The organism is Collimonas sp. OK412 (genome assembly GCF_900112135.1).
GTDB classification, from domain to species: domain Bacteria; phylum Pseudomonadota; class Gammaproteobacteria; order Burkholderiales; family Burkholderiaceae_D; genus Collimonas; species Collimonas rhizosphaerae.
The window spans coordinates 278,821-332,630 of sequence record NZ_FOLC01000002.1; the positions used below are offsets into that span (position 1 = coordinate 278,821).

Annotated in this window: 47 protein-coding genes, 1 tRNA gene and 1 pseudogene (1 of these 49 running past the window's edge); 37 read left to right on the forward strand and 12 right to left on the reverse strand. The window is 61.2% G+C overall.

All coding sequences use genetic code 11. The features are described 5' to 3' along the window. From epsF to BM062_RS03915, 14 genes are all read left to right on the forward strand, one after another. On the forward strand, positions 1 to 743 hold the 3' portion of the coding sequence (epsF, locus tag BM062_RS03850; RefSeq protein WP_092393381.1) for a chain length determinant protein EpsF. It extends 649 nt beyond the left edge of the window; 743 of the gene's 1,392 nt are visible here — the last part of the coding sequence; its start codon lies beyond the left edge, outside the window; the stop codon is at positions 741 to 743. A gap of 27 nt (positions 744 to 770) precedes the next feature. Further along, positions 771 to 1,655, forward strand: a complete 885-nt coding sequence (gene epsG, locus BM062_RS03855; RefSeq protein WP_092393384.1) for a chain length determinant protein tyrosine kinase EpsG — start codon at positions 771 to 773, stop codon at positions 1,653 to 1,655. A gap of 17 nt (positions 1,656 to 1,672) precedes the next feature. Further along, positions 1,673 to 2,968, forward strand: coding sequence for a polysaccharide polymerase (locus tag BM062_RS03860; RefSeq protein ID WP_092393387.1), 1,296 nt, complete (start codon positions 1,673 to 1,675; stop codon positions 2,966 to 2,968). Next, on the forward strand, positions 2,958 to 4,079 hold the full coding sequence (locus BM062_RS03865) for a glycosyltransferase family 4 protein (RefSeq protein ID WP_092393390.1): 1,122 nt from the start codon (positions 2,958 to 2,960) through the stop codon (positions 4,077 to 4,079). The genes BM062_RS03860 and BM062_RS03865 overlap by 11 nt, the downstream gene beginning before the upstream one ends. 30 nt (positions 4,080 to 4,109) lie before the next feature. Beyond that, complete coding sequence (locus BM062_RS03870) at positions 4,110 to 5,192, forward strand: acyltransferase family protein (RefSeq protein ID WP_092393393.1); 1,083 nt, start codon at positions 4,110 to 4,112, stop codon at positions 5,190 to 5,192. Then, a complete protein-coding gene (locus tag BM062_RS03875; RefSeq protein ID WP_092393396.1) occupies positions 5,189 to 6,202 on the forward strand; it encodes a glycoside hydrolase family 5 protein in 1,014 nt (337 codons plus the stop codon). Before BM062_RS03870 ends, BM062_RS03875 begins: the two co-directional genes overlap by 4 nt. Positions 6,203 to 6,260: 58 nt before the next feature. Then, on the forward strand, positions 6,261 to 7,097 hold the full coding sequence (locus BM062_RS03880) for a glycosyltransferase family 2 protein (protein ID WP_092393399.1): 837 nt from the start codon (positions 6,261 to 6,263) through the stop codon (positions 7,095 to 7,097). Positions 7,098 to 7,141: 44 nt separating this feature from the next. Then, positions 7,142 to 8,617 (forward strand): lipopolysaccharide biosynthesis protein, encoded by a 1,476-nt coding sequence (locus BM062_RS03885; RefSeq protein ID WP_092393402.1) that lies wholly within the window; start codon positions 7,142 to 7,144, stop codon positions 8,615 to 8,617. A gap of 72 nt (positions 8,618 to 8,689) precedes the next feature. Beyond that, on the forward strand, positions 8,690 to 9,436 hold the full coding sequence (locus BM062_RS03890) for a WecB/TagA/CpsF family glycosyltransferase (RefSeq protein ID WP_092393405.1): 747 nt from the start codon (positions 8,690 to 8,692) through the stop codon (positions 9,434 to 9,436). Positions 9,437 to 9,481: 45 nt separating this feature from the next. Further along, complete coding sequence (locus BM062_RS03895) at positions 9,482 to 10,612, forward strand: sugar phosphate nucleotidyltransferase (protein ID WP_092393407.1); 1,131 nt, start codon at positions 9,482 to 9,484, stop codon at positions 10,610 to 10,612. 2 nt (positions 10,613 to 10,614) lie between these two features. After that, positions 10,615 to 12,036, forward strand: coding sequence for a mannose-1-phosphate guanylyltransferase/mannose-6-phosphate isomerase (locus BM062_RS03900; RefSeq protein WP_092393410.1), 1,422 nt, complete (start codon positions 10,615 to 10,617; stop codon positions 12,034 to 12,036). Positions 12,037 to 12,059: 23 nt separating this feature from the next. Then, positions 12,060 to 13,451, forward strand: a complete 1,392-nt coding sequence (locus tag BM062_RS03905) for a phosphomannomutase/phosphoglucomutase (RefSeq protein ID WP_092393413.1) — start codon at positions 12,060 to 12,062, stop codon at positions 13,449 to 13,451. 8 nt (positions 13,452 to 13,459) lie between these two features. Then, complete coding sequence (locus tag BM062_RS03910) at positions 13,460 to 14,497, forward strand: acyltransferase family protein (RefSeq protein ID WP_092393416.1); 1,038 nt, start codon at positions 13,460 to 13,462, stop codon at positions 14,495 to 14,497. Positions 14,498 to 14,605: 108 nt separating this feature from the next. Further along, positions 14,606 to 15,751 carry a PA0069 family radical SAM protein gene (locus BM062_RS03915; RefSeq protein ID WP_092393595.1) on the forward strand — a complete coding sequence of 382 codons (1,146 nt, stop codon included), beginning with the start codon at positions 14,606 to 14,608 and terminating at the stop codon, positions 15,749 to 15,751. A gap of 20 nt (positions 15,752 to 15,771) precedes the next feature. Here the strand turns inward: BM062_RS03915 and BM062_RS03920 are convergent, their stop codons facing one another. Then, complete coding sequence (locus tag BM062_RS03920) at positions 15,772 to 16,422, reverse strand: Smr/MutS family protein (RefSeq protein ID WP_092393419.1); 651 nt, start codon at positions 16,420 to 16,422, stop codon at positions 15,772 to 15,774. Positions 16,423 to 16,515: 93 nt separating this feature from the next. Then, on the reverse strand, positions 16,516 to 17,472 hold the full coding sequence (gene trxB / locus BM062_RS03925) for a thioredoxin-disulfide reductase (protein ID WP_092393422.1): 957 nt from the start codon (positions 17,470 to 17,472) through the stop codon (positions 16,516 to 16,518). A 306-nt stretch (positions 17,473 to 17,778) separates the two neighbouring features. On the opposite strand from trxB, the gene BM062_RS03930 reads away from it, so the two are divergent. Then, positions 17,779 to 20,124 carry a DNA translocase FtsK gene (locus tag BM062_RS03930; RefSeq protein ID WP_092393425.1) on the forward strand — a complete coding sequence of 782 codons (2,346 nt, stop codon included), beginning with the start codon at positions 17,779 to 17,781 and terminating at the stop codon, positions 20,122 to 20,124. Between the two features lie 3 nt (positions 20,125 to 20,127). Further along, positions 20,128 to 20,814, forward strand: coding sequence for an outer membrane lipoprotein chaperone LolA (gene lolA, locus BM062_RS03935; protein WP_092393428.1), 687 nt, complete (start codon positions 20,128 to 20,130; stop codon positions 20,812 to 20,814). Between the two features lie 37 nt (positions 20,815 to 20,851). Here lolA and fdxA read toward each other — a convergent pair whose 3' ends face one another. Further along, positions 20,852 to 21,184: a ferredoxin FdxA gene (fdxA, locus tag BM062_RS03940; protein WP_092393431.1), complete on the reverse strand. Its 333-nt coding sequence runs from the start codon at positions 21,182 to 21,184 to the stop codon at positions 20,852 to 20,854. 153 nt (positions 21,185 to 21,337) lie between these two features. Between fdxA and BM062_RS03945 the strand changes: the two genes are divergently transcribed. Beyond that, positions 21,338 to 22,648: a replication-associated recombination protein A gene (locus BM062_RS03945; protein ID WP_092393434.1), complete on the forward strand. Its 1,311-nt coding sequence runs from the start codon at positions 21,338 to 21,340 to the stop codon at positions 22,646 to 22,648. 307 nt (positions 22,649 to 22,955) lie between these two features. Here BM062_RS03945 and BM062_RS03955 read toward each other — a convergent pair whose 3' ends face one another. Next, entirely contained in the window at positions 22,956 to 23,669 is a 714-nt protein-coding gene (locus BM062_RS03955) for a GntR family transcriptional regulator (protein WP_092393440.1), read from the reverse strand. A 495-nt stretch (positions 23,670 to 24,164) separates the two neighbouring features. On the opposite strand from BM062_RS03955, the gene BM062_RS03960 reads away from it, so the two are divergent. From BM062_RS03960 to BM062_RS03985, 6 genes are all read left to right on the forward strand, one after another. Beyond that, positions 24,165 to 25,628, forward strand: coding sequence for an NCS1 family nucleobase:cation symporter-1 (locus BM062_RS03960; protein WP_092393443.1), 1,464 nt, complete (start codon positions 24,165 to 24,167; stop codon positions 25,626 to 25,628). A gap of 2 nt (positions 25,629 to 25,630) precedes the next feature. Next, positions 25,631 to 26,371: an aspartate/glutamate racemase family protein gene (locus BM062_RS03965; protein ID WP_092393445.1), complete on the forward strand. Its 741-nt coding sequence runs from the start codon at positions 25,631 to 25,633 to the stop codon at positions 26,369 to 26,371. Positions 26,372 to 27,052: 681 nt separating this feature from the next. Then, a complete protein-coding gene (locus tag BM062_RS03970) occupies positions 27,053 to 27,553 on the forward strand; it encodes a sigma-70 family RNA polymerase sigma factor (RefSeq protein WP_092393448.1) in 501 nt (166 codons plus the stop codon). After that, positions 27,550 to 28,506 carry a FecR domain-containing protein gene (locus tag BM062_RS03975; protein WP_092393451.1) on the forward strand — a complete coding sequence of 319 codons (957 nt, stop codon included), beginning with the start codon at positions 27,550 to 27,552 and terminating at the stop codon, positions 28,504 to 28,506. The genes BM062_RS03970 and BM062_RS03975 overlap by 4 nt, the downstream gene beginning before the upstream one ends. Before the next feature lie 70 nt (positions 28,507 to 28,576). Then, positions 28,577 to 31,027, forward strand: coding sequence for a TonB-dependent siderophore receptor (locus BM062_RS03980; RefSeq protein WP_092393455.1), 2,451 nt, complete (start codon positions 28,577 to 28,579; stop codon positions 31,025 to 31,027). 87 nt (positions 31,028 to 31,114) lie between these two features. Further along, a complete protein-coding gene (locus tag BM062_RS03985; RefSeq protein WP_139219987.1) occupies positions 31,115 to 31,504 on the forward strand; it encodes an STN domain-containing protein in 390 nt (129 codons plus the stop codon). A gap of 65 nt (positions 31,505 to 31,569) precedes the next feature. On the opposite strand, the gene BM062_RS03990 is transcribed toward BM062_RS03985, so the two are convergent. Both BM062_RS03990 and BM062_RS03995 read right to left on the reverse strand, forming a co-directional pair. Then, the gene (locus BM062_RS03990; RefSeq protein ID WP_092393461.1) at positions 31,570 to 32,103 is read right to left on the reverse strand and encodes a hypothetical protein; all 534 of its coding nucleotides are present in this window, start codon (positions 32,101 to 32,103) and stop codon (positions 31,570 to 31,572) included. A gap of 14 nt (positions 32,104 to 32,117) precedes the next feature. Beyond that, positions 32,118 to 33,860 carry a hypothetical protein gene (locus BM062_RS03995; protein WP_139219988.1) on the reverse strand — a complete coding sequence of 581 codons (1,743 nt, stop codon included), beginning with the start codon at positions 33,858 to 33,860 and terminating at the stop codon, positions 32,118 to 32,120. A 688-nt stretch (positions 33,861 to 34,548) separates the two neighbouring features. Here BM062_RS03995 and BM062_RS04000 point away from each other — a divergent pair. From BM062_RS04000 to BM062_RS04010, 3 genes are all read left to right on the forward strand, one after another. Further along, positions 34,549 to 34,764 (forward strand): hypothetical protein, encoded by a 216-nt coding sequence (locus BM062_RS04000; RefSeq protein WP_092393467.1) that lies wholly within the window; start codon positions 34,549 to 34,551, stop codon positions 34,762 to 34,764. A gap of 24 nt (positions 34,765 to 34,788) precedes the next feature. Next, positions 34,789 to 35,229, forward strand: coding sequence for a transposase (locus BM062_RS04005; RefSeq protein ID WP_092393470.1), 441 nt, complete (start codon positions 34,789 to 34,791; stop codon positions 35,227 to 35,229). 241 nt (positions 35,230 to 35,470) lie between these two features. Beyond that, positions 35,471 to 36,031 (forward strand): hypothetical protein, encoded by a 561-nt coding sequence (locus BM062_RS04010; protein WP_139219989.1) that lies wholly within the window; start codon positions 35,471 to 35,473, stop codon positions 36,029 to 36,031. Positions 36,032 to 36,033: 2 nt separating this feature from the next. On the opposite strand, the gene BM062_RS04015 is transcribed toward BM062_RS04010, so the two are convergent. The 5 genes from BM062_RS04015 to BM062_RS04035 are packed head-to-tail and all read right to left on the reverse strand — an operon-like array spanning position 36,034 to position 40,427. Next, positions 36,034 to 36,780: an aspartate/glutamate racemase family protein gene (locus tag BM062_RS04015; protein WP_092393476.1), complete on the reverse strand. Its 747-nt coding sequence runs from the start codon at positions 36,778 to 36,780 to the stop codon at positions 36,034 to 36,036. A 30-nt stretch (positions 36,781 to 36,810) separates the two neighbouring features. Continuing rightward, positions 36,811 to 38,106: an NAD(P)/FAD-dependent oxidoreductase gene (locus tag BM062_RS04020; RefSeq protein WP_092393479.1), complete on the reverse strand. Its 1,296-nt coding sequence runs from the start codon at positions 38,104 to 38,106 to the stop codon at positions 36,811 to 36,813. A 28-nt stretch (positions 38,107 to 38,134) separates the two neighbouring features. Then, entirely contained in the window at positions 38,135 to 38,893 is a 759-nt protein-coding gene (locus BM062_RS04025; RefSeq protein ID WP_175500872.1) for an amino acid ABC transporter ATP-binding protein, read from the reverse strand. Between the two features lie 14 nt (positions 38,894 to 38,907). Continuing rightward, positions 38,908 to 39,576 (reverse strand): amino acid ABC transporter permease, encoded by a 669-nt coding sequence (locus BM062_RS04030; RefSeq protein ID WP_092393485.1) that lies wholly within the window; start codon positions 39,574 to 39,576, stop codon positions 38,908 to 38,910. 14 nt (positions 39,577 to 39,590) lie between these two features. Continuing rightward, on the reverse strand, positions 39,591 to 40,427 hold the full coding sequence (locus BM062_RS04035) for a transporter substrate-binding domain-containing protein (protein WP_144742683.1): 837 nt from the start codon (positions 40,425 to 40,427) through the stop codon (positions 39,591 to 39,593). A gap of 390 nt (positions 40,428 to 40,817) precedes the next feature. Here BM062_RS04035 and BM062_RS04040 point away from each other — a divergent pair, with 390 nt between their 5' ends. The 11 genes and pseudogenes from BM062_RS04040 to BM062_RS04090 all read left to right on the forward strand — a co-directional run. After that, complete coding sequence (locus BM062_RS04040) at positions 40,818 to 41,432, forward strand: helix-turn-helix domain-containing protein (protein ID WP_092393491.1); 615 nt, start codon at positions 40,818 to 40,820, stop codon at positions 41,430 to 41,432. A gap of 174 nt (positions 41,433 to 41,606) precedes the next feature. After that, complete coding sequence (locus tag BM062_RS04045) at positions 41,607 to 42,998, forward strand: aminopeptidase P family protein (RefSeq protein ID WP_254784894.1); 1,392 nt, start codon at positions 41,607 to 41,609, stop codon at positions 42,996 to 42,998. A 104-nt stretch (positions 42,999 to 43,102) separates the two neighbouring features. Then, entirely contained in the window at positions 43,103 to 44,710 is a 1,608-nt protein-coding gene (locus tag BM062_RS04050) for an ABC transporter substrate-binding protein (RefSeq protein ID WP_371326541.1), read from the forward strand. Between the two features lie 121 nt (positions 44,711 to 44,831). Beyond that, on the forward strand, positions 44,832 to 45,842 hold the full coding sequence (locus BM062_RS04055) for an ABC transporter permease subunit (RefSeq protein ID WP_092393601.1): 1,011 nt from the start codon (positions 44,832 to 44,834) through the stop codon (positions 45,840 to 45,842). Continuing rightward, positions 45,839 to 46,771 (forward strand): ABC transporter permease subunit, encoded by a 933-nt coding sequence (locus BM062_RS04060; protein ID WP_092393497.1) that lies wholly within the window; start codon positions 45,839 to 45,841, stop codon positions 46,769 to 46,771. The genes BM062_RS04055 and BM062_RS04060 overlap by 4 nt, the downstream gene beginning before the upstream one ends. 9 nt (positions 46,772 to 46,780) lie before the next feature. Next, complete coding sequence (locus BM062_RS04065; protein WP_092393500.1) at positions 46,781 to 47,818, forward strand: oligopeptide/dipeptide ABC transporter ATP-binding protein; 1,038 nt, start codon at positions 46,781 to 46,783, stop codon at positions 47,816 to 47,818. After that, positions 47,815 to 48,819: a peptide ABC transporter ATP-binding protein gene (locus BM062_RS04070; protein ID WP_254784895.1), complete on the forward strand. Its 1,005-nt coding sequence runs from the start codon at positions 47,815 to 47,817 to the stop codon at positions 48,817 to 48,819. The genes BM062_RS04065 and BM062_RS04070 overlap by 4 nt, the downstream gene beginning before the upstream one ends. 11 nt (positions 48,820 to 48,830) lie before the next feature. Beyond that, positions 48,831 to 50,471 (forward strand): ABC transporter substrate-binding protein, encoded by a 1,641-nt coding sequence (locus BM062_RS04075; RefSeq protein WP_254784896.1) that lies wholly within the window; start codon positions 48,831 to 48,833, stop codon positions 50,469 to 50,471. A 166-nt stretch (positions 50,472 to 50,637) separates the two neighbouring features. Beyond that, a complete protein-coding gene (serS, locus tag BM062_RS04080) occupies positions 50,638 to 51,942 on the forward strand; it encodes a serine--tRNA ligase (protein WP_092393503.1) in 1,305 nt (434 codons plus the stop codon). A gap of 144 nt (positions 51,943 to 52,086) precedes the next feature. Beyond that, positions 52,087 to 52,176, forward strand: a tRNA-Ser gene (locus tag BM062_RS04085). A gap of 349 nt (positions 52,177 to 52,525) precedes the next feature. Continuing rightward, a pseudogene (locus tag BM062_RS04090) lies at positions 52,526 to 52,867 on the forward strand (helix-turn-helix domain-containing protein); the annotation flags it as partial. Between the two features lie 682 nt (positions 52,868 to 53,549). Here BM062_RS04090 and BM062_RS04095 read toward each other — a convergent pair. Continuing rightward, positions 53,550 to 53,810, reverse strand: a 261-nt coding sequence (locus BM062_RS04095) for a transposase domain-containing protein (RefSeq protein ID WP_139219990.1), incomplete at its 5' end; no start/stop codon positions are given.

Genomic DNA, 53,810 nt, shown 5'->3' on the forward strand with positions numbered 1-53,810 from the left:
TCAACGAACTCTCCAGCCAGCTGGTGCTGGCGCAAGGACAGGGAGCAGAAGCTTCGTCGCGCGGCAGCCAGGCGATGGGCAGCGGCGGCCGTGATTCGCCGGACGTGATTTCGAACGTGCTGGTGCAGAACCTGAAAGCGTCGCTGGCGGCGGCAGAAGGGAAATTCGCCTTGCTGTCGCAGAACCTGGACCGCAACCACCCGCAGTACCAGGCCGCCAAGGCGGAAGTCGACCAGCTGCGCTCTGAACTCAACAGCAGCATCAGCGCCACCAATGCCGGCGCCGCCAACAACGCTCGCATCCAACGCCAGCGCGCAGGCGAAATCCGCGCCGCGCTGACGGCGCAGACCGCCAAGGTGCTGCAGCTCAACCGCGCCCGCGACGAACTGTCGGTGCTGGCCAAGGATGTCGAAAGCGCGCAGCACGCTTACGATGCCGCCGCCCAGCGCCTGAACCAGACCGAACTGGAAGGCCGGTCGAACCAGTCCGACGTCTCCGTGCTGAGTCCGGCCACGGTGCCGGCCCGCCCGTTCAGCCCGAATATCCCGCTCAACATGGTGCTGTCGCTGCTGTTCGGCAGCATGCTGGGGCTGGCCTTGGCAGTGCTGGCCGAGCTGGCGAACCGGCGCATCAGGACCGGCAATGACCTCATCAGCGTGCTGGATGCGCCGATGCTGGGCACCATCGTGTGGCAGAAGCCGGCGCGCAGGCTTGCATTCCCCCATCTGTTTTTATCGCGATGATCGCGCCAACCGGAAAGGTGAAACAACATGAACAAACCGGTCAGTCCTCTTTTCAGCGACACGTTTTATAGCGACTCGGCGCCGCGCAAGGACAGTAACATCGGCCGTATGCTGGTCGAGCAAGGCAAGCTTACGCAGGAGCAGGCGGAACGCGTGCGGCGCCTGCAGCAGGAGCAGGGCTTGCGTTTCGGCGAAGCGGCGCAGCGGCTGGGCCTGGTCAGCGAGCTGGATATCCAGCAGGTGCTGTCGCGGCAGTTTGACTATCCTTACCAGGAAAACCAGGGAAATTACCCGGCGGCGCTGGTCGCCGCCTATCAGCCCTTCAGCGCGGAAGTCGAAATGCTGCGCTCGGTGCGCAGCCAGCTGATGCTGCGCTGGTTTACCGCCTCGCGCAAGACGCTCGCCATCGCCAGCGTGAACGCCGGCGACGGCACCAGCCTGATGACTGCCAACCTGGCCATCGTATTTTCGCAGCTGGGCTTGCAAACCCTGCTGGTGGACGCCAACCTGCGCAATCCGCGCCAGCAGCGGATATTCAACCTGGCTGCCGGGCACGGGCTGGCCGATGTGCTGGCCGGGCGCGCCGGCCTGGAGCCTCTCGCCGTTGCCGAATCGTTCGCAGACCTGTCGCTGTTGCCGGCGGGTTCGCCGGTGCCCAATCCGCAGGAACTGATCAACCGTTCCAGCTTCAACGCCTTGAACCAGACTTTGCGCAGCCGCTTCGACGTCATCCTGTACGACACCCCGGCCTGCTCCAGCGCGGCTGACGTCCTCACCATCGCGGCCCGCGCCGGCGGTGTGCTGCTGGTGGTGCGCAAAGACCACACCCGGGTGGCTGACCTCACCGCTTTCAGCGACCAGCTGCGCCGCAGCGGTACGGAAGTGGTCGGTTCGGTGCTGGTGAGTTTCTGATAAAGGACATCGATCGCATGCAGAGTTTCGCAAACATCAGGGATTTCATTTTTCCGCGTTCGGCCGGCGTATCCGTCCCGGCGGAACGGATGACGTCCTGGATACTCATGGCCGCGCTGCTGTACCAGGCAGTCTTGTGTGCGGTGCATACCAACGTCCATGCCATATCCACCGCGGGCGTGATGTTTTCGGAATTTGTCATCTACCTGTTATGCATGGTGGTGCTGAGCAAGAACATCCGGCTGGAACTGGTCGCCGTCGCGGCGCTGGCTGCCGCTTACCTGTTCCTGCTGGCGATCATGCGCAACCAGCTGGACCCGAAAGGATTCCGGGATGTGATGATTCCCATCCTGTTCTACGGGATCGGGCGCCAGATCGGCGACGCCAGGTATGCCGACCGCCTGCTCAAGCTGGCGGTGCTGCTGGTGCTGGCTTTCGGTTTCCTCGAATGGTTTTTCCTCGATATTTATTCGCGCATCTTCAACATCTTTTCCTATTACGTTAACCAGGGCGGACTGGCCGCCGGCTCCAACTGGGCAAAAGACAGCGTGCTCGGCCTGAACGGCATCCGGCCCGAAGGGATAGGGCGCACCATCCTGCCGGCGCTGCTTGGCAGCCACCGCATATCGTCGATATTCCTGGAGCCGGTTTCGCTCGGCAATTTTGCGGTGATCATTGCGGCCTGGGGCTTGTCGAAGCGGCGCGAGGAGTTCAAGGACACCATTTTCTTCCTGCTGGCCGCCGCCCTCATGATTGTCATGAGCGATTCGCGCTACGGCATGATCACGGTCGCCGCACTGATCGTGCTGCGCTGTTCGCCGCTGGGCAAGAGCGGCAACGCCTGGCCGATCGTGCTGCCGTTGCTGAGCGCGCTGATGCTGCTGCTGATCGGGGCGTTCTTCGACGGCAGGTACAGCGACAGTTTCCTTGGCCGGCTGTACGTCAGCGGCCGCACGCTGCTGGACCTGAATATCGGCATGCTGGTGGGTCTCGACGGCTACAACACCAATTTCGGCGACATGGGATACCCATCGTTGCTGACGCGGCTCGGCCTGCCGCTGTGTGTCCTGCTATGGGTGCCGTTATGGATGCTGAAAATGGAAGACGAGCGGGGCAACCGCTTCCGTATCTATATCACGCTGTATATCTCGCTGATCCTGTGTGTCAGCGGCACTTCGCTGTTCGCGCTGAAAACCGCCGGCATCCTCTGGTTCCTGGTCGGGTGCGCCGCGGGCAAGGCGGCCGATCCGGCGCCTGCCGGTGCCGCAGCACGGCCATCGCCTAAAACAAAGGAGCAAAACAATGCCTATTAAAGTCACGCACATCGTGCGCCAGTATTCCCCTTCGATCGGCGGCATGGAAGACGTGGTGCAGAATATCGCCAGGCAGCAGCGCGAGCATCATGGCCAGCTGCCGAAGGTGGTTACGCTCAACCGCCTGTTCAGGAACTCGGCCGAATTCCTCGGCGCCGAAGCCATGGTCAACGGCGTCGCCGTGGTGCGCCTGCCGTTCCGCGGCAGCAGCCGGTATCCGCTCTGTCCAAGCGTGCTGGAGCATGTGGCGGACGCCGATGTCATCCATGTGCACGGCATCGATTTCTTTTTCGATTACCTGGCGCTGACCCGTCCCTTGCACCGGCGGCCGCTGGTGGCGTCGACCCATGGCGGCTTTTTCCACACCAGGTTCGCGTCGGGGCTGAAGAAAGTCTATTTCAACACGGTCACGCGCGCCTCGTCCATGGCCTACGACAAGATCATCGCCACCAGCGACAACGACGGCGACATGTTTGCCGGCATCGTCAAGCCGCCCAAGCTGGCGGTGATTGAAAACGGCGTCAACGTCGAGAAATACAGCGGCCAGTCGGCGCTCGCGCCGACCCGGACCTTGATCTATTTCGGCCGCTGGTCGATCAATAAAGGCTTGCTCGAAACGCTGGCCTTGTTCCAGCAGCTTGCGCGGCGCCAGCCGGGATGGAAGCTGATCATCGCCGGTCGCGAATATGACCATAGCGCCGAGGAACTGCGCGCATGGGCAAGCCAGCAACAGCTGGCGGATGCGGTGCAGATCGTGGCCAATCCTTCCGACCAGGAGCTGGCGGCGCTGATTGCGCAATCCAGCTACTTCATCTGCCTGTCGCGCCATGAAGGTTTCGGCATCGCCCCGATTGAAGCGATGAGCGCCGGCTTGACGCCGGTCTTGAGCGACATCCCGCCATTCCGCAACCTGCTTGAACAATCGGGAGCAGGGCTGCTGCTGTCGGCGCCGACCGAGGAACAGAACATAGCGAGCCTGCTGATGCTGCATCAAGAAATGCAGGCTGATTATGCACAGCGGCGCGCGCAGATGCAGCAGTTCGTGGAGCGTTACGACTGGCGGCGCATCGCGGAAAAATATATCGATGTATACAAGGAGCTGGTGCGTTGAGGCGGCAGCCCAAAGCACCTGGTGCAATCCATGGATAGAGAAAAAATCGATGCCATCACCGGATTACGCGGACTGGCGGCGCTGCTGGTGGTGTACGGCCATGCGCTCGACTGGTTTGCCCTGCCTTGGAAAAACCACCTTTTCGGCGAAGTCGGCGTGACGGTGTTCTTTTCCTTGAGCGGCTTCCTCATGGCCTATCTTTATCTCGGGAAGCGGTTTTCAGCGATCAATGTGGTCGATTATGCGGTTTCCCGTTTTTCCAGGATTGCGCCGGCCTACCTTGTGATTGTCCTGGTTTCCTTTTTCATCTACGTCAATATCGATCCGAATTTTGTCTATGGGATATCAGGGAAGAATATCCTGCGCCACCTTCTTTTCTCGGGCAATGCGTCGGTATTCTGGAGCATCACGCCCGAAGTGGAGTTCTATTTCCTGTTCGTGCTGGCCTGGGCCGCGAGCAGCCGCTACCTGATCCGCTCCGATGTCGCCGGGCTGTTGTTCCTGGCGCTGGGCAGCATTGTTTTGCTGGCGTACCGGGATAGCTTTCCAGGCACCTTCGTCGGCTCGAAATTGCATTATTTCCTGTTCGGCATGATTGCCGGCGCGATGCGCTCGCATATCCAGGGCCGGGCGCAGGACCGGCGCTGGCTGGCCGTGGTGCATGCGGCATCGGTGGCCGCGATCGGATCGATTGTGGCGGGCTGGCTGGTTCTTCCATTCTCCGGCAACCAGGAGTTCTACAGCAGCATCCTGACCGCTGTTTTCGGCGCTTTCCTGGTATTCAGCCTGTCCTTTCCATCTGCCATCGGTAACGGTTTTTTCGCAAACAGGCTGATGGTTTTATGCGGTGAATGCAGTTTCTCGATCTACCTGCTGCATATGCCGGTCATTTATCTGGTGCGAAAAATCCATCCGGAGCCGTTTTCACTCTTCATCCTGCTTCCTTTTGCAGTCCTTGTCCTCTTGTTTTCGTGGCTTAACTACCGGCTGGTCGAAAAACCCGGCGCCCGTCTGATCAAATCCGCGGGCTCCTTATTCAAGCGGAAATTCCTTGCCGTGTTTCCGATGGCGGCTGGCAACCGGTCCATGCCTTTAGGAGGTGATACCCGATGATCAAATTCCTGTTTTCCTCAGTAATCCTGGCCTGCGCCTTGTTTTGCCAGGCGGCGTCCGCCGGTTGCCTGGACGGCAAGCCGATGGCCGGCGTCAACCTGAGCGGGGCCGAGTTCGCGGCCGAGAAATTGCCTGGCAAGGTGTTTACGGACTATGTGTATCCGGACCTGGATGAAATGCGGCTGTTCCAGTCCATGGGCATGAACACCTTCCGCCTGCCGTTCCTGTGGGAGAGGGTGCAGCCGAAGCTGTTCGGCGAATTGGACCAGGCGGAACTGCAGAGGATCAAGGATAGCGTTGCGGCCGCCGGTTCGATCGGCGTGTGCATGATCCTCGATGTGCACAACTATGGCCAATACCGCGGCAAGCCTATCGGTTCGCCGGAAGTGCCGCGCGCCGCACTGGTCGATCTCTGGCAGCGCCTGCTGGCCAGCTTCAAGGACCCGGCCAATGTCGCCTTCGGCCTGATGAACGAACCGGCCAAGCTGCCGACCGCGGAATGGGCGGCAACCGCGCAAGAGACGCTGAACGCCTTGCGCAGGAAAGGCTCGCGGCATCTGATCCTGGTTCCCGGCGGCGGCTGGAGCGGGGCGCATTCCTGGTATGCAAAAGACGGCGCCGTCTCGAACGCCGACGCCTTCCGTTTCTTTCACGACCCCGCCGATAACTACATGATCGAAGTCCACCAGTATGCCGATGCCAATTTTTCCGGCACCGGCAACGATTGCGTGGACCCGGCCCGCCTGAGCGCGATCATGGCCAACGTCGCCCTGTGGGCGACCTCGACCAGGCGTCGCCTGTTCCTTGGCGAATTCGGCGTGCCGGCCAACCAGCCGTGCCTGGCGGCCTTGACGGCGATGGTGGATGCCATCAAGGGCAACCCGGCCTGGGGCGGCTGGACCTACTGGGCCGCCGGGCAATGGCTGGGGACTTACCCATTCAGCCTGCAGCCCGACAGCAACGGCGAACGGCCGCAAGCGGCCATCCTGAAGAAGGGCATATCGCCTTAGGACGAACGGCAGCCCGCTGGGACTGCCCGCTCGGAAACGAGATTGAAAAGGGAAACAAATGAAATTTTCGCTGGTAATGGCTACGGTAGGGCGCGTTGACGAAGTTGCTCGTTTCCTGGAATCGCTGGACGCGCAAGACTACCGGAATTTTGAACTGATCGTGGTCGACCAGAACGGCGACGACAGGCTGGTGGCGCTGCTGGACCGGTATCGCCAGAAATTTCCGCTGCGGCATGTGCGTTCGGCTGCGCATGGCGCCTCACGCGCGCGCAATGCGGGCCTGGCCTTGGTGGATGGCGACGTGATCGCCTTTCCCGACGACGATTGCTGGTATCCGGCCGGCTTGCTGGAGAAGGTGGTGGCCGTGCTGGCCAGCCATCGGGAACTGGACGGCATTACCGGACGTTTCACCGACGGCGACGGCAAGGTCGAGGGACGCTGGCTGGAAAGCAGCGCGCTGCTGAACCGCTATAACGTCTGGCGCGGCGCGATTGAGTTCAGCATTTTCCTGCGCCGGCGCGTGGTCGATGCCGTCGGCGGCTTCGATGAAACGCTGGGAGTCGGCGCCGGCACGGTGTGGGGCGCCGCCGAAGGAACCGATTACCTGCTGCGCAGCCTGCGTCTCGGCTTCAAGCTGAAATTCCTGGCAGACATGACCTTGCATCACCCGGTAAAGACAGCGCATTTCGACGCCAGCGCCTGCCTTCGGCAAAAGAAATACGAAACCGGGATCGGCCGCGTGATGCGCATCAACGATTACCCGTTCTGGTATTTCCCCGTTACCTGCCTGCGGACCTGCGGCGGCATCGCGCTGGCGCTGGCCAGGGGCGATTTCCTCAAGGCGCGCTTTAAATACTTGAGCGTGCTGGCCCGCGTGCGCGGCTGGCGCGGCTAGCAAGTGGAGCAGAACCCCATGCCTGGCCTGAGATTAGGAGTGCCATGAATCAAAAAAGCGTAGGCGGCGGCCTGGCGTCCGGATCGATCTGGTCGATCGTGGATAACCTCGCGCAGCAAGCCATTTCATTCGTGATCTTTGCGGTGCTGGCGCGTTTCCTGGCGCCGGATGCATTCGGCTTGCTGACGGTCGCCCATCTTTTCATCCTGTTTACCCGGCTGGTGGTGTTCGATGCGATTGCGATGCCGGTGATACGCGCCGGCTTGCCGGACGACAGGTTTTACTCCTGGGTGTTCACTTGCTGCACGCTGGCCGGCTTGCTGCTTGCCGCCCTGATGTTTTTTTCGGCAGGCCTGGTGTCGTCGCTGTACCGGGCGCCGGAACTGAAGGCGGTATTGCAGGGCATGAGCCTGTCGGTGCTGTTCTTCGGCCTGATGCGCGCCTACGAGGCCAGGCTGGTGCGCAACATGATGTTCCGCCAGCTGGCGATCCGCTCGATCGGTTCGGTGATGACCGGCGGCGTGGTCGGCATCGCACTGGCTGCCGGCGGCTGGGGCGCGATGTCGCTGGTGGTGCAGCAGGTCGCAGCGTCGGGGCTGGCGCTGGCGCTGGTGGTGGCGCAAAGCCGCTGGCTGCCGCGCATCGTGTTTGACCGCGCGCTGAACAGGAAATACTGGCACGACATCCGCCAGGTCGGGCTGACCGGCATCCTGAGCTTTGCCAATACCAATGGCGATTCGCTGCTGGTGAGCGTGTTCCTGGGGCCATACGCCACCGGCTTGTACAACCTGGCAAAACGGGTGACCTCGGCGGTGTACCTGGTGATCGCCAGTTCCATGCAGAAAGTGGCGTTGCCGGTGTTTTCCGACGCCGGCTCGGACCTGGCGGCGATGGGGCGCGGTTACCTGAAGATCCTCGGCATCACGCTGTTTTGCGTCGCTCCCTTGCTGTGTTTCCAGGCCGTGCTGGCCGAACCGCTGGTGGCGGCGGTGTTCGGCGCCAAGTGGCTGCCTGCCGCACCTGTAGTCAGCGCGCTGGCGCTGCTGTACCTGCTGTCGTCGATCGTGCATCTGAACGACTACCTGTTTTTCGCCGTAGGCAAGAACCGCCTGCCGGTACGGCTCGGCATTGCCCAATTGATACTGGCGACTGCGCTGGCGGTGAGCTGCTACCGCTTCGGCCTGCTCGGCATGAGCCTGTCGTTTTGCGGCGCCTACCTGCTGGTTTTTCCCTTGTCTCAAATTTTGCTCAACCGCGAGCTCGGCCTCAACGCGCGCCAGGTGTGGTACGCGCTGGCGCCGCCGCTGGTGGGCAGCACTTTCCTGGTCCTTGGACTGGCGGCATATGCCTGGCTGGTGCCGCCGGGAATCAGCAATGTGACCTTGGTTGCGGGCGGTGTCCTTATCGCCTGCTTGTTGTATCCGTTCATGGTGGTTGTCACCGGCTGGCAGATCAGGTCGGTCAACGCGTCGTGGCATGGATTATTGCTGTCGGCTATGCGGCTGGGCCGCGCACGATAGACGGCAGTGTGATGGATTCAGGCGTCTTGCCGGGTTTTCTTCCCCGGGGACGCCGTTTAGGAGAGTTTTTTCATGAATACAAAGAAGACAATCCCGATCGCCGGTTTTCCGGTGGTCAAGACCACGACCAACGTGCTGGCCAGGTACTTGCAGCACGCGATGTGGGTCAATAAAAAGATAACGCTGTTTTTTGCCAATACGAATTTCATCGTGCGCTGCAACCACCTGCTGGAGAAAATGCGCAACGCCTCGGTGACGATTGTCAACGACGGCGTCGGCATGGATATCGCGGCTTTCCTGTTTGGCCGCGAAGCGTTCAAGGAAAACCTGAACGGCACCGATTTCATTCCCCGCCTCCTGTGCGGCACGGGCGAGCCCAAGCGCGTGTTCATGCTGGGAGGCAGGCCGGAAATCCTCGACAAGGCAGTCGCCCATGTAAACGAAACCTTGAAACAAAAGGTGGTCGGCAGCTGCGACGGCTATCGCGGCATGCAAGAGCAGCGCGCCGGCCTGGTGGCCTTGATCAACCGCTCACAGGCGGAAGTGGTGCTGGTGGCGCTGGGCAATCCGATGCAGGAAGAATGGATCCTCGTCAACCGCCAGGCGCTGAACGCCAAAGTCGTGGTCGGCGTCGGCGCCCTGTTCGATTTCTGGGGAGGTTACAAGCCGCGCGCGCCGCAGCTGGTGCAAAGGCTGCGGCTGGAATGGCTGTACCGCCTGTGCCTGGAACCGCGGCGGCTGTTGCGCCGCTATACCTTAGACATCCTGATGTTCCTGCTGCTGTGCCGGAAATATGGCAGCAGAAGTCAGAAAAATTGACCAGAAAACCTGAAACTAATCCTGATTCAACTTGTGAGGTGAAAAATGAAAGCAATGATTCTAGCAGCCGGCAAAGGCACCCGTGTGCGTCCGCTGACCTACGACCTGCCAAAGCCAATGATACCGATCCTGGGCAAACCTGTGATGGCTTACCTGGTTGAATATCTTGCCAGCTACGGCGTGCGCGAGATCATGGTCAACGTCAGCCACCTGCATCACAAGATCGAAGAATTCTTCGGCGACGGCAGCCAGTATGGCGTGCAGATAGGCTATTCGTTCGAGGGTTATGTGAATGACTTCGGCGAGGTGACGGCGGAACCCCTGGGTTCCGCCGGCGGCATCAAGAAGATCCAGCAGTTCGGCCAGTTTTTTGACGATACAGTGATCGTGATCTGCGGCGACGCCTTGATCGACCTCGATCTCAGTTCGGCGCTGTTCGAGCACAAGCAAAAAGGCGCCTTGGCCAGCGTCATCACCAAAGAGGTGCCCTGGGACAAGGTCGACAATTACGGCGTAGTGGTGATGGACCAGGAGGGCCGGGTCCAGTCGTTCCAGGAAAAGCCGAAGCAGGATGAAGCCTTGTCCAATTTCGCCAGTACCGGCATCTACATTTTCGAGCCGGAAGTGATCGACCTGATTCCTGCCGATACGGTATTCGATATCGGCTCCGAGCTGTTTCCGCTGATGGCGAAAAAAGGTTTGCCGTTTTATGCGCAGCAGCGGTTTTTCAACTGGACGGACATCGGCAGCGTGACCGATTTCTGGAGCGTCTTGCAGAATGTGATGCAAGGCCAGGTGGCGCAGCTGGAAATGCCGGGCAGGCAAATCGCCGAGGGCGTCTGGGCCGGCCTCAACACCAGCATAGACTGGGAGGGAACCACTATCGAAGGGCCGGTATACATCGGCTCTGGCTGCCGCATCGATGCCGGCTGCAAGATCGTCGGCCCTACCTGGATAGGGCACGGCAGCCATATCTGTTCCGACACGCAAGTGGTGCGCAGCGTGCTGTTTGAGTACACGCGGATCCTGGGCGGCGCCCGCCTGGATGAAGCGATCGTATTCAAGCAATACAGCGTAAACCGCGCCGGCGACATGCGTCGCCTGCCTGAGGCAGGCGTACCCGACTGGGGCGACGCGCGCGACCGCCTGCCGGAACCTGCCATTGAAGTGAGCTGAGCATGAATATATATCCAGTGATCCTGGCCGGAGGTTCCGGCACCCGCCTGTGGCCGCTCTCGCGCGAAGCCATGCCCAAGCAGCTGCTGCCGTTGCGTTCGCAGCATTCGATGCTGCAGGAAACGCTGCTGCGGCTGGCGGACTGGCCTGAATTGATGCCGCCGCTGCTCACCTGCGGCAATGAACACCGTTTCATGGTGGCGGAACAGCTGCGCGGCATCAGCATTGCGCCGCTGGCTATCCTGCTGGAGCCGGAAAGCAAGAATACCGCGCCGACGGTCGCGGTGGCGGCCCATTTCCTGCTGCAGCATGACAAGGACGCCGTCATGCTGGTGCTGCCGGCCGACCATGTGATCGGCGATGCGCAAGCGTTCCACGCGGCGGTCAGCTGCGCGGTGCAGGCAGTCGAAAAAGGAGCGCTGGCGACCTTCGGCATCGTGCCGGGCGCGGCTGAAACCGGTTATGGCTATATCCGCCGCGCCAAGAGCGCGTTCAACGGCATCGACGGTTGTTATGCAGTCGAAAAATTCGTCGAGAAGCCGGACAAGGCGACTGCGGAAAAATTTCTGGCTGATCCCGCCTACAGCTGGAACAGCGGCATGTTCCTGTTCCAGCCGGGGCGCTACCTGGAGGAGCTGCGCGAGTACCGGCCGGCGATCGCCGCGAGCTGCAAGCAGGCTTTCGAGGCGTCCTACCATGACCTCGATTTTTGCCGGCTGGATGAAGCCGCCTTCGCCGGCTGCCCGGCGGAGTCCATCGATTACGCGGTCATGGAACAGACCCGGCACGCGGTGGTGGTGCCGGCAGCCATCGGCTGGAGCGATATCGGTTCCTGGTCCGCCCTGTGGGAGGTGCTGGAGGGCGATGCCGACGGCAATGTGCTGCGCGGCGATGTGTACACGGACGGTGTCCGCGATTCGCTGATCCGTGCCGAAAGCCGCTTCGTGGCGGTGATCGGCATGCAGGACACGGTGGTGGTGGAAACCAAGGATGCGGTGCTGGTGGTGCACAAGGACCAGGTGCAAGGCGTCAAGAAAATCGTCGAGGCGCTCAAGAAAGACAGCCGCACGGAACACATGAACCACATCCGTGTCTACCGGCCGTGGGGCTGTTATGAAGGCATAGACGGCGGCGACCGCTTCCAGGTGAAACGGATTACCGTCAATCCCGGCGGCAAACTGTCGCTGCAGATGCATCACCACCGGGCCGAACACTGGGTGGTGGTCAGCGGCACGGCGCGCATCGTCTGCGGCGAGGAAGAGAAATTCCTTACCGAGAACGAATCCACCTATATCCCCATCGGCGTCCGCCACCGGCTGGAAAATCCCGGGAAACTGCCGCTGCACCTGATCGAGGTGCAGTCGGGCAGCTACCTGGGGGAAGACGACATCGTGCGTTTCGAAGACATCTATAAACGCTGTTAAGGCAATCAACCAGGTACAACATCATGCTCCCGATCCAACATTCCATATTCAAGGCTTACGACATCCGCGGCATCGTCGGTAAAACCCTGGACGCCGGTATCGCGCGCCAGATCGGCCAGGCTTTCGGCATCGCCGCCCGCGCCAAGGGTGAAAAAACCGTCATCATCGGCCGCGACGGCCGCTTGTCCGGGCCGGAACTTGCTGCCGCCCTGGCGGCCGGCTTGCGCGACGCCGGCGCCGATGTGGTCGACCTCGGTGTTGTCGTGACGCCGATGGTGTATTTCGCCACCCATGTGCTGGGCGCGCAGTCCGGCATCATGGTCACCGGCAGCCACAATCCTCCCGATTACAACGGCTTCAAGATGGTGCTGGCGGGCGAGGCGATATACGGCGAGGCCATCCAGCAGCTGTACCAGGCCATAGACAGCGGCAGCGTCGAAGCGACGGTGTCTGTGCCAAGCGGGAGCTATCGCCAGCACGATATCAAGGATGCCTATCTGCAGCGCATCGTCAGCGACACCAGGCTGGCGCGGCCGATGAAGATCGTGGTCGATTGCGGCAACGGCGTCGCCGGCGCGTTTGCCGGCGAGCTGTATCGCGCGCTCGGCTGCGAGGTGCAGGAACTGTTCTGCGAAGTCGACGGCACTTTCCCCAACCATCATCCCGATCCGGCGCATCCGGAAAACCTGCAGGACGTGATCCGCGCCCTGCAAAATTCCGACGCCGAAATCGGCCTGGCTTTCGACGGCGACGGCGACCGCCTCGGCGTGGTCACCAAGGATGGCCAGATCATCTATCCGGACCGCCAGCTGATGCTGTTTGCCGCCGATGTGCTGACGCGCCATCCCGGCCGCGAGATCCTGTACGACGTCAAGTGCACGCGCCACCTGGCGCCGTGGATTACCGAACGCGGCGGCCAGCCCCTGATGTGGAAGACCGGCCATTCGCTGGTCAAGGCCAAGATGCGCGAAACCGGCGCGCCGCTGGGCGGCGAGATGAGCGGCCATGTTTTCTTCAAGGACCGCTGGTACGGTTTCGACGACGGCCTGTATGCCGGCGTGCGCCTGCTGGAACTGCTGAGCCGCGAAAGCGATCCGTCGGCGGTGCTGAATGCGTTGCCGCAATCGTCCAGTACGCCTGAGCTGCAATTGCAGCTGGAGGAGGGCGAGAATTTCACCTTGATCGAGAAATTGCAAAATGAGGCGAAATTTCCGGGAGCCGACGACATCATCAAGATCGATGGCTTGCGCGTTGAATATCCGGACGGTTTTGGCCTGGCGCGTTCATCCAATACCACGCCGGTGGTCGTGATGCGCTTCGAGGCGGAGTCGGAACAGGCGCTGGCGCGGATCCAGTCGGAATTCAAGCGTGTCATCCTGGCAGCCAAGCCTGATGCGGCGCTGCCTTTCGCATAGCGATCCGGATGAGATTGTTTCCGTCGCTTCAACGCTCATCGCTCAGCCCGGCCGCAGCCGGCCGCTACGTATTCATCGACAATGCCAAGGCTATCGGCATCGTCCTGATCGTCATCGGCCACAGCAAAGGTTTGCCGGACAATATAGTGCGCCTGATATTCAGCTTCCATGTGCCGCTGTTTTTCTTCATTTCCGGATTCCTGCTCAAGCCGGATAAATTGGCGGATTCCGTTCCTGTCAGCGCAAAGAAAATATTGCGCACTTTGGCTTGGCCGTATTTTCTGTTTTTCTGTTTCGCTTACCTGTATTGGTTTGCCACCCGCAACGTCGGGGTGAAAGCCGCCTTGTCCGCCGGGCGCCCGTGGTACGACCCCATCGCCGGCTTGCTGACCGGCCTGGAGCCGGACCTGTATATCAATCCGCCGCTCTGGTTCTTTCCTTGCCTGGTCGCGACGGTGATCGTGTACCAGGCTGCACGCAAGCTGTTGAACCTGACCGCCGCCACCTGCTGCTTTGCGATTTTCGGATTTGCCGTCACGCTGGCCGTCAGCCGTCCGCCTTACAGGCTGCTGCTTGGCTTGGATGCGATGTGGGTCGCGCTGTCGTTTTACGCGATCGGGCAATATGTCCGCGAACGTGCCTGGTTTGACGCCATGCGCACCGGACCGCTGTTCCTGCTTGGCTTGGTGTCGGCGGCGGTGCTTGTCGGCGCCGGGCAATGGAACGACAGGGTAGACCTGGCTACCATGTATTTCGGTGCGCAGCCCTTGCTTTACCTGCCGGTTTCCATGTTCGGGATCGTTGCCGTTTTATGTATTTCGAAGTTCTTGCCGGCGTCAGGAATTGCCGGCTGGCTTTCAGAGAATACGCTGGTGATTTTCCCGGCGCATTTCGTTTTCCTCGGGCTGGTGCGCGGCGCCGCTCTTTCCCTGCATGTCATCGACGATAACTACCGCTACGGGATCGGCTGGAGCGTCGCCAGCAGCGTGTTGGCGATCCTGCTTTGCATCCCCGTGATTCATGTCTGGCGTCGCTTGCCGAAATAGCATGGCGCCGGCGCGGCTGGAAATATCGGCGTCGATAAGCCCGGGCATTGCAAATGGCTGGTTTTGCGCTAATATACTGTACATATATACAGTATATTGGTGTCCGTCATGTCAGATTATCAAAAAAAGCGCCTGCCGCAGGTAATCCAGTTCCAGGCGCCAGGCTTTGCGCGCAAGGGCCGCGGCGCGACCAGCAACATGCAAGGCCGCTACGAAGTTGCGCAGCGCGAGGAGTTCGACGACGGCTGGGCGGCGGAAGACGAGCAGCTGGAGCCGGCTGCGGTGCGCACTATCGTCACCGAAGAGCAGGCGAAGAGCATCCTCAGCCGCAACGCCTCGCCCGACCTGCCGTTCAATGTCTCATTGAATCCTTACCGCGGTTGCGAGCATGGCTGCATCTATTGCTTCGCCCGGCCGTCGCACAGCTACCTGGGCCTGTCGCCCGGGCTGGATTTCGAGAGCCGGATCTTCGCCAAGGTGAACGCGCCGGAATTGCTGCTCAGGGAGCTGGCCAAACCTTCTTATGCCGCCGAGCCGATCGCGCTCGGCATCAATACCGACGCCTACCAGCCCTGCGAGCGCGACCTGCAGCTGACGCGGCGCATCCTGCAGGTGCTGCGCGATTGCGAACATCCGCTGGCCCTGATCACCAAGTCGTCGCTGATCGAGCGCGATATCGATTTGCTGGCCGGCATGGCCGCCAAGCGGCAGGTGGTGGCGGCGGTCACCATCGCTACGCTGGACGCGACCATCGCCCGCACGCTGGAGCCGCGCGCGGCGACGCCGTCGCGGCGCCTGCGCACCATCCGCACGCTGGCGCAGGCGGGCATCCCGGTCAGCGTCAGCATTGCGCCGATGATCCCGTTTATCACCGAACCGGACCTGGAGCGCGTGATGGAAGCGGCAGCCGAGGCGGGCGCGGTGCGCGCCGGTTATACCGTATTGCGCCTGCCGTGGGAGGTGAATCCGCTGTTCCAGAACTGGCTGCAGGCGCATTTTCCGGAGCGCGCCAACCGCGTGATGAACCGTATCCGCGAAATGCGCGGCGGCGCCGACTATGACGCCGATTTCGCTACCCGCATGCGCGGCGAGGGTGTGTGGGCGGATCTGTTGCGGCAGCGTTTTGAAAAGGCCGTGCTCAGGTTCGGCCTGTGGCATGGAGGCTCGTTCGGGACCCTGGATGCGAGCCGTTTCCGGCGGCCGTACGTGCAGCCGGAAAAGGACCGGCTGTCAGGCCAGCTGGGTTTGTTTTAGCAGGCGCCGCGGATGGATCGTCATGTGGCGACCTGGCCCTTGAGCAGCACCAGCAAGGCGCCGGAACCGCCTTCGGCGGCGGTGGCCTGGCAGAAGGCAAGCACTTCTTCCTTCTGCACCAGCCAGTTGCGGACTTTGGATTTCAGCACCGGTTCCTTGTTGATGGAGCCCAGCCCCTTGCCGTGGATGATGCGCACGCAGCGCCAGCCGCGCTTGGCCGCCAGGCGCAGGAATTCGGCCAGGGCTTCGCGTGCTTCTTCGCGCCGCAGGCCATGCAGGTCGAGCTGCTGCTGGATGGTCCAGTGGCCGCGCCGCAGCTTGCGCATGACGTCGGGGCCGATGCCGTTGCGGGCAAAGCTGAGCGTTTCATCGGTGTCAAGCAAGGTTTCGATGTTGAAATCGTCCGACAGCGATTCTTCCAGCGCGGCCTGTTCGTCGGCCAGGTGCTGGCGCGCGATCGGCAGCGGGCGCGGGATGGCAGGCGTGAATTTGGGCGGCACCGCCAGCGGCTTGACATTGCCGATGCTGCTGCGGAAGATGTCGGCGTCGCGCCGTGCTTCCTGCTCGCGGCGTTTGGTTTCCGCCGCCGCGGCCTGGCGTGCTTCGTCCTGCGCCTTGATTTCCTTGCGCAGCGATTTGAGGGCGCTGAAGTCTTTGATCGGGCCGGCCATGATATGCGTGTCTGCTAGGGATGAAGGGCGGCGATGTGCGGCAAGCCGGCGGCCGCGGCGACAACGCTGCCGCCGCGGCTGCCGGGCAGGGCCTTAGTCTTCCAGGAAACGCTGGGCGTCGAGCGCCGCCATGCAGCCGGTGCCGGCGCTGGTGATGGCCTGGCGGTAGATATGGTCCTGGACGTCGCCGGCGGCGAACACGCCCGGCACGCTGGTGGCGGTAGCCATGCCTTCCAGCCCGGTCCGGGTCTTGATGTAGCCGTTGCGCATGTCCAGCTGGCCGTCGAAAATGCCGGTGTTGGGCTTGTGGCCGATGGCGATGAAGACGCCGTGCAGCGTGATCGGCGTGATGCTGCCGTCGGCCACCGACTTGATGTTGATGCCGGTGACGCCGCTGCCGTCGCCCGTGACTTCATCCAGCGTGTGGTTGTACTTGATGACGATCTTGCCTTCCGCCACCTTGGCGTTGAGGCGGTCCACCAGGATCGGCTCGGCGCGGAACTTGTCGCGGCGGTGGATCAGGGTCACCTTGCTGGCGATGTTGGACAGGTACAGCGCTTCTTCAACCGCCGTATTGCCGCCGCCGACCACCGCGACTTCCTGGCCGCGGTAGAAGAAGCCGTCGCAGGTGGCGCAGGCCGAGACGCCTTTGCCCATGAACGCCTCTTCCGACGGCAGGCCGAGGTACTGGGCCGAGGCGCCGGTGGCGATGATCAGGGCGTCGCAAGTGTATTCGCCGGAATCGCCGATCAGGCGAAATGGTTTTTCAGACAACTTTGTGGTGTGGATATGGTCGAAAATGATTTCTGTGTTGAATTCTTCTGCGTGTTTGAGCAGGCGCTGCATCAGTTCCGGACCTTGCACGCCGTGCGGGTCGCCGGGCCAGTTCTCGACGTCGGTGGTGGTCATCAGCTGGCCGCCTTGCTCGACGCCGGTGATCAGGACCGGCTTCAGGTTGGCGCGGGCGGCGTAGACAGCGGCGCTGTAGCCGGCAGGCCCGGAGCCCAGGATCAGGACGTGGGCGTGCTTGGCGGGTTTGGTAGTGGTCATGTAAGCCTCAGGTAACAGATATCAAGCAACGATCGTGAGTGCGTATCCATGGCCGCGGGCGGCCGGCGGACAAGCGGATAAATATTGTCAGGATCATCAAATTGCGCGTAAAAACTCGGTAAGATTATAGTCTACCCATGTGCGGCGCATCAGAACTCCATGCCCGCCGCGCCGGGTTTTTTAGCAATGTTTCAAATGGAAACATCAAACACTGGTTATATATATAGGTATTGGGTGCATAATTTCAACTGTGAGAGCACTCTGGCCACCCTGTAAAGCAACAGCGAAGCAACACCAACCGGATTTATGACTAGAACAAGCCAAGCCTATACCCGCAACACCAAGCCGCAAGAGGCGCCGCCGCTGCCGAGCCGTCTGGTCCGGCTGCTGTATGAAGCGCGCTGGATCATCTATGCGGTCGTCACAGCCTACCTGATCATCATTTTCGCCAGCTACTCGAAATCCGATCCGGGCTGGTCGCACGCCAACGTGGTGCCGCACCTGCATAACTGGGGCGGCCGCATCGGCGCCTGGCTGTCCGACCTGATGCTGTTCGTATTCGGCGCCTCGGCCTGGTGGTGGTGCGCGCTGCTGCTGCGTACCTTGTGGCAGGGTTACCGGCGCATTTCCCAGCGTTTCCTGGTGGAAAAAACGGCTGAGCCCGAACATCACCAGGAAGGCCTGATCCGCGGCGCCGGCTTTGCCTTGATCCTGGTCGGCAGCATGGGCATCGAATACACCCGCATGTCGTCGCTGCACATGCAGCTGCCGCGCGCGCCCGGCGGCGTGCTGGGCCAGCTGATCGGCAGCAGTGCGCAAACCGCGCTCGGCTTCACCGGCTCGACCTTGTTCCTGCTGCTGCTGTTTGCGCTGGGCATCAGCCTGTTTTTCCACGTATCGTGGCTGACGGTGGCCGAGCGCATCGGCGCCGGCATCGAGAACGGGCTGCTGTGGCTGAAGAATTTCTATGTCGCCCGCGAAGACCGCAAGGCAGGGCAGGCGGCTGCCGTCAAGCGCGAAGAAGTGGTGGTGCAGGAACGCGCCAAGATCGTGGTGGCGTCGCCGATCAGGATCGAGCCGCAAGTGGTGGCGGTGCCGAAATCGGAGCGGGTGGAGAAAGAACGGCAAAGCACCTTGTTCACCGATTTGCCCGACACCAACCTGCCGCCGCTGTCGCTGCTGGACGAAGCGCCGCCGCAGCAGCAGACCGTGAGCGTCGAGACGCTGGAGTTCACCAGCCGCCTGATCGAGAAAAAACTTTCCGATTTCGGCGTGCAGGTCAAGGTGGTGGCAGCTTATCCCGGCCCGGTGATCACCCGTTACGAAATCGAACCGGCGACCGGCGTCAAGGGCAGCCAGATCGTCGGCCTGGCGCGCGACCTGGCGCGTTCGCTGTCGCTGACTTCGATCCGCGTGGTGGAAGTGATTCCCGGCAAGATGTTCATGGGCCTGGAATTGCCGAATCCGAAACGACAGATTGTGCGCCTGACCGAGATCCTCGGCTCCAAGGTCTACAACGACGGCGTCTCCAGCCTCACCATCGCGCTCGGCAAGGATATTGCCGGCCATCCGGTGGTGGCCGACCTGGCGAAGATGCCGCACTTGCTGGTGGCAGGCACGACCGGCTCGGGCAAGTCGGTGGGCATCAACGCCACCATCCTGTCCCTGCTGTATAAATCCGATCCGAACCAGGTGCGCCTTATCCTGATCGATCCGAAAATGCTGGAGCTGTCGATCTACGAAGGCATCCCGCACCTGCTGGCGCCGGTGGTCACCGACATGCGCCAGGCCGGCCATGCGCTGAACTGGGCGGTCAATGAAATGGAGCGCCGCTACAAGCTGATGTCGAAGATGGGCGTGCGCAACCTGACCGGCTACAACCAGAAGATCACCGAAGCCGACAAGCGCGAAGAAAAGATCCCGAATCCGTTCAGCCTGACGCCGGATGCGCCGGAGCCGCTGGAAAAACTGCCGACCATCGTCGTCATCATCGACGAGCTGGCCGACCTGATGATGGTGGTCGGCAAGAAGGTGGAAGAACTGATCGCGCGTATCGCGCAAAAGGCGCGCGCGGCCGGCATCCACTTGATCCTGGCGACGCAGCGCCCATCTGTAGACGTGATCACCGGCCTGATCAAGGCCAACGTGCCGACCCGCATCGCATTCCAGGTCAGCAGCAAGATCGACTCGCGCACCATCCTCGACCAGATGGGAGCGGAAGCGCTGCTCGGCATGGGCGACATGCTGTACATGCCGCCCGGCACCGGCTTGCCGATCCGGGTCCATGGCGCTTTCGTCTCGGATGAAGAAGTGCACCGGGTGGTCGACTACCTGAAGGAACAAGGCGAGCCGAACTACATCGAAGGAATACTGGAAGGCGGTGTGCTGGAAGACGGCGCCGACGGCGCAGCGGGCGGCGGCGCGGCGGCCGGCGGCACCGAAGGCGACGAACTGTACGACCAGGCGGTGGCGGTGGTGCTGAAAAACCGGCGCGCCTCGATTTCGCTGGTGCAGCGCCATCTGCGCATCGGCTACAACCGCGCGGCGCGCTTGCTGGAACAGATGGAAACAAGCGGGCTGGTTTCAACCATGCAATCCAACGGCAACCGGGAAATCCTGGTGCCGGCGGGAAATAGCAATACGGAGCAATAAGATATGCAAAAGAAAATCATCGCCAGCTTGACCGGTAACAACATGTTCGCCAAGTTCAAGTCGGGCCGCCTGATTGTCGGCCTGTCCCTGAGCATGGCGCTGTTGCCGTCGCTGGCCCATGCCAGCGCGCTGGAGCAGTTCAAGTCCTTCGTCAGCAGCACGCAGTCGGCCAGGGGCGAGTTCTCGCAGCAGCTGGTGAAAATCGACGCCGGCAAGGCGCCCAAGGTAACCAGCACTTCCAGCGGGATCTTTATCTTTGCCCGGCCGGGCAAGTTTATCTGGACTTACCAGAAACCGTACGAACAGGTGCTGCAAGCCGACGGCGACAGGCTGTACATCTACGACAAGGATTTGAACCAGGTGACCACCAAGAGCCTCGGCAATGCGCTGGGTTCTTCACCGGCGGCGATCCTGTTCGGCAGCAACGACCTGGAAAAGAATTTCATCCTGAAGGAAGGCCAGGCCAAGGATGGCATGGAATGGCTGGAAGCGACGCCGAAAGCCAAGGACACCACCTTTGACCATATCGGCATCGGCTTGAAGGATGGCTTGCCGCATGCGATGGAATTGCGCGATTCGTTCGGCCAGGTATCGCTGCTGACCTTCAAGAACTTCGTCAAGAATCCGCCGCTGTCGGCCGGGCAGTTCCAGTTTGTCGTGCCCAAGGGTGCGGATGTGCTCAACCAGTAGTCGAGACCGGGCGCGGGACAGGCGCAATGCCGGGCGGCTAAGCCTGTTCCAGGAATTCCAGCTTGTTGGCGACGTCGCGCCAGGCTTCATGGTCGGGCAAGGGCGCTTGCGAGCGGGTGATCGGCTTCCAGTCCGGATGGGCGGCCAGGCGGGCGTTGATTTCGGCAAAGTGGCGTTGTTCGCCGGGCAGGTCGGTTTCGTTGTAGATCGCCCCGACCGGGCATTCCGGCACGCACATCGAGCAGTCTATGCAATCCTCCGGCGCGATCACCAGGAAATTCGGCCCTTGCCGGAAGCAATCCATAGGACAGACGTCGACGCAGTCGGTGTATTTGCAACGGATGCAGGAATCGGTGACGACAAAGGGCATGGCGGGCTGGATGTGTGCTGGTCAAAATCGACTGGGATTCTCTCACAATCGCCGTCTTCGCGCAGGGCGCCGCCGCCGGCAGGTTTCCGTGGCCGCCATTAAGATGCTGCATGACATTTGATTTTCCAGACAAAGACCATTTTCCACTGAACCATGTCCGATCTCTTCAAAGTAGAACCTACACCGCCTTTAGCCGAAGCCCTGCGTCCGGCGACCCTGGACGAGGTGATCGGGCAGAGCCACCTGCTGGGGCCGGGCAAGCCGCTGCGGCTGGCGTTTGAATCGGGCAAGCCGCATTCGATGATCCTGTGGGGGCCGCCCGGGGTCGGCAAGACCACGCTGGCGCGCTTGACAGCCAATGCCTTCGACTGTGAATTCATCCCGCTGTCGGCGGTGTTCTCCGGCGTCAAGGATATCCGGGGGGCGATGGAGCAGGCGCAGCAGAACCTGGCGCAAGGCAAGCATACGATCTTGTTCGTCGATGAAATCCACCGCTTCAACAAGTCGCAGCAAGACGCCTTGCTGCCGTATGCCGAATCGGGCCTGGTGACCTTTATCGGCGCGACTACTGAAAATCCCTCGTTTGAAGTCAATTCCGCTTTGCTGTCGCGGGCGCAGGTGTATGTGCTGCAAGCCTTGACCGAGGATGAGCTGAAGCTGCTGCTGGCGCGCGCGCAGGAGCGGGTATTGTCGCACCTGCAGTTCGACGCCGCCGCGGTCGATACCCTGATCGGTTATGCCGACGGCGATGCGCGCCGGCTGCTCAACCTGCTGGAGCAGAGCGGCAGCGCCATCAAGGCTTCCGGCGTGACCCAGGTCACCAGCGAGTTCCTGCAAAATGCGCTGACCCTGAATGCGCGCCGCTTCGACAAGGGCGGCGACAATTTCTACGACCAGATTTCAGCCCTGCACAAATCGGTGCGCGGCTCCAGTCCGGACGGCGCGCTGTACTGGCTGTGCCGCATGCTGGACGGCGGCGCCGATCCCAGGTACCTGTCGCGCCGGATCGTGCGCATGGCCTGGGAAGACATCGGCCTGGCCGATCCGCGTGCGATGCAGATCGCCAACGACGCCGCGGCCACCTATGAGCGGCTGGGTTCGCCGGAGGGTGAGCTGGCGCTGGGCCAGGCCGTCATCTACCTGGCGGTGGCGGCCAAGAGCAATGCCGGCTACAACGCCTTCAACCAGGCCATGGCGTTTGTCAGGAAAGACAAATCGCGGGAAGTGCCGGTGCATCTCAGAAATGCGCCGACCAAGCTGATGAAGGAACTCGGCTACGGCCACGAATACCGTTATGCGCACGACGAGCCGCATGCCTATGCTGCCGGCGAAACCTACCTGCCCGACGGCATAGGCGATCCCGGCTGGTATCGGCCGGTGCCGCGCGGCGTCGAGTCCAAGATAGGCGAGAAAATGCAGTTCCTGAAAAGCCTGGATGACCAGGCCAACGCCGATAAAGGCTAGGGCCTGTTAACACTTAATTTGGGAGATGCGTTAAAGCCAAAACGTGTGGTGGCAAGGCGCGTGGCGCAACTGGGGCTGGTGCCCCAGCAAGCCATGCAACGCGGCCAGCGCACGTTTTGGCTTGAACCCTCCGGGAACGGCTGCAGGCGTCGCATGCCGTTGTTACGGCGGGGCGGCCATCCGCTCCTTGCCGTAGCACCGCTACGTCGCGTCGCCGCGCCTAGGCCTGCAACGCCTGCCGCGCGTTCGCACTCCCAAATTAAGTGTTAACAGGCCCTAGGCGCGGAGTAAAAACCAGGCAGGGAAGTCAGGCCGCCCGCACCGGCGCAAACAGCTTGGCGAAATCGACTTCCTTGGGCTGGCCGGTTTCGGTCAGCAGCTCCGAGGCATATTCACCCAGGTGATGTTCCATCAGCCTGGTCGCCCGTTCGGCATCGCCCTGTTCGATCGCATCCAGTATGCCGCTGTGCTCGTCGGCCGAACAGCTGTTGCGTTTCGGCGTTTCATACAAGCCTATCAGCAGGGACGTGCGCGCGATCAGGGTGCGCAGGTAGGCGCTGACGATATTGTTCTGGTTGGCTTCGCTGAGCTTGATATGGAATTCGCCCGAGAGGCGTATCCATTCTCCCCAGTTGCCTTGTTCGCGCAACGCATGCTCTCTTGTCACCAGCGCGCGCAATTCCGGCAAAACCTTGCGTTTGGCGGCCAGGCTCTTGACCGAGCCGCCCTCGAGGATGGCGCGGGCCTCGAACACCTCGCGCGCTTCCTTCACGTCATGCATGGCGATCACGGCGCCGCGGTTCGGCTGCAGGTCGATCACGCGCTCATGCGCCAGTTTCACAAAGACCCGTCTCAAGGTGCCGCGCGTAACGCCGAACGCTTCGCACAGCGGCGCTTCGACCAGGCGTGTCCCGGGCGGCAGCTGGTGGTCGAGGATGGCGTCGATGATGGCGAGGTGGATGCGGGCATCGATTTCATCGTTGCTCAATTCGGCCTGGCTGCCTTTGGGAACTGCGCTCATGCCGCGGCCTCCGCTGTCTGTCCCGGCGCTGCCTCAAGGATGTTTTGTTTTGATATTGTGCACAATTTATTCATGGATCGCCGCATCCTGCCAATGATATGGCGACAGTATAAGTCCGAAGCCTGCCGCTTGCACGCCTGGCTTGATTTGTCGTCGTCAGCCGTCAGGAAATTGCATCATTGCGAGGCGGGTGCACATAAATAGCGGATTTTTGCACCAATTTGTGCGCGCTTGAAACACCCGTAGCCATGTTGCCGCAGCTTGTTTTTCGGCCAAAAATCCCCTCTGTTTTCGACTGTCGCGCCCCTGTTTGACTTGGCCTTGGCGTCGCTTGGCACGATTCTGGCTTATGTGTATATCACGATTGTGCGCAATCTTGTACATGATTGTAGATGATTATTGCGATTTCAATATCGGCCGGTTTTGCCAATCAAAGCCAGACCCCGGCGATGTTCCGCCCGGTTTGATTTTCAACATCCTGGAGTAGGAGTCACGATGGAACAGCACAATGCCATTATCAAGCCCTCGTATGACGACCGGCTGACCAACGACGACCTGGCGCCGCTGAAAAAACAGACCTGGGGCAGCTACAACATTTTTGCGTTCTGGATGTCGGATGTGCACAGCGTGGGCGGTTATGTCACCGCCGGCAGCCTGTTTGCGCTCGGCCTGAGCAGCTGGCAAGTGCTGGTGGCGCTGCTGGCCGGCATCATGATCGTGCAGTTCTTCGCCAACCTGGTGGCCAAGCCCAGCCAGCTCACAAGCGCGCCTTATCCGGTCATCTGCCGCACCACCTTCGGCGTGCTGGGGGCGAACATTCCGGCGATCATCCGCGGACTGATTGCCGTGGCCTGGTACGGCATCCAGACTTACCTGGCGTCCGGCGCCTTCCTCCTGATCGTATTGAAATTTTTTCCGCAGCTGGCGATCTACGCCGACCTCAGGCAATACGGTTTTGCCGGCTTGTCTTACCTGGGCTGGCTGGGTTTCATGGTGATGTGGGTGCTGCAGGCGATCGTGTTCTGGACCGGCATGGACGCCATCCGCCGATTCATCGACTGGGCCGGGCCGGCAGTATACGTGGTGATGTTCCTGCTGGCGGCCTGGCTGATCAGCAAAGCCGGCTGGAGCAATATCGACCTGAACCTGGGCGGCATCAAATACAGCGGCGCGGCGGCGATCCCGGTCATGGTCAACGCCACGGCGCTGGTGGTGTCCTATTTCTCCGGGCCGATGCTCAACTTCGGTGATTTTTCGCGCTACGGCAAGGATTTCAAATCGGTGAAGCGCGGGAATTTCTGGGGCTTGCCGGTCAACTTCCTCGGCTTCTCGCTGTTGACCGTAGTCTGCATCGCCGCCACCTTGCCGCTGTACGGCAAGCTGATCACCGATCCGGTGGAGATGGTGAGCCATATCGACAACACCTTTGCAGTGGTGCTGGGCGGCCTGACTTTCATGATCGCCACGGTCGGCATCAACATCGTCGCCAACTTCGTGTCGCCGGCTTTCGACTTTTCCAACGTGGCGCCGAAGCTGGTCAGCTGGCGCATGGGCGGCATGATCGCCGCGGTCGCTTCGATTTTCATCACGCCCTGGAACCTGTTCAACAATCCGCATGTGATCCACTACACGCTCGATATCCTGGGTTCTTTCATCGGCCCCTTGTTCGGCATCCTGATTGCCGACTTCTACCTGGTGAAGAAACAGCAGGTGATCGTCGACGACCTGTACACCATGGACCGCAAAGGCGCTTACTGGTACAGCAACGGCTATAACCCCAAGGCCATCATCGCGCTGGTCCCGGCGGCCGCGATTCCGGTCCTGTGCGTATTGCTGCCGTCCCTCGGCAGCCTGGCCAACTTCAGCTGGTTCATCGGCATGGCGTGCGGCCTGGCGATCTACTGGACCATCAGCGATAAGCAGCCGGCGCCGAAAACGGCAGGAGCAGCGAGCGCCTGACCTTGAAAATCAAAGTCATCAATCCCAACACGACCTGGAGCATGACCGAGAAGATCGGCCTTTGCGCGCGCCGGGTGGCGGCTGCCGGCACCGAGGTGATTGCGGTCAGTCCGGACATGGGGCCGGCGTCGATCGAGAGCCACTACGACGAAGCGCTGAGCGTGCCGGGCATCCTCGATGAAATAAGGAAGGGCGAGGCTGCCGGCGTCGATGCCTATGTGATCGCCTGTTTCGGCGACCCCGGCCTGTACGCCGCACGCGAAGCCGCACGCGGACCGGTGATCGGCATCGCCGAAGCGGCGATGCATGCAGCCAGCCTGGTCGGCGACAGTTTCAGCGTGGTCACTACGCTCGAACGGACCTGCGGCATCGCCTGGCACCTGGCAGAGAGGTACGGCATGCAGCGCTTTTGCCGCAAGGTGCGCGCCTGCGAACTGAATGTGCTGGACCTGGAGCGGCCCGGCTCGGACGCCTACCGCACCATCCTCGCCGAATGCCGGCAGGCGATGGAGCAGGACAGGGTCGACAGTATCGTGCTCGGCTGTGCCGGCATGAGCGACCTCTGCAAGGTGCTTGCAGAGGAGCTGGGCATCGCCGTGATCGACGGCGTGGCGGTGGCGCTGAAACTGGCCGAAAGCCTGGTGCAGCTGGGCCTGAAGACCGGCAAGCGCGGCGACCTGGCGTTTCCCCTGGCGAAGCCTTATACCGGTTCGCTGGAAAAGTTCGCCTGGGAGCCGCGATAAGGGGCCGCCCGGAGGTCGGGCTGTACGGCCAGCATTTGCCCGTCCTTGCGGTTCTGCATTTCCGCCGTGCGCCATGCACCAAAGGTGCGCTTGCCGTGAGCCAATCGCAATGATTGTTTAGCGGATTCTTTAAACATCCTCCGAAAATTCCTGCTCGCACATTACGGCCTGCTCATATGCATTGCCACTTGAGGCAAAAAAAAGTGCCATTATTTTTTTAAATTTCCATATTTATTTTTCGACCCGCAAACAGGAGCAATCGGCTGTATCTTGGCCTCGATATTGCTTCATCTGCAGCAGGGCTGCGCCGCGCGCAAGCCATGTGACGCATTCCTGTACAGATGCTTCAGCCAGGCGCCATGCGAATGTCCAATAAATCCAAGGTAACAATCGGGCATCGCCGGTCAGAATCGCTGAACGCAAATAGAGGAATGTTCAAATAATTAAATGTTTAGTGGTGATTGTGTTGTTTTGTTCCTGTCGTCTTGTTGACGATCAACGCACATTGGTCATACATTTTGGTCTTGGATTGAGTAGAGGAAAAGCGCAACGCACCCTTGCGATGTTTTTCTTTTGCGTGGAAAAGCGACGGCCGGCAAAGGCTGGCCGCTTGCATGCAACTGTCAGCATCGCTGATTTTTTCTTGGCTTTGAAAGAAGCACATTGTTAGGAGAGCCGCTCATGCCCAAGGTGGAGGCCACGCCGTTGCAGTCGCTGTACATCGATCACCACAACTGGCTGGTGGGATGGTTGCGCAGGCGCCTCGGCAATATCGACCACGCTGCGGATATCGCGCAAGACACTTTTGTACGGGTCTTGCTGAAGCCTGCGATCGAGGTGATCGAAGAGCCGCGCGCCTACCTGACGGTCATCGCCAAAGGCCTGGTGGCCAATGCCTACCGGCGCGAAGCGCTCGAGCGCGCCTACCTGGAAACGCTGGCCCTGTTGCCCGAAGCGCTGGCGCCGTCGCAAGAATACCGCGCCATCCTGCTTGAGACCTTATTTGAAATCGACGCCATGCTGGACCGCCTGCCGCCCAAGGCGCGTAGCACTTTCCTGCTGTCGCAGCTGGAAGGCCTGACTTACGCCGAGATCGCCGAGCAGCTGAATATTTCCGTCAGGACCGTGAAGCGCCACATGGTGCTGGGTTTTGAACAGTGCCTGATGTTTTCCTTGCCATGACAGAGACCTTGATCAATCCGGCGATCATCCGTGAAGCCGCCACCTGGCTGATGAAGCTGCACAGCGACGACGCCACCGAAGCCGACCAGCAAGCCTGGCAGCACTGGCGTTCGCGCAGCCCCGAACACCAGCGTGCGTGGCAGTGCGCGCAACGGCTTACCGATGCATTCAGCGACATTCCGCCCGAGCTGGGCATGCCGGTGCTCGACCGCCCCGTGGCATGCCCGCAGCGGCGCCGTGCGGCGCTCAAGGCCTTGGCCCTGCTGCTGACTACAGCGCCGGTGGCGTGGCTGGCCGCCAAGCTGCCGTGGGAGGACTGGAGCGCGGACTACCAGACCGCAACCGGCGAGCGCAGCACGATTGCGCTGGCGGACGGCACGCAGCTGGTGCTCAATACCGCCAGTTCGGTCGACGTCAGGTTCGACAGCCGCCAGCGGCTGGTCCAGCTTTACACCGGCGAAGTGCTGGTGACCACCGCTGCCGACAAGATGCTGCCGGCGCGCCCGTTCAGGGTGCAGACGCGGCAGGGCATGCTGCGCGCGCTCGGCACCCGTTTCGATGTCAGGCAAGAAGGCATGCGCAGCCATGTGGCGGTGTTTGAAGGAGCCGTCGAGCTGACGCCTTTGAAAGCGCCGGGCGTGGTGGTGCAAGCCGGCCAGCAGTGCAGCTTTACCGCGAACCGGGCCGGGCCGGTGCAGGCGGCCGACGACAGCCAGGCGCTATGGTCGCAAGGCGTGCTGTTTGCCGACAAGATGCGCCTGGCCGATTTTGTCGACGAACTCTCGCGTTACCGCCACGGCCGGCTCAGCTGCGATCCGGCGGTCGCGGACCAGCGCGTCTCGGGCGCTTTCCAGCTGAAGGATACCGACCAGGCGCTGCTCCTGCTCAGCAAAGTGCTGCCGGTGCGGATAGAGAGAATCACCCAGTACTGGGTCACGGTAAGGGCTGCCTAGGGTGCAAGGGTTTCTGGCAGGGACGGCTGCCGGCCCGGCGCCGGCGCGGTCGACCGAGAAAGCAATTCGCATGGTGCTGCACAACTCTCGGCGACGGATTTCCGCAACCACACTGCCGCTGTCGGCGGCAATCCGCATGCATGTTGCGTGCTGTTGCCTGGTCTCGGCCGGCCTGCTTGTCCCGCAGTCAGCCTTGGCGCAGGTGCTGCAGCCGGCAAAAGACTATTCGATCGCCGGCGGCAAGCTGAACCAGGCGCTGGCGGTGTTCGCCGTCAAGGCCGGCATTTCGCTTGCCTACGATGCGGCCCTGGTGCAAGACAAATACAGTCCGGGGCTGGCAGGCCGTTATCCGGTCGCCGAAGCGCTGGCTCGCCTGCTCAACGGCACCGGGCTGGAAGCCGCCGCCAAGGCAGAGGGTGGATACCTGCTGCGGGCCGCCGCGCCGACGCCGCCTGCGGCTGCTGCCGCCGCCGCGGTGGCTGCGGGAGCCGCAGCAAGGGAGGATACGATTCTGATGGCAATGACGGTCACCGGGACCGCTGAGGCGCCCGGGCCGGCGCAAGGATTTGCCGCCGCCACCAGCAGCAGCGCGACGCGCAACGATGCGCTGCTGTCCGAGATTGCGCAATCGGTGCAGGTGGTGACCAAGGATGTCATGGCAAGCCAGCAGGCGCAGTCGCTGCTGGATGTCTTGCATGACGTCAGCGGCGTCAACATCTACAACCGCGGCGTGGATTCGGCCATCTATATCCGCGGGTTTGCCGCGCCGTCCCGCATCAACGGCCTGGAGCAGGGGCCATCTCCCATCGACAACGCCAGCTCGCCGCTGCATACGCCGCTGGCGGCCATCGAGCGCATCGACGTGCTCAAGGGCGCCGATTCGATCATCGCCAACGGCCAGATGGAGCCGGGCGGCCTGGTGAACATCGTCACCAAGCGTCCGCAAGCCGAACCGGTGCGCGAGTTGACGGTAGAAGCCGGCAGCTATGGCCACCAGCGGCTGACGCTCGATCTCGCCGGCGCGCTGTCGGACGACCAGGCATGGACGCACAGGCTGATCCTGTCCGGCAACCGCGACCCGAATGCAACCGGACGTTATGACAGCGCGCGCGAGGTGTATGCCGCGCCATCGATCGGTTACCGCCACGGCGACACCACGGCGGTGGTCGGCCTGAGCTACCAGCGCAACCTGCATGCAAGCAGCGGTTTCGGGCCGTTCGGCGGAGTTGACGACGGCACCCGCAACACCAGCGTCGGCGCCAGCTACGACTGGCAGCAGAAGCTGGGCGGCGGCTGGAGCTGGCAGAGCAAGGGCAATTACATGAAGACCCAGGTGTCCTACCAGGCCTACGATTGCGTACAAAGCTTCGTGGCTGACAGCACCGGTTCGGCAATGAGAAACTGCCAGCCGCAGACGGGGGAGGCGAAGTCTTACGGCTGGAATGTCGAGAATAGCGTACACGGCAGTTTTTTTACCGGTCCGGTAAAACATGTCGTGCTGGCCGGCGTCGCCCTGCACCATAGCTGGCGGCCGGCGCCGCTGATCGAAATCGGCAATCCTGTCCTGGCCTCCTTGTCGGCGGACAGCCTGCCGGAAGTTTCCCAGTCCGGGCTGGCCCCGATGCAGGGGTCATCTTCGCAGAACTACCACACCACCAACTGGTTCTTGCAAGACCAGCTGAGCTGGCGGCGCTGGCATTTGCTGGCCAATCTCGGTTATACCAAGGCCTGGTCCCACAGCATCGATGCGCAGGCCGGCGAGGACACCGCGCTGCATCCGCGCAGCAAGCCGGTCTACAACATCGGCCTGGCATATCAGTTGACCGACAGCATGATGGCGTACGTTAACCAGCAAAAGAGTTTTGTGCTGCAGGCGCAGGCTTCAGGGCCCGGTCCCAACGGCGGTCCTGCGGGAATCTATAATTTTCCGTCGACCGAAGGCAAATCGATCGAAGCGGGATTGAAGCTCGACCTGCTCGACGAACGTCTGCTGCTTACGGCATCGGTGTTCCGGGCGACCCATTCCAACATCCTGTATGGCGAAACGGACGTTGCCGGCGTCACCCGGCTGCTGGGGTCGCTGCCGCCCACTGTCAGCCACGGCGTGGAGCTGGACGTGGCCGGGAGCCCGGCGCCGGGATGGAACCTGATTGCATCCTATAGCTACACCGGATTCAAGGCCGGGCAGCCGACCGATTTTTCTTTTGCGGTGAATCGCGTGGCGCGCCACCAGGCCAGTTTCTGGAGCACCTACGATCTGCAGAGCCCCGGCTGGCGAGGCTGGGGCTACGGCCTGGGCATGAGCAGCCGAGGCGGCTACCGCAACATCAACGACGCCTATATGGGCGGCCAGTTCAGCAGCGATGCCAACCTGCGCTACAAATCCCGGCTGTGGTCGCTTACGCTTGGGGTGAGGAACATCTTCGACCGCAAGCTGTATGGCAGCTTCGCCAGCATCCCGGAAGGCAGCGGCTTTGAGCAGGGGCGCACCATCGTGCTGACCGGCCGCTACAATTTCTGAGCTCGGAAGGCCTTGGCCTTTTTTCCTGTTTCGCGGGGCAATCAAGTAAGGGTGCTTTAGCGATGAGCGAACAAGAGATTACACGGTATGGCCTTTCAACGCGCACGATACACGGTATGGGGTTTGCTGCTCGCGGCAGCGCTGTCCCTGCGCGTAGCCGGCGCTGAAGCAGGGCGCAGCTATGCCATCACCGCCGGACCGTTGAGCCAGAAGCTTGCCCTGTTTGCCGCGGCGGCAGGCATTTCGATCATCTATGAACCGGAGTCGGTGCGCAACAAATGCAGCCCGGGCCTGGAGGGAAATTTTCCGCTGGTCGAAGCATTTGCCAGGTTGTTGCGGGGCACCGGCCTGGAAAGCGTGGCGAAAGCGGAACAGGGATACCTGTTGCGAGGGATAGCGCAGGCGCCTGCGCGCGCTGCGCCATACCGCCATGAAACGCCCGCTATTGCGCCGGCCGAGATTCGGCCGCCTGAATAGGCCGCGGCAGGTCTTGCCGGGGATCGACCGTCGTTGCATCGCTCCCCGGCATGGCTCGCGGCCGCTTAGTGCGATTCCTGCGCCGGCATGATCGTCAGGTTTTCGCCTTGCGGCGTGCGCATGGCCTTGCCTGCAGCTTTCTTCACCGGCTTGGCGTTGCCCACGGTGACGGGAATCGAGACAGCCCGGGTGCGTTCGCCAATCGTGACGAAGACATTCAGGTCGTACACGCCGTCAGCCGCCGCCCGCACGTTCGGCGTATCGGTGACGATCCCTTGCTGGTTGCTGACCAGCGTAGCGGTGCCGAGAGTGACAAGCGACAAGCCGTCGTTGCCGCGGTATTCCACCTGCAGGGTAGTATTCGGCTGGCCGGTCTTGAATTGCAGCTGCACCGGCAACGTGACGTTCTTGCCGGTGGTCGCGCCGGATATCAATTCAACGCTCACCGGCGCCCCGATTTTACCTTCGGGCTGCTGGCTTTTCGCCGCTGCCTTGCCGGGATCGGCAGGCTGCAGCGGTTTGGCCGCACTGTATTGCACATGGCCGGCAATGGCTGCAAAAACCAGCGTGCCGTTGCCCAGGATATGTTTGATTCTCATGATTGTTCTCCCTTTCATTTGACTTGGGTCAGTAGGAGCTTGAAGCATCCTGGAGCATCGCCGACGGTGGTCAGCGAGGCGGTGTAGTCATTTTGCGCCGGCAAATCGTAGTTTGCATAATAAGTGCCGGGATGGTCCGGATCTTCGGTGAGCTGATGCTTGACGGTATCGCCGGCCAGCTCCGCTCCCTTGCTGTATAGCTGGAAGTAAGGCGCCAAGCCTTGGTCGGGAACGATGCGCAGCCGGTATTTGCCTTTTTCCGCGACGCTGAAGCGCAAATAGCGATATATGCCGAGCTTATTGTAATTGTTGCCCGCGTCGTATGCCGTGGTGTTGCACGCCGTGCTTTCCTTGCCGGCTGTCTGGGCCGTGGTTTGCACGCCGACGTCAAGCAGGCTGTAGACCGGCAGCACAAAATCCTTGTTGGCCGCGGCAACGGACGGCGGCAGGTCCGTTTGTTTGGCGCCGAACATGTCCAGGTTGCCCTTGTCGACCGTATTGACCTCGGTCAGCAAGCTGTCCAGCGTGGCTTGGCCGGCGGCATTGATTTTCCCGCGCAGCGAGGCTGCGAATGAAAACAGGCTGGTGAAAGCAGGCGATGTCTTCTGGGCTGCCATGGCCTGGTAGATGGGGCCGAAGCCGATGTCTGGCGACTGGTGCAGGCGATACAGCACGGACTGTACCGCTGTTTCGCTGAACCAGGCTTTCGGATCGTCGGCCGGAATGTCGTCGACCTTGAAAACCACCGCGCGCTTGCCCTGGCCCTTGCCGTTGGTATCGACGTACATGGGATCATTGCGCGCCATGCTGGAAAACGAATTGCCCCAGCCTTCGCTGAACGCCAGGCGCATGTCGAGCAGGTCGCCCTGTCCGTGCTGGCCGCCGGTGCTGTCGTCGCGCGAGAAGCTGGCCTGGAAATAGTGCCCCCACTCATGCGCAATCACGCCGGCGTCGTACTCGTCGGTGTCGACGTCTGCCTGGCCGAGGATATGCAAGCCCCTGGAATAGGATTTGCCCTTCTCGCTGCCGAAGTAAGTGCCATCCGTGTCGCCCGGGCTCCAGAAAACGTTAAGAGGCGGGAAAGCCAGGTTTTTATCGGCTTCCAATACTTTGTGGCTGGCGTTATAGACCGTGTCAAGGATGGCGAACGGCCCGGCTGCGCGCGAGGTTGCATAGGCCGATTTTGTCGAATCCCATCCCGAAGCAGCGTTCAAGTCATGGACGCTGGCTTGTTTGCCGCTGTTGAAGGCGGCGCTTTCCATGGCAAACAGGGAGGCGCCGTTGGTCGAAACGCCGTAGCCGGCCGATGAGTGGTCGCGGATCGCGAAATTCCAGCTTGGTCCTGTGGAGGCGGCGCCGGTGCGGAGCATTTGCGCTTTTGCGCGCACGCGGACGGCGGTATTCAGAGGCGCCTGGAAGACATAGCTGCCCTGGGCGTCGGTTTCGGCCGACAGCAATGTCTTGCCTGTCTTGTCGTCAATCAGTTCGACCACGATGTTGCGGGCCGGTTTTTTCACGGTTTTTGCGTAATCGAGCTTGGCTTGCCAGCGCCCTTGCAGGTCCTTGCTGGCGACCGCGGGCACAAAGTCATAGGTGATTTTGCCGGAGACGGCGGCTGTGGTTGCCGAGCCCTGGTTTTGTTTTGCCAGGACGTCGGCCGTTCCGGCATTGCTGCCGTCGCCGCAGCCGGCTACCAGGAATAGCGCGGCAAGCGTGGCCGCCGCCAGCTTGCCTCTCGGTTGAATATGTTCTGTCATGGTCATCCTTGATAGTGAAAAGAATCATTCATTTCAACTCCCGGCGCTTTGCCGCCGGGTTCAAAGATGTGTCTCGCCGGATCCGGCAATTCCCTGTTTCTGCACATGCGCATGACTCCTTATTGGTAGTTGAGAAGTGAGCAGTCAGTCGCCGCGGAATTTGTCTTGTGGAGGATTTCCCCGGCAGGCCTTGTTAACCTGCCCCGCGAGATAGAAAAAAGGGCCAGGCGTCAACTGTATTTTTGTGAAGCCATCTCGTAATGTTCAGGCGGCGGCGTGGCCCCTTTTTGATTTTCGAGGGGCATCTCTAGTGAGGGCGCGATACAGCTGATAAAGATGAATGCGCAATGCGGCCGGGGCAACAGGCATCATGTTCAGCGCCGGCCGCTAACAAAATTTTGGCTTGGCCCGGGCACGGCTCCGCGCAAGCGGTCAGTGCCCGCAGGATTAGTCGGCGAGTGCCTGCACATGCAAAACCCCGACAACCGGCAGCAATCCAGCCTTATGGCGTCTCCCTTTTTTGCGTGGCCGGTACTGCGCCAACGGTTTGCCAGTCATTGGGCCACAATTTGGCCCTTTTTTCATTTTGGACGGGCAAGTCTAGTGGAGCGACTGCAAGAGCCGGCGCAATGCAGCAAAGCCGGACGGCAGCGCGGGATTTGCTTGACGTTTTTGAAAGGAATGCGCAATGAGTGCCTATTCACAGCGCACAGACCGGCCGGCATTGGTCACCGAAGCAGCCGCGAACGCCACCGGCAAGCGGTTTTGTGCGCATCACCAAGGCGAGGTGGCCGCTAGCGAAGGAGGTTTCGTCGAATGCAGCAAGACCCGGCGCTGGATTTGCTACCGCTGCCAGGAAAACCGCCGGCGCCAGCGCCTGGCGCTGGAAAAGCGCACTAAATAGGAACGGCGCGAGGCTGTCTTTGTCATGAAACTGCGAAATGCACAATGGGAAAAGCTGGAGCCGCTGATGACGGGGAAGGTCGGCGACAGCGGCGCCAGGGCGCGCAATAATCGCCTGTTTATCGAGGCTGTCTTGTGGGTTTCGGCCGGGCACCGGCTCTGGCACGATTTGCCGGCCCGGTTCGGCAGGTGGAACACCACCTACATGCGTTTCGTGCGCTGGAATAAAAACGCCGTCTGGCGCCGCCTGGCGGCGCAAACGCGCGATGACCGGGAGTTGTGCGCGATGCTTGAACACATCGCTGCCTATGGCGATGCCTGGAGCATGAGAATCGCGCACCGGTCCCAAAGGGCCGATAGCCGGGACAGCTTTGCAGCAGCCATGCAGCACGTTGGCGGCCCCAAGCCGGTGCTGTCGACAGAGGACGATTCGACCTTGCACTGGCTGCGTCTGGTGAACGAGTGACACTTGGTGCAGGAAGGGCAATTTTCTAAAAAGGAAGCTGTAGATTTCGCCCGGCCACATGATTTATCTTTTTACCGTTTCATTCCCTGACGTGAAGGACTATCTGATAGCATTCCAAGGTTCGCCAAGCGCAGATAAAGCTGCCGCAAAACAGGTGCTTAAATTGCAGCAGCGAAAGCTACAAGGTGCAACAAGATAATTCCCTGCCACGACGCATAAAACAGGTAGCCAATTCATCATCATGAACCAGTCTCTTGAGTCACGGCGCGCCGGCCGAGCGATCGGCGCCATGTTTTTCAGCATTTTCGGCGGCGCCTGGCTTTGTTTTTGGATCTACCTGACATTCGATGGCCGTCCGGTTTTCTTTGCCATGGTAATGGTGCTGGCAGCCGTTCTCGCTGGGTTTTCCTACCGCCGTTATCGCCGCTACAGGCTGGCGCGCGCAGCCGAGGCAGCTTTGCCCTCGCGACGCAGGGCCAGCCGCATTTTCAACATCGTCAATGTGGCCCAGTGGGTAGTTATTTTCGTGGTCGGGCAGGTACTGGTGCATTTTGGATTGTCCGGCTGGATCATTCCAGCCATCATCTTCATCGTCGGCTTGCATTTCCTGCCGCTGGCTTATGTTTTTGCGTGGCGCCCGCACTACATGACCGGCGCCGCGCTCATGCTGCTTGCTGTCATTTATCCGTTACTGGCGCCGGCCGGCCCCGCAAGTCCGGTTGGATGCTTGGGCACCGGCCTGATTTTATGGAGCAGCGCGCTTTGGGCCTTGATGGCGCGCTCCGTCAGCATCCGCGCGTGAGATTACAGGTAGCCGCGCATAAAGTTCGGCGATATAACCGCTGAGTGCAGCAGGTTGACGACATGGTAGATGCCGAAGATGGGCAGCCCTGTGGCGGCCTGTACAGCCGTCGCGTATGGCTGCAGGTTGGTGCATTCGAACAGGAAGGCTCCCAGGTCTGGCGCTTCGGCTTGCATCGCCTGGCACGCCGCCACGACATCGCGCCTGGCCTGGTCGACGTCAAGCGCATGATCGGGATCGTTGCCGGTGCCCAGGATGGTCCCGAAAGACGGGCTTGACTGCATACCCCTGACCAGCAGCCGCCAGCCCGGCTCGATGCCGGCGGCGCGCAGGTGAGCGTCCGACAGGCTGTGCGCATCCGCGGTAACCACGCCGATGGTGCGTTTGGGGCCGAGCATGCGTCGCAGCAGCGGAACCAGGAACAGGCTTGAGGTGATGACCGGTACGCTGACAGCTTCGGCAATTTCATCCTGGACTACCGTCAGGAAACCGCAGGTGGTGGTGATGGCGCGCACGCCGTCGCGCTCCAGCCCTGTGGCCGCTTCGATAAACGACGGCAGCAGCGCGCGTGCGCGGTCGGGGGCGGCGACGATCTGTTCCGGCGTGGCGCCAGGCACGACCTGGTAGCGCACCGGGAAGTCGAAGGTAGTGGCGTTGCCGATATCGCCTGGAATGCGCGGAAATTTCGTATCCAGCACCAGGATGCCGACACTTTCCCCATAGATGGCGCGTCCGCCGCGAACGATCATGATATCTCCCGAATTGAATGCAAGTTTAAGCTAGAAGCGCGTCACCGAATAAGGCGCCGGATCGACGACAGTTGGCCGGCCGGATATGAGGTCGGCCACCAGCCGGCCGGAAACCGGTCCCGACGCCAGGCCGACATGGCCATGTCCGAAAGCATGGATCACGTCCTGGCAGCCGGACGCCGGCCCGAGCACCGGGCGGCCGTCGGTGGTGGACGGCCGGTGCCCCATCCAGCGCTGGACGGCGGCCGTCCCGATTGCCGCGGCGAGCGCCGGATAGGTTGCCGCGGCGTGGCGCAGCAAGGTGTCGGCGCGGCGCCAGTCCGGCTCCGCATGCAGCCTGGTCAGTTCCACCTGGCCGGCGATGCGCAGGCCGGCCAGGGTCGAAGTGTTGCCGGTCTTGGCGTCCGCCGGCATGACCGGCAATGCCAGTTCGACCGGCGGATTTTCCAGGATGATGTGATAACCGCGCTCGCTTTCCATGCAGACCTTGTCGCCGACCGACCTGGCCAGGGCCTTGGAGTGAATGCCGGCGGCGATGACGGCACGCTCGCAGGCGAGTTCGCCGCGGTCGGTAAGGACGGCGCGCAGGCGGCCGCCTTGCAGGTCGAACCCGGTCGCCGCGGCGCGCTGCAGGATGGCTCCCTGGCTTTGCGCGTGGCGCACCAGCGCTGCCACATAGGCGCCCGGATCGACGCAGTTGGCGCCTTGCTCGACCAGGATGGCGAATTGATAGCGGTGGTCAAGTGCGGGAACCAGTTCGCGTATTGCCGGCGCCTCCAGCTCTTTCCAGCGCACCGCATTGTCGCGCCGCAAGCGCCAGGCCAGCGCTTCCGCCTCGAAGGCGGCGCGGTCGGGATAGGCATACAGCAGGCCGCGGCTCACAATCAGCTGCGGCACGCCGGCTTCCTGGGCCAGCGCGCGGTGCCGTGACGGCGCGTCGTGGAGCAGGGCTGACAATGCGCGCGCGGTGGCTTCGACCCGGGCCACGCTGGCGCCGGCCCAGACGAACCTGGTCAGCCAGGGCAGCAGCGACGGCAGGGCGCTCCAGCGGATGGTCAAGGGGCTGTTTTTATCGAAAAGATACTTGGGCAGTTTTTTCCACAGGCCGGGCATCGACATCGGCACCACCGAAGCCGGGCTCAGCCATGCGGCATTGCCGTAGCTGGCGGCCTGGGTCCCGCCCGGCTGGCCTGGATCAAGCAGGATGACATGGTGACCGTCGCGCAGCAACTCGATGGCGCAGGCAGCGCCGACAATGCCGGCGCCGATGACCACCACGCGCAAGGGAGTGGGCAGCTTCGCGGGCCGGTTCTCAATCGGATCCAAGCTGTTTCCTCGGGGTCGGGCGCTGCACTCAGCCGCCGCTATTCTTGAACCGCGACAGGAAGCTGCGTGTCGCTTCCTGCGCCGGATTGTCGATGACGATAGCTGGCGGCCCGGATTCGACCACGACGCCGTCGCGCATGAAAATCACCTGGTCGGCGACTTCCTTGGCAAACGCGATTTCATGCGTCACCAGGATCATGGTCATGCCGTCCGCCGCCAGCGACCGGATGACGTTCAGCACTTCGCCCACCAGTTCAGGATCGAGCGCGGAAGTGGCTTCGTCGAACAGCATCACGTCGGGCTTCATGGCCAGCGCCCTGGCGATCGCAACGCGCTGCTTTTGTCCGCCCGACAGCATGCCTGGATAGGCGTCCGCGCGATCGCCCAGGCCAACCCGCTGCAGCAGGGCGTCGGCTGCGGCGCGCGCTTCCTGTTTCGGTATCTTCAGTACCGTCACCATGCCTTCCATCACATTCTGCTGCACGGTCATGTGCGGAAACAGGTTGAAGTGCTGGAACACCATGCCGGTCTTGGAGCGGAATTTCGCCAGGTCGCGCGCTTTCGGCAGCGCCGTCTTCTTGCCGTCGAAGACGATCGACTGGCCGCCGACATCGACCACGCCGGAGTCGGGGACCGTGAGCAGGTTGATGCAGCGTAGCAGGGTCGACTTGCCGGAGCCGGAGGGGCCGATCATCGCGACCACGGAACCCTTGCTGATCTGCAGGGAGATATCTTTCAGGACAACGTTGTCGCCGAAACATTTCTTCAGGTTGCTGATGGAAATCATTGCGCCGTCCATTGTCATGCCCCCCGTCCGTCGGACATTTTTACTTCAAGCCGCTTGGCCAGGATCGTTGCCGGCAGCAAGATGATGAAATACAGGACGGCGATCAGCGAATAGATTTCCAGCGGGCGGTAGGTGTCGTGGGCGATGATCTGGCCCTGGTAGAGCAGGTCCGGCACCGCCAGCACCGACAGCAGCGAAGTGTTCTTCAGCTGCATGATGGACTGGCTGACCAGTGGCGGCGTCATGCGCTTGAATGCTTGCGGCAGCACCACGCGCCGCATCAGCTGGAGCTGGGTCATGCCCAATGCCATGCCGGCCTCCGACTGCCCGGCATCGATGGAAATCACGCCGCCGCGGATGATTTCGGAATAGAAGGCGCCGCCGTACAAGGTCAACGACAGCACCGCCGCCATGCCGGGCGTCAGTTCGATGCCGGTCAGGATCGGCAGTGCGTAATAGAACCAGATCAGCTGCACCAGCACCGGCGTGCACCTGAACAGTTCCACGTATGCCCGGAACGGTCCCGATATCCATGCCTTCGGCGACAGCCGGCACAAGCCGGTAACCAGGCCGACCAGCAATCCCAGCGCGACGACGATGACGGTGTAGCCTAACGTGTAGCCAAAGCCTATGAAAATGATGTTCCTGTACTGCCAAAGCGTATGGAAATCCCACTGATACATGCCTGCCTCACAGCTTAAAAGTGAACCTGGGGTGGAAAAGCGGTCGGAGGTACGCCGACCAGGGTTTGCATATTGGAAATGATGGTGCTTTTCACCTTGCCTGAGGCCCTGGCTTCTTCCAGCCAGGCATTCACGGATTTGGTGAAGGCCTGGTCGGTCTGCTTGCGGATGCCGACATTGGTCGGGTTGGTTTCATCGGGAGACGGGAATACGATATGGCCGATGTTCGGCAGCTTGGTCAGCAAGGCGGTTGACAGGAGGATCACCAGCACCTGGCAATCGACGCGGCCGGATTGTAGCGCCATGGTGGCGGCAGCCGAAGTCTCAAACCGCAGCACGGTAGCCTTCGGCAATATCCTGGTGACCAGCTGGTCGTGGCTGGAGCCGACATCCACCGCGACCTTGACGGCCGGCGAATTGAGCTGCTCCCAGCGTTCAAAGTTAAAGCCCTTCCTGGCGACCACCGTGTTGTAGTTCTGGAAAATGGGGGCGGAAAAGTCGACCACTTCGCGTCGCGCCGGCGAGGGGGCCATGCCGAGCTGGCAATCGATCTTGTTGGTCTGGACGTCGAGCACGGCATTGCCCCAGGTTGTTTCCACCCACTCAGCCTCGACCTTGAGATATTTGGCAAGGTCGCGCCCCAGGTCCACCATGAAACCCCGCCATTCGCCGCTTGCCAGGTCCTTGGTGAAATACGGCGAGGCGCCGTTGATGGCGCCCATGCGCAGCTTGCCGGTGCGCTTGATCCTGGCGGCGGTCGATTCCGGTTCCTGCGAAAACGCCGGGCCGACTGCGGCCAGCGAGCCGATGGCAATGGTCTGGGCGATGAAATTGCGTCGATTGATTTGCATGTCTGCCTTCTGAAGGAGGATTGGCTGAAAAGGGTGTATCTGAAAAAGGGTGTATCTGAAAATACCCCGTTTGCAGCTGAAAGTCATCCGAAAATGCGCTTGCCGCTCCGCATCCATAAGCAAGATCAAGGCCCGTCGCCGCCGGCATGGCCGGCCGGCCTTCTTATCCTTGTTTTATCCGTGTACTAAGATAATCTGAAAAAGATCCTTGACTCAAATTGTAGTGTGACTATAATTTCCGACGCCTTACCGGCAGTGCAGCAGCTGTGATGTCAGCAGCAGCGCTGACGCTGAATATTAAAAAGTTACTCTTGGATCAACGCCGTGCGTTGTCCGACATGAAAGTAATAAATACGAAATACGACCAGGTACAGGCCGGAGACAGAAACAATGGAAATGCCACAGCTGGGGAGCTCGATCCGCGCGCGGCGTCATGCTATCAAGAAGACGCTGGTGCAAGTCGCGGCCGAAACCGGATTGACCGCGGGCTTCATTTCGCAGCTTGAACGCGGCCAGACCAGTCCTTCCATCACCTCGCTGGTGGTGATCGCCAAGGCGCTCGGCGTGGCGATCGGCGACCTGATCAAACAACCCGTGCAATTGCGGCCGGACACCTACCGCAGCCAGCGGCAGCCGTACTCGGTGGCCAGCGGCCGCGTCAAGTACGAACGGCTGTCGACGGTCTTCCCCGGCAGCCAGGTGCATTCGGTGAAGTTCACCATGCCGGCCGGCTACAAATCGGAAATGGTGTCGCACGAAGGCGATGAAATGATCTTCGTGCTGAGCGGCCAGGTCGGCTATACGGTAGGTAAAGACAGTTATGTGCTGAATGTCGGCGACAGCCTGCATTTCGACGCCAATATCCCGCACAGCATCGAATCGCTGCCGCACGAGAACCAGGTGGCGGAAGTGATCTGGGTCGGCACCGTGGCGCTGTTCGACGGTCCGCAGTCGCCGGCGTGCCAGGAGCAGGAGCGGTTATTGCGCGGCACAGAATTTTTTTGAAGCACAGGGCAGGCCTGTGGCATGGTTTTTGCACTTGCAAATTGATCTATTGCCACGGCCGCAGGCGCCTGGCACGAGGCCGGCAGCGATGCCGGCAATGACAGCGGAATGGAGTGACGATGTACCCAGAACCAAGCAAGCAGATATCCGATGCCGTGCAGGCGCGAGGCCGCCGTGTTTAAGCCGGCCGTCTACAGCCGGCGCCGGCAGCAGCTGAAACAGCGGTTTTCCTCCGGCCTGCTGCTGTTGCCGGGCAATACCGACGTCTCCATGAATTACCTGCATAACCATTACTGGTTCCGCCAGGATTCATCGTTTTCCTATTTCTTCGGCCTCGGCCAGCCGGACCTGGCGGCGCTGATCGATATCGACGCCGGCACAGAGGTACTGTTCGGCGACGATCCGAGCCTGGACGACGTGATCTGGGTCGGGCCGCAAAGCTCTTCTTTTGCGCAGCGCGCCGAGACGGTCGGCGTGGCTGCGGCGCAGCCGTACCAGCAGCTGGCCGACGTGCTGGCGCAGGCACGCCGCCAGGGCCGCACGATCCATTACCTGCCGCCTTACCGCGGCGAAACCATACTCGAACTGGCGCGCCTGCTGGATTGCACTCCCGAGCAATGCAAGGCCGGCGCTTCCGAAAGCCTGATGGCTGCCGTGATTGCCTTGCGCGAAATCAAGGGCGACGAGGAAATCGCGGAAATAGAAAACGCCCTGAGCGTCACGCGCGACATGCACCTCGCCGCCATGCGGCAGGCCAAGGCCGGTGCTTATGAATACCAGGTGGTGGCGGCGATGGAAGGCATCATGCGTAGCCACGACCTGCAGAACGCCTACCCGATGATTTTTTCCCGCAGCGGCGAGATCCTGCATAACCGCGACCACCAGAATCTTTTGCAGGCGGGCGACCTGGTGGTCAACGATTCCGGCGCCTCCAGCACCTTGGGTTACGCCAGCGACATCACGCGCACCTTCCCGGTCGGCGGCCGCTTCAGCGAACGCCAGCGCAGCCTGTACGACATCGTGCTGGCCGCGCAGCAGTGCGCCATCGACGCCATGCGGCCGGGAGTCTCTTACCTGGAAGTGCACAAGCTGGCTGCCCGCCACATGGCGGCGGCGATGGCGGCGCTCGGGTTTTTCAACGGCACGCCGGAGCAGGTGGTGGAATCGGGCGCCTATGCCATCTGTTTCCCGCACGGCCTGGGCCACCAGCTGGGACTGGATGTGCACGATATGGAAGGCCTGGGCGAGACCCGGGTCGGCTACGACGCCAGCGTCAGCCGCAGCGAACTGTTCGGCCTGCGCAACCTGCGCCTGGCCAAGCCGCTGCAGGCAGGCATGGTGGTGACGGTGGAGCCGGGCATGTATTTCATCCCGGCCCTGATCCAGCGCTGGCAGGCGGAGGCGCGTCACGGCACCCTGATCAACTATGGCAAATTCGTCGAGCACATCGATTTTGGCGGCATCCGCATCGAAGACGATGTGCTGGTGACAGAATCCGGGGCGCGGGTGCTGGGCCCGGCCATTCCTAAAACCTGTGCCGAGATCGAAGCGCTGATGGCGGCATGAAGGTGCTAGGAACTTGCAGGTATGCGTTGTACATTGAGCTTGTGTTCCTCTCGTGAATTATTGTTAAATACACCAGTTTCACCATAACCTAAGGAAAGAGACCTATGATGAAAAGAAAACTGATCGCCAAGGCGGCGTTGCTCGCTGTCCTGTGCGCCACTGCCGGTTATGCTGCAGCGGCCAAGACCCTGGTGTTCTGCTCGGAAGGCAGCCCGGAAGGCTTCAATCCGCAGCTGTTCACCACCGGCACCACCTTCGATGCGTCGTCGGTGCCGATGTACAACCGCCTGGTTGAATTCGAGCTGGGCACCACCAAGCCGATTCCTGGCCTGGCTGAATCGTGGAGCGTGTCGGAAGACGGCCTGACCTACACCTTCAAGCTGCGCAAGGGCGTCAAGTTCCACAGCAGCGCCAAGTTCAAGCCGACCCGCGATTTCAACGCCGACGACGTGCTGTTCTCGTTCAACCGCATGGGCGACCCCAGCCACCCGTACCACAAGCTGGCTGCCGGCCAGAGCTTCGGCTACTACCTGGACATGGGCATGGACAAGATCATCGACAAGGTGGAAAAGGTCGACGACAACACCGTGGTATTCAAGCTGAAACACCCGGAAGCGCCGTTCATCGCCGACCTCGGCATGGATTTCGCCTCGATCCTGTCGGCCGAATATGCCGACAACATGAAGAAAGCCGGCACGCCTGAGGTGATCGACCGCGAGCCTATCGGCACCGGACCGTTCCAGTTCGTGTCCTATCAAAAAGACGCGGTGATCCGTTACAAGGCCAACGACGCTTTCTGGGGCGGCCGGCCGAAGCTGGACAACCTGATCTATGCCATCACCCCCGATGCTTCGGTGCGTTACGCCAAGCTCAAGGCCAACGAGTGCCAGGTCATGGCGTACCCGAAACCGGCCGACATCGAATTGATGAAAGCCGATCCGGCCGTCACCATGATGACCAAGCCAGGCTTGAACATCGGCTACATCTCGTTCAATGTCGAGAAAAAGCCGTTCGACAACAAGCTGGTGCGCCAGGCGCTGAACATGGCGGTCGACAAGCAGACCATCCTCAAGACCGTCTACCAAGGCGCCGGCGTCCCAGCCAAGAACCCGATCCCGCCGACGCTGTGGGGCTATAACGACAAGATCAAGGATTACACCTACGATCCGGTCAAGGCCAAGGAATTGCTGGCCAAGGCCGGTTACCCGAACGGCGTCGAAGTCGAGATGTGGTACCTGCCGGTTACCCGCCCATACAACCCGGACGGCAAGCGCATGGCCGAGCTGATCCAGGCTGACTGGGCCAAGATCGGCGTCAAGACCAAGCTCACTACCTACGAATGGACCGAGTACCTGAAGCGCAGCAAGCAGGGCGACCAGCATTCGATGATGTTCGGCTGGTCCGGCGACAACGGCGATCCTGACAATTTCTTCGCACCGCTGCTGGGCTGCGAAGGCGTCAAGGGCGGCGGCAATACCGCGCGTTGGTGCAACAAGGACTACGAAGCGCTGATCCAGAAAGCCAAGCTGACGCCGAAGCAGGATGAACGCGCCAAGCTGTACGAACAGGCCCAGGTGATCCTGCATGACGAAGCGCCATGGATCGACCTGGCTCACTCGGTGCGCTTCACGCCGGTGCGCAAGGAAGTGATCGGCTTCAAGATGGCAGTGTTCGCCCATCACCACTTCGAGAAGGTCGACCTGGCCAAGTAAGCCATGGCCGTGGTTTTGTTCTGATTAAGCCGCTCGCTACTTCGTATAGCGAGCGGCTTAAATTTACCGCTAGTATTAGACAGCGCTGTTGCTGTCTTCTTTCATCGAACAGGTAACGCCAATGTTTGGATTTCTCCTGCGCCGTGTCGGTTTGGTCATCCCGACCTTCCTCGGCATCACGCTGCTGGTGTTTTTACTGATACACCTCATACCAGGCAACGCCGTCGAAGCCATGACCGGCGAACGCGGCATGGACCCGGCCCGCTACGCGCAAATGGCGCACGACCTGGGCCTCGACCAGCCGATCTACATGCAATACCTGAATTACCTCGGCAACCTGTTCAAGGGCGACCTGGGCATGTCCATCATGACGCATACGTCAGTGCTGAGCGAATTCAAGACACTGTTTCCGGCGACGCTGGAACTGTCTTTCTGCGCAATCCTGTTTGCGCTGATCGTCGGTTTGCCGGCCGGCATACTGGCCGCCCTGAAACGCAATACCGTGCTGGACTACTCGGTGATGGGCGCCTCCCTGACCGGCTATTCGATGCCGGTGTTCTGGTGGGCGCTGCTGCTGATCCTGCTGTTTTCCGTGACCCTGGGCTGGACCCCGGTCTCGGGCCGCATCGATATCCTGTTCGACGTGCCGCCGGTCACCGGCTTCATGCTGATCGACAGCCTGCTGTCGGACGATAGCGGCGCCTTCAAATCCGCGCTGTCGCACCTGATCCTTCCCACCATCGCCCTCGGCACCATCCCGCTGGCCGTGATTGCGCGCATGACGCGCTCCGCCATGCTGGAAGTCCTGCGCGAGGATTATGTACGCACCGCGCGCGCCAAAGGGCTGTCGCGGGCGCGGGTGGTGGCGGTGCATGCGCTGCGCAACGCCCTGATCCCGGTGGTGACGGTGGTCGGCCTGCAGGTCGGCACCTTGCTGGCCGGCGCGATCCTGACGGAAACCATCTTTTCCTGGCCTGGCATCGGCAAATGGCTGGTGGCTGCGATCCAGCGCCGCGACTATCCGGTGGTGCAGGGCGGCATCCTGCTGTCGGCGATCACCATCATCCTCGTCAATCTTGCCGTCGACCTGCTGTACGGCGTGATTAACCCACGTATTCGCCATCGCTCATGAACAACGTCAACGCAACGCCCGTCAGTGCGCCGCAAACTGATTCTCCACCGAAGGCAGGCGCCATCGCGCCGCCGCATCCGCTGCGCGAATTCTGGGGTTATTTCAGCCAGAACCGCGGCGCCGTGATCGGCCTTGCCATCATCATCGCGATGGTGCTGGCAGCCTTGTTCGCCGACGTCATCGCGCCGCATTCGCCGATCGAGCAGTTCCGCCAATCGACCCTGGTGCCGCCGGTCTGGCAAGCGGGCGGCAGCAGCCAGTTCCTGCTTGGCACCGATCCGGTCGGGCGCGACATGCTGTCGCGCCTGATCCACGGCGTGCGCCTGTCGCTGCTGATCGGCCTGGTGTCGATTTCGCTGTCGCTCACCACCGGCGTGCTGCTGGGCCTGCTGGCCGGTTATTTCCGCGGCCTGGTGGAAGTCGCCATCATGCGCCTGATGGACATCATGCTGGCCTTGCCGAGCTTGCTGCTGGCGATTGCCGTGGTCGCCATCCTCGGACCAGGGTTGATGAATGCGATGTACGCGATTGCCGTCGTGATGTTGCCGCACTATGCGCGGCAGACGCGCGCCGCGGTGATCGGCGAGATGTCGCGCGATTATGTCAGCGCCTCGCGCATCGCCGGCGCCGGCACCTTGCGCATCATGTTCAACTGCGTCCTGCCCAACTGCCTGGCGCCCTTGATCGTGCAAGCCACGCTCGGCTTCTCGTCCGCCATCCTGGATGCGGCGGCGCTGGGTTTCCTCGGCATGGGCGCGCAGCCGCCGACGCCGGAATGGGGCTCGATGCTGGCCAGCGCCATGGAATTCATCCAGAGCGCCTGGTGGGTGGTGGCTTTCCCCGGCCTGGCGATCCTGATCTCGGTACTGGCGTTCAACCTGATGGGGGACGGCTTGCGCGATGCGCTCGACCCCAAACTGAAACGATAAGGCAGGACTATGGCACTGTTGGAAATTAAGCAGCTGCGAGTCGAATTCGGCTCGGCAGCATCGCCGTTCACCGCGGTCGACGGCCTCGACCTGAGCATCGAAGCCGGCGAAGTGGTCGGCATCGTCGGCGAATCCGGTTCCGGCAAGAGCGTCACCTCGCTGGCGCTGATGGGGCTGATCGACTATCCGGGCCGGGTCAAGGGCGAGCGCATGGCGTTCGACGGCCGCGACCTGCTGAAGATGCCTGAGAAGGAAAGGCGCGGCATGCTGGGCAAGGACATCGCCATGATCTTCCAGGATCCGATGACCAGTCTCAACCCGTCTTTTACGGTGGCGTACCAGTTGATCGAAACCTTGCGCGTGCACCAGGGCGGCTCCGGCAAGGAATTGCGCGCCAAGGCGCTGGCTCTGCTCAAGCAGGTCGACATTCCCGATCCCGAACGGCGCCTGGACGCCTATCCGCACCAGCTTTCCGGCGGCATGAGCCAGCGCGTGATGGTGGCGATTGCGATCGCCTGCAATCCGCGTTTGCTGATTGCCGACGAACCGACCACGGCGCTGGACGTCACGGTGCAGGCGCAGATGCTGGAATTGCTGCTGCAGCTGCAGCGCGACCGCGGCATGGCCCTGATGCTGATCACCCATGACCTGAGCGTGGTGGCCCAGACCGCGCAGCGGGTGGTGGTGATGTACGCCGGGCAGGTAGTGGAAACCGGCCGCGTGCCGGATATCTTCAATGCGCCGAAGCATCCCTACACCCAGGCGCTGCTGGCGGCGCTGCCGGAACACAATATCGGCCGCGCACGCTTGCAAACCATTCCCGGCGTGGTGCCCGGCCAGTACGACCGGCCCACAGGCTGCCTGCTGAGCCCGCGCTGCGCTTATGCGCAAGACCGCTGCAGCCAGGTCCGGCCCGAGCTGGCGGGCGCGCCGCATGAACAGGTGCGCTGCCATTTTCCGCTGGATGCAGGTGGCCGGCCGACTAACGGCTGGTCGGAAATATCCCGCAAGACACCCGATTTGACGCTGAGCAGTGGGGCCGCATGATGATGAACGCCAATATGAATGTGATCGCCAACCCGGTCACCCTGCTGGAAGCAAAAAACCTGGTCAAGCACTACAGCGTATCGCAAGGCTTGTTTAAACCGAAAGCGACGGCGCGCGCGCTGGATGGCGTGTCGTTCAGCCTGCAGCCGGGCAAGACGCTGGCGGTGGTGGGCGAGTCCGGCTGCGGCAAGTCGACCCTGGCGCGCCAGATCACCATGATCGAACCGCCTACCGGCGGCGAGCTGTGGATGGATGGCGCCAACATCGCCGATGCTGACCGCGCTACCCTGAAACGGGTGCGGCCGCTGGTGCAGATGGTGTTCCAGAATCCCTACGCCAGCCTGAACCCGCGCAAGAAAGTCGGGCAGATGCTGGAAGAGCCGCTGATCATCAATACCGGCCTGAACGCCGCCGAGCGCGCCGACAAGGCGCGCGCCATGATGGCCAAGGTCGGCCTGCGGCCGGAACACTACAGCCGCTATCCGCACATGTTTTCCGGCGGCCAGCGGCAACGGGTGGCGATCGCGCGCGCGCTGATGCTGGATCCGAAGGTGATCGTCGCCGACGAGCCGGTATCCGCGCTCGACGTCTCGATCCAGGCGCAGGTGCTCAACCTGCTGATGGACCTGCAGCAGGCCAGCGGCGTTGCCTACCTGTTCATCTCGCATAACCTGTCGGTGGTCGAGCATATCGCCGACGATGTGCTGGTGATGTACCTCGGTAAAACCGTGGAGCACGGCAGCAAGCAGCAGGTGTTCAGCCGGCCGCTGCATCCCTATACCCGGGCGCTGCTGGCCAGCACCCCGCGCATCGATCCGGCCCAGCGCCAGCAAAAGATGATGCTGCCGGGCGAACTGCCGTCGCCGCTGGCGCCGCCGCCGGGCTGCAGTTTCAACAACCGTTGCCCGTATGCGGTCGAACGCTGCCGGCAGGAAGTGCCGGCCTTGCGCGAGTTCGGCGGCAGCATGGTGGCATGCCACCGGGTGGAAGAAATTCATTGACAGGGAATGGCATGCTAAAGGCAAGGAAGCAGGGCGCGCAGTGGGGCAAGAAGCTGAAACTGGCGGCGGCAATCGGCGTGGCCGCGCTGCTGTGCGCCACGGCCAACATGGCGTTCGCGGCCAAGACGCTGGTGTTTTGCTCGGAAGGCAGCCCGGAGGGATTCAATCCGCAGCTGTTTACTACCGGCACCACCTTCGATGCTTCTTCGGTGCCTTTGTACAACCGCCTGGTGGCGTTTGAACTGGGCACGACCAAGATCGTCCCGGCGCTGGCGGAATCCTGGACGGTGTCGGATGACGGCCTGACCTACACCTTCAAATTGCGCAAGGGTGTCAAGTTCCACAGCAGCGCCAGGTTCAAGCCAAGCCGCGATTTCAACGCCGACGACGTGCTGTTTTCGTTCAACCGCATGGCGGATGTCAATCATCCATTCCATCAGCTTGCTACCGGCGCCAGCTTCAGCTATTTCCTCGACATGGGCATGGACAAGATCGTCGATAAGGTCAGCAAGGCCGACGCCTACACCGTGGTGTTCAAGCTGAAGCATCCGGAAGCGCCGTTCATCGCCAACCTCGGCATGGATTTCGCCTCTATCCTGTCGGCCGAATATGCCGACAAGATGAAGGCGGCAGGCACGCCCGAGGTGATCGACCGCGAGCCGGTCGGCACCGGCCCGTTCCAGTTCGTGTCCTATCAAAAGGACGCGGTGATCCGCTACAAGGCTTTCGACGCCTATTGGGACGGCCGGCCGAAACTGGACAACCTGGTTTTTGCGATCACGCCGGACGCCTCGGTGCGTTACGCCAAGTTGAAGGCGAATGAATGCCAGGTGATGGCGTTTCCCAAGCCGGCCGACATCGAACTGATGAAAGCCGATCCGGCCATCACCCTGCTGAGCAAGGAAGGCTTGAACGTCGGCTATATCTCGTTCAATGTCGAGAAAAAGCCGTTCGACAACAAGCTGGTGCGGCAAGCCCTGAACCTGGCCACCGACAAGCAGACGATCCTGAAGACGGTGTACCAAGGCGCCGGCCAGGTCGCCAAGAATCCGATCCCGCCTACGCTCTGGTCTTACGACAACAAGATCCAGGACTATGCCTACGATCCGGCCAAGGCCAAGGCTTTGCTGGCCAAGGCTGGTTATCCGAACGGTGTTGCGGTCGAGCTGTGGTACCTGCCGGTGACGCGTCCCTACAATCCGGACGGCAAGCGCATGGCGGAGCTGATCCAGGCCGACTGGGCCAAGATCGGCGTCAAGGCCACGCTCGCCACCTACGAATGGACCGAGTACCTGAAGCGCAGCAAGCAAGGCGTCCAGCAGGCAATGATGTTCGGCTGGTCGGGCGATAACGGCGATCCCGATAATTTCCTGGCGACCTTGCTGGGCTGCGAATCGGTGCGCAGCGGCGGCAATACCGCGCGCTGGTGCGACAAGAATTTCGAGGCGCTGATCCAGAAAGCCAAGCTGACGCCGAAGCAGGATGAGCGCGCCAAGCTGTACCAGCAGGCGCAGGCGATGGTGCATGAGGAAGCGCCATGGATACCGCTGGCGCACTCGCTGACGCATACGCCGATCCGCAAGCAGGTGATCGGCTTCAAGATGTCGGCGTTCGCACTGCATGATTTCAGCAAGGTCGACATCGGCAAGTAAAGTTGCCGTATTGCCGCTGTACGGCGGCAGGGCGCAATGCCTTGTCTCGTATCGGCTGCCGATTTATTGTGTATTTTGCAATTTCGGCCGCTGAGATTGGCTGGCCGGGGACTGGCCGGGCTTGGTACAATGGCAGCTTATTCCTTCCCCTATCTATTCCAAGTCCATGATCGACATCCAACTTCTTCGCAAAGACATCGCTAGCGCCGCCGACCGCCTGGCCACGCGCAAATTCAAGCTCGACGTCAATAGCTTCAACGCCTTGGAAGCCGAACGCAAGCAAATCCAGACCCGTACCGAAGAGCTGCAGGGCCAGCGCAATTCGCTGTCCAAGCAGATCGGCATGCTGAAAGGCAAGGGCGAAGACGCCTCCGCCGTGATGGCTGAAGTCGCCGGCATCGGCGATGAGTTGAAGGCGTCGGCAACCCGGCTCGACCAGGTGCAGGAACAGGTCAGCGCATTCTTGCTGGCGGTCCCGAACCTGCCGCACGAATCGGTGCCGGTCGGCGCCGATGAAGCCGGCAATGTCGAGGTGCGCAAAGTGGGCACGCCGCGCAGCTTCGATTTCGAAGCACGCGACCACGTTGATGTCGGCGCCGCGCTCGGCCTGGATTTCGACGTCGCCGCCAAGATCACCGGCTCGCGCTTTTCCGTCATGAAGGGCGGCATCGCCCGCCTGCACCGCGCGCTGGGCCAGTTCATGCTCGATACGCAAACCGCCGAGCACGGCTACACCGAGTGCTATACGCCTTACATCGTAAACGCCGATTCGCTGCGCGGCACCGGCCAGCTGCCCAAGTTTGAAGAAGACCTGTTTGCGGTCAAGAAGGGCGGCCAGGAAGGCGAGCAGGCCGCCGACGCCGCGGCGCTGTACCTGATCCCGACGGCGGAAGTGCCGCTGACCAATATCGTGCGCGACGAAATCCTCGCCGGCGACACGCTGCCGCTCAAGATGGTTGCACATTCGCCGTGCTTCCGCTCGGAAGCCGGCAGCTATGGCCGCGACACGCGCGGCATGATCCGCCAGCACCAGTTCGACAAGGTTGAAATGGTGCAGATCGTGCATCCGGAAAAATCCTATGAAGTGCTGGAGGAAATGGTCGGCCATGCAGAAAACATCCTGAAGAAGCTCGGCCTGCCGTATCGCGTGGTGTCCTTGTGCACCGGCGATATCGGTTTCGGCTCAGCCAAGACCTATGACCTGGAAGTATGGCTGCCGGCGCAAAACACCTACCGCGAAATTTCCTCGGTCTCCAACTTCGAGGCATTCCAGGCGCGCCGCATGCAAGCGCGTTTCCGCAATGCGCAGGGCAAGACCGAACTGGTGCACACCCTGAACGGTTCCGGCCTTGCGGTTGGACGGACGCTGGTGGCGATACTGGAGAATTTCCAGCAGGCGGACGGCAGCGTGGAGATCCCGGCGGTGCTGCATCCTTACATGGGCGGCATCACCAGATTGAGCGCTAAGTAATTGATTTGACAGGGCTATTTTGCGTTGTTCAAACGCTGGATCCGACCGTAGAATGGCTTGAATAAAAAGTCATTCCATAGTCAAAAAGAGTCTGCTATAATCTTGCGCTTTGCTGCATTAAACACAGCAAGTCGACCGAAAACCGGAGAGGTGGCAGAGTGGTCGAATGTACTTGACTCGAAATCAAGCGTACGTTAAATCGTACCGTGGGTTCGAATCCCACCCTCTCCGCCAATTAAAGAAAAGCCTTATAATTCAATGAGTTATAAGGCTTTTTGCTTAAAGGCTGGTAGCAAATTTGGTAGCAAACAATGCTAAATTTGCCAGTTTATCTTCGTGGAAATACCTATTATTTCCATACAAGAATTTTGGGTAAACAGTTCAAACGTTCCCTACAGACAACAGACCGTCTAGAAGCTATTATTAGAGCCTCTAGGTATGTTGAAAGTGTGGTTATGGCTATGGACTTGTCCAAGATGTTGATTTGCACCGAAAATTGACCCACTTGGCCGCATAATTTGCATCGAAAATTGACCCACGTTTAGCACACAATCCTACTTGTCAGAATGAGTAGGGGATCGGAGTGATTGACGTGGCATTACTAGGAATAATCAGACGCTGGCACCTTCGGGACCAGGTCCCGCTGAGGGAGATAGCCAAGAGGCTAGGCATCTCCCGCAACACCGTCAGGCGCTATCTGCGCTCGGAAATCACCGAGCCCGCCTATGCGGAGCGCCAATCTGCCAGCGCTATCGACCCATATGCCTTCCAGCTTTCAGGTTGGCTCAAGACCGAGGCAGCAAAATCCCGCAAGCAGCGGCGCAGCCTCAAGCAGCTCCACGAAGAGCTCGTGGATTTGGGATTCAAGGGATCTTACGACAGGGTCGCGGCGTTCGCCAGGCAATGGAGGGAGGGTCAAACGGAGTGGGTCAATTCAGCGCGCAAACGAACAGCCAGATTATTTTCTCAATCCAACGCTTTAGCGGATCGTACGTTTCGGCTACTCGCTTACGCCATGACCAACGTTTCAATGTTGGGTCTCGGGGACTTAAATCGGCTGCATCGGGTTGGTTGCAGGCATTCAGAAAATGCTTGAACTGTATGTAAACTCAGTATATGATTCTTCCGTCACCAGTCGCGTCCATACAAAACGTGACAGCCAATACAAGAATTGATTCGTTACACGGCGAGGCCACTTTGCAGATAGCACTGGGTTTCGGGAATCATCTCCTGTATTGGTTGGATCTAAGCTCGCCTCGGCGAGTTTTTTTGTTTATGATTCAATTGTCCTTAGCTGATTAGGGAGCATAGTTTCGATAATCAGCAAGGAGATAAGCCCGCACGATCTTTCGTAAAAGCGACCGCTCCTCGCTGCTGGCACCAGATTTCAAGGCCTCGAACCGTCACTGGTTCGGGGCTTTTTCGTTTCAGTGGTATAAATAAATGAGGTTTTCGAAAATGAATGTGACTGGTCAACTGGATTCACAAGATGCCGGGAAATTAGCATCGAGAATTGGCATCTCCGTAAGCGTCGTGCCAGCGACGTCTTGAACCGGGTGTTGACTTGCCCGATGATGGCATCACACCGCTGGGAAGCGGCGTGTTTTTCAGGCAGGAGCGATCTGCGCGGCGCAGTTCCAGGGTAGGAAATCGTCAACGCGGTTGACCGGATGGTCGGCGATATGGGTCAGCACATGACGCAACCAAGCCCCAGGATCGACACCATTGAGCTTGGCCGTACCGATCAAGGAGTAGATGGCGGCAGCGCGTTCGCCGCCGCTGTCGGCACCGGCAAACAGATAGTTGCGGCGGCCGATCGCGACGCCGCGCAAAGCGCGTTCTGCCGCCGAGTTGTCGATCTCGATGGC

What these genes read in the sequence shown, in the direction of transcription:
- BM062_RS03865 (WP_092393390.1), top strand. Translation starts at nt 2,958, where the DNA reads ATGCCTATTAAAGTCACGCACATCGTGCGCCAGTATTCCCCTTCGATC.
- BM062_RS03980 (WP_092393455.1), top strand. Translation starts at nt 28,577, where the DNA reads ATGGTGCTGCACAACTCTCGGCGACGGATTTCCGCAACCACACTGCCG.
- BM062_RS04055 (WP_092393601.1), top strand. Translation starts at nt 44,832, where the DNA reads ATGTTTGGATTTCTCCTGCGCCGTGTCGGTTTGGTCATCCCGACCTTC.
- BM062_RS04030 (WP_092393485.1), bottom strand. Translation starts at nt 39,576, where the DNA reads ATGTATCAGTGGGATTTCCATACGCTTTGGCAGTACAGGAACATCATT.
- BM062_RS04065 (WP_092393500.1), top strand. Translation starts at nt 46,781, where the DNA reads ATGGCACTGTTGGAAATTAAGCAGCTGCGAGTCGAATTCGGCTCGGCA.
- BM062_RS03985 (WP_139219987.1), top strand. Translation starts at nt 31,115, where the DNA reads ATGGCCTTTCAACGCGCACGATACACGGTATGGGGTTTGCTGCTCGCG.
- BM062_RS03890 (WP_092393405.1), top strand. Translation starts at nt 8,690, where the DNA reads ATGAATACAAAGAAGACAATCCCGATCGCCGGTTTTCCGGTGGTCAAG.
- BM062_RS03960 (WP_092393443.1), top strand. Translation starts at nt 24,165, where the DNA reads ATGGAACAGCACAATGCCATTATCAAGCCCTCGTATGACGACCGGCTG.
- BM062_RS04010 (WP_139219989.1), top strand. Translation starts at nt 35,471, where the DNA reads ATGAACCAGTCTCTTGAGTCACGGCGCGCCGGCCGAGCGATCGGCGCC.
- BM062_RS03995 (WP_139219988.1), bottom strand. Translation starts at nt 33,860, where the DNA reads ATGACAGAACATATTCAACCGAGAGGCAAGCTGGCGGCGGCCACGCTT.
- trxB (WP_092393422.1), bottom strand. Translation starts at nt 17,472, where the DNA reads ATGACCACTACCAAACCCGCCAAGCACGCCCACGTCCTGATCCTGGGC.
- BM062_RS03970 (WP_092393448.1), top strand. Translation starts at nt 27,053, where the DNA reads ATGCCCAAGGTGGAGGCCACGCCGTTGCAGTCGCTGTACATCGATCAC.
- BM062_RS03990 (WP_092393461.1), bottom strand. Translation starts at nt 32,103, where the DNA reads ATGAGAATCAAACATATCCTGGGCAACGGCACGCTGGTTTTTGCAGCC.
- BM062_RS04050 (WP_371326541.1), top strand. Translation starts at nt 43,103, where the DNA reads ATGATGAAAAGAAAACTGATCGCCAAGGCGGCGTTGCTCGCTGTCCTG.
- BM062_RS04075 (WP_254784896.1), top strand. Translation starts at nt 48,831, where the DNA reads ATGCTAAAGGCAAGGAAGCAGGGCGCGCAGTGGGGCAAGAAGCTGAAA.
- BM062_RS03975 (WP_092393451.1), top strand. Translation starts at nt 27,550, where the DNA reads ATGACAGAGACCTTGATCAATCCGGCGATCATCCGTGAAGCCGCCACC.
- serS (WP_092393503.1), top strand. Translation starts at nt 50,638, where the DNA reads ATGATCGACATCCAACTTCTTCGCAAAGACATCGCTAGCGCCGCCGAC.
- BM062_RS03885 (WP_092393402.1), top strand. Translation starts at nt 7,142, where the DNA reads ATGAATCAAAAAAGCGTAGGCGGCGGCCTGGCGTCCGGATCGATCTGG.
- lolA (WP_092393428.1), top strand. Translation starts at nt 20,128, where the DNA reads ATGCAAAAGAAAATCATCGCCAGCTTGACCGGTAACAACATGTTCGCC.
- BM062_RS04060 (WP_092393497.1), top strand. Translation starts at nt 45,839, where the DNA reads ATGAACAACGTCAACGCAACGCCCGTCAGTGCGCCGCAAACTGATTCT.
- BM062_RS04040 (WP_092393491.1), top strand. Translation starts at nt 40,818, where the DNA reads ATGGAAATGCCACAGCTGGGGAGCTCGATCCGCGCGCGGCGTCATGCT.
- BM062_RS03915 (WP_092393595.1), top strand. Translation starts at nt 14,606, where the DNA reads ATGTCAGATTATCAAAAAAAGCGCCTGCCGCAGGTAATCCAGTTCCAG.
- BM062_RS03870 (WP_092393393.1), top strand. Translation starts at nt 4,110, where the DNA reads ATGGATAGAGAAAAAATCGATGCCATCACCGGATTACGCGGACTGGCG.
- BM062_RS04070 (WP_254784895.1), top strand. Translation starts at nt 47,815, where the DNA reads ATGATGATGAACGCCAATATGAATGTGATCGCCAACCCGGTCACCCTG.
- BM062_RS03930 (WP_092393425.1), top strand. Translation starts at nt 17,779, where the DNA reads ATGACTAGAACAAGCCAAGCCTATACCCGCAACACCAAGCCGCAAGAG.
- BM062_RS03910 (WP_092393416.1), top strand. Translation starts at nt 13,460, where the DNA reads ATGAGATTGTTTCCGTCGCTTCAACGCTCATCGCTCAGCCCGGCCGCA.
- BM062_RS03860 (WP_092393387.1), top strand. Translation starts at nt 1,673, where the DNA reads ATGCAGAGTTTCGCAAACATCAGGGATTTCATTTTTCCGCGTTCGGCC.
- BM062_RS04015 (WP_092393476.1), bottom strand. Translation starts at nt 36,780, where the DNA reads ATGATCGTTCGCGGCGGACGCGCCATCTATGGGGAAAGTGTCGGCATC.
- fdxA (WP_092393431.1), bottom strand. Translation starts at nt 21,184, where the DNA reads ATGCCCTTTGTCGTCACCGATTCCTGCATCCGTTGCAAATACACCGAC.
- BM062_RS03945 (WP_092393434.1), top strand. Translation starts at nt 21,338, where the DNA reads ATGTCCGATCTCTTCAAAGTAGAACCTACACCGCCTTTAGCCGAAGCC.
- BM062_RS03955 (WP_092393440.1), bottom strand. Translation starts at nt 23,669, where the DNA reads ATGAGCGCAGTTCCCAAAGGCAGCCAGGCCGAATTGAGCAACGATGAA.
- BM062_RS04035 (WP_144742683.1), bottom strand. Translation starts at nt 40,427, where the DNA reads ATGCAAATCAATCGACGCAATTTCATCGCCCAGACCATTGCCATCGGC.
- BM062_RS03875 (WP_092393396.1), top strand. Translation starts at nt 5,189, where the DNA reads ATGATCAAATTCCTGTTTTCCTCAGTAATCCTGGCCTGCGCCTTGTTT.
- BM062_RS03895 (WP_092393407.1), top strand. Translation starts at nt 9,482, where the DNA reads ATGAAAGCAATGATTCTAGCAGCCGGCAAAGGCACCCGTGTGCGTCCG.
- BM062_RS04025 (WP_175500872.1), bottom strand. Translation starts at nt 38,893, where the DNA reads ATGATTTCCATCAGCAACCTGAAGAAATGTTTCGGCGACAACGTTGTC.
- BM062_RS03880 (WP_092393399.1), top strand. Translation starts at nt 6,261, where the DNA reads ATGAAATTTTCGCTGGTAATGGCTACGGTAGGGCGCGTTGACGAAGTT.
- BM062_RS03920 (WP_092393419.1), bottom strand. Translation starts at nt 16,422, where the DNA reads ATGGCCGGCCCGATCAAAGACTTCAGCGCCCTCAAATCGCTGCGCAAG.
- BM062_RS03900 (WP_092393410.1), top strand. Translation starts at nt 10,615, where the DNA reads ATGAATATATATCCAGTGATCCTGGCCGGAGGTTCCGGCACCCGCCTG.
- epsG (WP_092393384.1), top strand. Translation starts at nt 771, where the DNA reads ATGAACAAACCGGTCAGTCCTCTTTTCAGCGACACGTTTTATAGCGAC.
- BM062_RS03905 (WP_092393413.1), top strand. Translation starts at nt 12,060, where the DNA reads ATGCTCCCGATCCAACATTCCATATTCAAGGCTTACGACATCCGCGGC.
- BM062_RS04000 (WP_092393467.1), top strand. Translation starts at nt 34,549, where the DNA reads ATGAGTGCCTATTCACAGCGCACAGACCGGCCGGCATTGGTCACCGAA.
- BM062_RS04005 (WP_092393470.1), top strand. Translation starts at nt 34,789, where the DNA reads ATGAAACTGCGAAATGCACAATGGGAAAAGCTGGAGCCGCTGATGACG.